The sequence below is a fragment of the Bradyrhizobium sp. RDI18 genome (assembly GCF_043203335.1).
In the GTDB taxonomy this organism is placed as follows: domain Bacteria; phylum Pseudomonadota; class Alphaproteobacteria; order Rhizobiales; family Xanthobacteraceae; genus Bradyrhizobium; species Bradyrhizobium retamae.
Map to the genome: position 1 here is coordinate 5,290,144 of NZ_JBICRN010000008.1, position 55,059 is coordinate 5,345,202.

50 protein-coding genes, 2 tRNA genes and 6 pseudogenes (2 of these 58 cut by a window edge) are annotated in these 55,059 nt (G+C 63.9%); 34 read left to right on the plus strand and 24 right to left on the minus strand.

Going from position 1 to position 55,059, the window contains the following annotated elements; translation table 11 throughout:
* The 3 genes in view from ACFXS9_RS34645 to tsaD are tightly spaced (at most 2 nt apart) and all read right to left on the minus strand, a layout consistent with a single transcriptional unit that may run on beyond the window.
* Positions 1-378: the 5' portion of an EVE domain-containing protein gene (locus tag ACFXS9_RS34645; protein WP_028348379.1), read on the minus strand. 36 nt of this gene lie to the left of the window's left edge; 378 of the gene's 414 nt are visible here — the first part of the coding sequence; it begins with the start codon at positions 376-378; its stop codon lies off the left edge, out of view.
* A 2-nt stretch (positions 379-380) separates the two neighbouring features.
* Entirely contained in the window at positions 381-1,361 is a 981-nt protein-coding gene (locus ACFXS9_RS34650; RefSeq protein WP_392697096.1) for an NAD(P)H-dependent glycerol-3-phosphate dehydrogenase, read from the minus strand.
* Position 1,362: 1 nt separating this feature from the next.
* Positions 1,363-2,436, minus strand: a complete 1,074-nt coding sequence (tsaD, locus tag ACFXS9_RS34655; RefSeq protein WP_392700170.1) for a tRNA (adenosine(37)-N6)-threonylcarbamoyltransferase complex transferase subunit TsaD — start codon at positions 2,434-2,436, stop codon at positions 1,363-1,365.
* Positions 2,437-2,569: 133 nt separating this feature from the next.
* Between tsaD and ACFXS9_RS34660 the strand changes: the two genes are divergently transcribed.
* The 5 genes from ACFXS9_RS34660 to ACFXS9_RS34680 all read left to right on the plus strand — a co-directional run bounded on the left by ACFXS9_RS34660 (position 2,570) and on the right by ACFXS9_RS34680 (position 7,136).
* The gene (locus ACFXS9_RS34660) at positions 2,570-3,325 is read left to right on the plus strand and encodes a uroporphyrinogen-III synthase (RefSeq protein ID WP_392697099.1); all 756 of its coding nucleotides are present in this window, start codon (positions 2,570-2,572) and stop codon (positions 3,323-3,325) included.
* Between the two features lie 350 nt (positions 3,326-3,675).
* Positions 3,676-4,668: a COG4223 family protein gene (locus ACFXS9_RS34665; protein ID WP_392697102.1), complete on the plus strand. Its 993-nt coding sequence runs from the start codon at positions 3,676-3,678 to the stop codon at positions 4,666-4,668.
* An 8-nt stretch (positions 4,669-4,676) separates the two neighbouring features.
* Positions 4,677-6,446 carry a heme biosynthesis protein HemY gene (locus ACFXS9_RS34670; protein WP_392697105.1) on the plus strand — a complete coding sequence of 590 codons (1,770 nt, stop codon included), beginning with the start codon at positions 4,677-4,679 and terminating at the stop codon, positions 6,444-6,446.
* Positions 6,447-6,540: 94 nt separating this feature from the next.
* Positions 6,541-6,616 (plus strand) — tRNA-Thr (locus tag ACFXS9_RS34675).
* 115 nt (positions 6,617-6,731) lie between these two features.
* Entirely contained in the window at positions 6,732-7,136 is a 405-nt protein-coding gene (locus ACFXS9_RS34680) for a hypothetical protein (protein ID WP_392697108.1), read from the plus strand.
* A 74-nt stretch (positions 7,137-7,210) separates the two neighbouring features.
* On the opposite strand, the gene ACFXS9_RS34685 is transcribed toward ACFXS9_RS34680, so the two are convergent.
* Positions 7,211-8,245 (minus strand): polysaccharide deacetylase family protein, encoded by a 1,035-nt coding sequence (locus ACFXS9_RS34685; protein WP_392697111.1) that lies wholly within the window; start codon positions 8,243-8,245, stop codon positions 7,211-7,213.
* Positions 8,246-8,451: 206 nt separating this feature from the next.
* Between ACFXS9_RS34685 and ACFXS9_RS34690 the strand changes: the two genes are divergently transcribed.
* Together ACFXS9_RS34690 and ACFXS9_RS34695 are read left to right on the plus strand one after the other, a co-directional pair.
* Entirely contained in the window at positions 8,452-8,730 is a 279-nt protein-coding gene (locus ACFXS9_RS34690) for a hypothetical protein (RefSeq protein ID WP_392697114.1), read from the plus strand.
* A 232-nt stretch (positions 8,731-8,962) separates the two neighbouring features.
* Entirely contained in the window at positions 8,963-9,184 is a 222-nt protein-coding gene (locus ACFXS9_RS34695) for a hypothetical protein (RefSeq protein ID WP_057842701.1), read from the plus strand.
* Between the two features lie 21 nt (positions 9,185-9,205).
* On the opposite strand, the gene ACFXS9_RS34700 is transcribed toward ACFXS9_RS34695, so the two are convergent.
* The 7 genes and pseudogenes from ACFXS9_RS34700 to ACFXS9_RS34730 form a co-directional block, all read right to left on the minus strand.
* Positions 9,206-9,379, minus strand: a complete 174-nt coding sequence (locus ACFXS9_RS34700; RefSeq protein WP_392697117.1) for a hypothetical protein — start codon at positions 9,377-9,379, stop codon at positions 9,206-9,208.
* Positions 9,376-10,456: pseudogene (locus tag ACFXS9_RS34705) on the minus strand (amidase). The gene ACFXS9_RS34700 and the pseudogene ACFXS9_RS34705 overlap by 4 nt, the downstream one beginning before the upstream one ends.
* Positions 10,426-10,776 (minus strand): amidase family protein, encoded by a 351-nt coding sequence (locus ACFXS9_RS34710; protein WP_392697120.1) that lies wholly within the window; start codon positions 10,774-10,776, stop codon positions 10,426-10,428. The pseudogene ACFXS9_RS34705 and the gene ACFXS9_RS34710 overlap by 31 nt, the downstream one beginning before the upstream one ends.
* A gap of 31 nt (positions 10,777-10,807) precedes the next feature.
* A complete protein-coding gene (locus ACFXS9_RS34715; protein ID WP_392697123.1) occupies positions 10,808-12,157 on the minus strand; it encodes a TRAP transporter large permease subunit in 1,350 nt (449 codons plus the stop codon).
* Positions 12,154-12,756, minus strand: coding sequence for a TRAP transporter small permease subunit (locus ACFXS9_RS34720; RefSeq protein WP_392697126.1), 603 nt, complete (start codon positions 12,754-12,756; stop codon positions 12,154-12,156). The genes ACFXS9_RS34715 and ACFXS9_RS34720 overlap by 4 nt, the downstream gene beginning before the upstream one ends.
* 113 nt (positions 12,757-12,869) lie before the next feature.
* Positions 12,870-13,990, minus strand: a pseudogene (locus tag ACFXS9_RS34725) (TRAP transporter substrate-binding protein).
* Positions 13,991-14,317: 327 nt separating this feature from the next.
* A pseudogene (locus ACFXS9_RS34730) lies at positions 14,318-16,010 on the minus strand (MFS transporter).
* Between the two features lie 149 nt (positions 16,011-16,159).
* Between ACFXS9_RS34730 and ACFXS9_RS34735 the strand changes: the two are divergent.
* The 3 genes from ACFXS9_RS34735 (at position 16,160) to ACFXS9_RS34745 (ending at position 20,573) form a co-directional block, all read left to right on the plus strand.
* The gene (locus ACFXS9_RS34735; RefSeq protein ID WP_392697129.1) at positions 16,160-17,527 is read left to right on the plus strand and encodes a hydrolase; all 1,368 of its coding nucleotides are present in this window, start codon (positions 16,160-16,162) and stop codon (positions 17,525-17,527) included.
* A 149-nt stretch (positions 17,528-17,676) separates the two neighbouring features.
* Positions 17,677-19,062, plus strand: coding sequence for a cytochrome P450 (locus ACFXS9_RS34740; RefSeq protein WP_392697132.1), 1,386 nt, complete (start codon positions 17,677-17,679; stop codon positions 19,060-19,062).
* Positions 19,063-19,163: 101 nt separating this feature from the next.
* Positions 19,164-20,573: an adenylate/guanylate cyclase domain-containing protein gene (locus ACFXS9_RS34745; protein ID WP_392697135.1), complete on the plus strand. Its 1,410-nt coding sequence runs from the start codon at positions 19,164-19,166 to the stop codon at positions 20,571-20,573.
* Positions 20,574-20,579: 6 nt separating this feature from the next.
* On the opposite strand, the gene ACFXS9_RS34750 is transcribed toward ACFXS9_RS34745, so the two are convergent.
* The gene (locus ACFXS9_RS34750; RefSeq protein WP_392697137.1) at positions 20,580-21,056 is read right to left on the minus strand and encodes a hypothetical protein; all 477 of its coding nucleotides are present in this window, start codon (positions 21,054-21,056) and stop codon (positions 20,580-20,582) included.
* Between the two features lie 366 nt (positions 21,057-21,422).
* On the opposite strand from ACFXS9_RS34750, the pseudogene ACFXS9_RS34755 reads away from it, so the two are divergent.
* The 4 genes and pseudogenes from ACFXS9_RS34755 to ACFXS9_RS34770 all read left to right on the plus strand — a co-directional run bounded on the left by ACFXS9_RS34755 (position 21,423) and on the right by ACFXS9_RS34770 (position 24,821).
* Positions 21,423-21,925 (plus strand): annotated as a pseudogene (locus tag ACFXS9_RS34755) (TerB family tellurite resistance protein).
* A gap of 225 nt (positions 21,926-22,150) precedes the next feature.
* Positions 22,151-22,930 (plus strand): SDR family NAD(P)-dependent oxidoreductase, encoded by a 780-nt coding sequence (locus ACFXS9_RS34760; protein ID WP_392697140.1) that lies wholly within the window; start codon positions 22,151-22,153, stop codon positions 22,928-22,930.
* Positions 22,931-23,096: 166 nt separating this feature from the next.
* Positions 23,097-23,897: a glutamine amidotransferase gene (locus ACFXS9_RS34765; protein ID WP_392697143.1), complete on the plus strand. Its 801-nt coding sequence runs from the start codon at positions 23,097-23,099 to the stop codon at positions 23,895-23,897.
* 112 nt (positions 23,898-24,009) lie between these two features.
* Positions 24,010-24,821 (plus strand): annotated as a pseudogene (locus ACFXS9_RS34770) (enoyl-CoA hydratase).
* Positions 24,822-24,951: 130 nt separating this feature from the next.
* On the opposite strand, the gene ACFXS9_RS34775 reads toward ACFXS9_RS34770, so the two are convergent.
* Positions 24,952-25,027 (minus strand) — tRNA-Ala (locus tag ACFXS9_RS34775).
* A gap of 183 nt (positions 25,028-25,210) precedes the next feature.
* Here ACFXS9_RS34775 and ACFXS9_RS34780 point away from each other — a divergent pair.
* The 3 genes from ACFXS9_RS34780 to folD all read left to right on the plus strand — a co-directional run bounded on the left by ACFXS9_RS34780 (position 25,211) and on the right by folD (position 26,819).
* Entirely contained in the window at positions 25,211-25,501 is a 291-nt protein-coding gene (locus ACFXS9_RS34780) for a YggT family protein (RefSeq protein ID WP_057842713.1), read from the plus strand.
* Positions 25,502-25,531: 30 nt separating this feature from the next.
* A complete protein-coding gene (locus tag ACFXS9_RS34785) occupies positions 25,532-25,849 on the plus strand; it encodes a DUF167 domain-containing protein (RefSeq protein WP_028348404.1) in 318 nt (105 codons plus the stop codon).
* A gap of 85 nt (positions 25,850-25,934) precedes the next feature.
* On the plus strand, positions 25,935-26,819 hold the full coding sequence (folD, locus tag ACFXS9_RS34790; protein WP_392697146.1) for a bifunctional methylenetetrahydrofolate dehydrogenase/methenyltetrahydrofolate cyclohydrolase FolD: 885 nt from the start codon (positions 25,935-25,937) through the stop codon (positions 26,817-26,819).
* A gap of 140 nt (positions 26,820-26,959) precedes the next feature.
* On the opposite strand, the gene ppa is transcribed toward folD, so the two are convergent.
* Positions 26,960-27,490 carry an inorganic diphosphatase gene (gene ppa / locus ACFXS9_RS34795; protein ID WP_028348406.1) on the minus strand — a complete coding sequence of 177 codons (531 nt, stop codon included), beginning with the start codon at positions 27,488-27,490 and terminating at the stop codon, positions 26,960-26,962.
* A gap of 99 nt (positions 27,491-27,589) precedes the next feature.
* A complete protein-coding gene (locus ACFXS9_RS34800; protein ID WP_392697150.1) occupies positions 27,590-28,099 on the minus strand; it encodes a GNAT family N-acetyltransferase in 510 nt (169 codons plus the stop codon).
* A 290-nt stretch (positions 28,100-28,389) separates the two neighbouring features.
* Here ACFXS9_RS34800 and ACFXS9_RS34805 point away from each other — a divergent pair, with 290 nt between their 5' ends.
* From ACFXS9_RS34805 to ACFXS9_RS34820, 4 genes are read left to right on the plus strand one after another with little or no spacing between them, the layout of a single operon-like run.
* On the plus strand, positions 28,390-29,289 hold the full coding sequence (locus ACFXS9_RS34805; RefSeq protein ID WP_392697153.1) for an alpha/beta hydrolase family protein: 900 nt from the start codon (positions 28,390-28,392) through the stop codon (positions 29,287-29,289).
* The gene (locus ACFXS9_RS34810) at positions 29,286-29,753 is read left to right on the plus strand and encodes a DUF2269 family protein (RefSeq protein ID WP_392697156.1); all 468 of its coding nucleotides are present in this window, start codon (positions 29,286-29,288) and stop codon (positions 29,751-29,753) included. The genes ACFXS9_RS34805 and ACFXS9_RS34810 overlap by 4 nt, the downstream gene beginning before the upstream one ends.
* A gap of 5 nt (positions 29,754-29,758) precedes the next feature.
* Positions 29,759-31,078, plus strand: a complete 1,320-nt coding sequence (locus ACFXS9_RS34815) for an SDR family oxidoreductase (RefSeq protein ID WP_392697159.1) — start codon at positions 29,759-29,761, stop codon at positions 31,076-31,078.
* Positions 31,075-31,482 carry a thiol-disulfide oxidoreductase DCC family protein gene (locus ACFXS9_RS34820; protein ID WP_392697162.1) on the plus strand — a complete coding sequence of 136 codons (408 nt, stop codon included), beginning with the start codon at positions 31,075-31,077 and terminating at the stop codon, positions 31,480-31,482. Before ACFXS9_RS34815 ends, ACFXS9_RS34820 begins: the two co-directional genes overlap by 4 nt.
* Before the next feature lie 45 nt (positions 31,483-31,527).
* Here the strand turns inward: ACFXS9_RS34820 and ACFXS9_RS34825 are convergent, their stop codons facing one another.
* Together ACFXS9_RS34825 and typA are read right to left on the minus strand one after the other, a co-directional pair.
* Complete coding sequence (locus ACFXS9_RS34825) at positions 31,528-32,784, minus strand: flavin monoamine oxidase family protein (RefSeq protein ID WP_392697164.1); 1,257 nt, start codon at positions 32,782-32,784, stop codon at positions 31,528-31,530.
* Between the two features lie 100 nt (positions 32,785-32,884).
* Positions 32,885-34,711 carry a translational GTPase TypA gene (gene typA / locus ACFXS9_RS34830; protein WP_392697167.1) on the minus strand — a complete coding sequence of 609 codons (1,827 nt, stop codon included), beginning with the start codon at positions 34,709-34,711 and terminating at the stop codon, positions 32,885-32,887.
* On the opposite strand from typA, the gene ACFXS9_RS34835 reads away from it, so the two are divergent.
* Together ACFXS9_RS34835 and ACFXS9_RS34840 are read left to right on the plus strand one after the other, a co-directional pair.
* On the plus strand, positions 34,710-35,186 hold the full coding sequence (locus ACFXS9_RS34835) for a hypothetical protein (protein WP_392697170.1): 477 nt from the start codon (positions 34,710-34,712) through the stop codon (positions 35,184-35,186). The two genes, typA and ACFXS9_RS34835, sit on opposite strands and share 2 nt — an antisense overlap.
* A 230-nt stretch (positions 35,187-35,416) precedes the next feature.
* Positions 35,417-35,797 (plus strand): response regulator, encoded by a 381-nt coding sequence (locus ACFXS9_RS34840; RefSeq protein WP_392697173.1) that lies wholly within the window; start codon positions 35,417-35,419, stop codon positions 35,795-35,797.
* A gap of 22 nt (positions 35,798-35,819) precedes the next feature.
* Here ACFXS9_RS34840 and ACFXS9_RS34845 read toward each other — a convergent pair whose 3' ends face one another.
* Positions 35,820-37,394 (minus strand): alkaline phosphatase D family protein, encoded by a 1,575-nt coding sequence (locus ACFXS9_RS34845; protein WP_392697176.1) that lies wholly within the window; start codon positions 37,392-37,394, stop codon positions 35,820-35,822.
* A gap of 87 nt (positions 37,395-37,481) precedes the next feature.
* Positions 37,482-38,912, minus strand: a complete 1,431-nt coding sequence (locus ACFXS9_RS34850; protein WP_392697179.1) for a TAXI family TRAP transporter solute-binding subunit — start codon at positions 38,910-38,912, stop codon at positions 37,482-37,484.
* A 227-nt stretch (positions 38,913-39,139) separates the two neighbouring features.
* On the opposite strand from ACFXS9_RS34850, the gene ACFXS9_RS34855 reads away from it, so the two are divergent.
* Both ACFXS9_RS34855 and ACFXS9_RS34860 read left to right on the plus strand, forming a co-directional pair.
* A complete protein-coding gene (locus tag ACFXS9_RS34855) occupies positions 39,140-39,448 on the plus strand; it encodes a 4a-hydroxytetrahydrobiopterin dehydratase (RefSeq protein ID WP_392700172.1) in 309 nt (102 codons plus the stop codon).
* Positions 39,449-39,553: 105 nt separating this feature from the next.
* Complete coding sequence (locus ACFXS9_RS34860) at positions 39,554-39,940, plus strand: YkvA family protein (RefSeq protein ID WP_392697182.1); 387 nt, start codon at positions 39,554-39,556, stop codon at positions 39,938-39,940.
* Positions 39,941-40,048: 108 nt separating this feature from the next.
* Here the strand turns inward: ACFXS9_RS34860 and ACFXS9_RS34865 are convergent, their stop codons facing one another.
* The 3 genes from ACFXS9_RS34865 to ACFXS9_RS34875 form a co-directional block, all read right to left on the minus strand.
* The gene (locus ACFXS9_RS34865; protein WP_213289823.1) at positions 40,049-41,212 is read right to left on the minus strand and encodes a TAXI family TRAP transporter solute-binding subunit; all 1,164 of its coding nucleotides are present in this window, start codon (positions 41,210-41,212) and stop codon (positions 40,049-40,051) included.
* Positions 41,213-41,256: 44 nt separating this feature from the next.
* Positions 41,257-42,363, minus strand: a complete 1,107-nt coding sequence (locus ACFXS9_RS34870; RefSeq protein WP_392697185.1) for a hypothetical protein — start codon at positions 42,361-42,363, stop codon at positions 41,257-41,259.
* A 342-nt stretch (positions 42,364-42,705) separates the two neighbouring features.
* Positions 42,706-43,680, minus strand: coding sequence for an NADPH:quinone oxidoreductase family protein (locus ACFXS9_RS34875; RefSeq protein ID WP_392697188.1), 975 nt, complete (start codon positions 43,678-43,680; stop codon positions 42,706-42,708).
* A gap of 110 nt (positions 43,681-43,790) precedes the next feature.
* Between ACFXS9_RS34875 and ACFXS9_RS34880 the strand changes: the two genes are divergently transcribed.
* The 7 genes from ACFXS9_RS34880 (at position 43,791) to ACFXS9_RS34910 (ending at position 51,585) form a co-directional block, all read left to right on the plus strand.
* The gene (locus ACFXS9_RS34880) at positions 43,791-44,630 is read left to right on the plus strand and encodes an SDR family oxidoreductase (RefSeq protein WP_392697190.1); all 840 of its coding nucleotides are present in this window, start codon (positions 43,791-43,793) and stop codon (positions 44,628-44,630) included.
* A gap of 165 nt (positions 44,631-44,795) precedes the next feature.
* Positions 44,796-45,425 carry an invasion associated locus B family protein gene (locus tag ACFXS9_RS34885; protein ID WP_392697193.1) on the plus strand — a complete coding sequence of 210 codons (630 nt, stop codon included), beginning with the start codon at positions 44,796-44,798 and terminating at the stop codon, positions 45,423-45,425.
* Between the two features lie 201 nt (positions 45,426-45,626).
* Positions 45,627-46,826, plus strand: a complete 1,200-nt coding sequence (gene rlmN, locus ACFXS9_RS34890; RefSeq protein WP_392697196.1) for a 23S rRNA (adenine(2503)-C(2))-methyltransferase RlmN — start codon at positions 45,627-45,629, stop codon at positions 46,824-46,826.
* Between the two features lie 29 nt (positions 46,827-46,855).
* Positions 46,856-47,347 carry a hypothetical protein gene (locus ACFXS9_RS34895; RefSeq protein ID WP_392697199.1) on the plus strand — a complete coding sequence of 164 codons (492 nt, stop codon included), beginning with the start codon at positions 46,856-46,858 and terminating at the stop codon, positions 47,345-47,347.
* A gap of 94 nt (positions 47,348-47,441) precedes the next feature.
* Positions 47,442-48,203 carry a phosphatase PAP2 family protein gene (locus tag ACFXS9_RS34900; RefSeq protein WP_392697202.1) on the plus strand — a complete coding sequence of 254 codons (762 nt, stop codon included), beginning with the start codon at positions 47,442-47,444 and terminating at the stop codon, positions 48,201-48,203.
* Between the two features lie 105 nt (positions 48,204-48,308).
* The gene (gene argG, locus ACFXS9_RS34905) at positions 48,309-49,643 is read left to right on the plus strand and encodes an argininosuccinate synthase (protein ID WP_392697205.1); all 1,335 of its coding nucleotides are present in this window, start codon (positions 48,309-48,311) and stop codon (positions 49,641-49,643) included.
* A gap of 187 nt (positions 49,644-49,830) precedes the next feature.
* Entirely contained in the window at positions 49,831-51,585 is a 1,755-nt protein-coding gene (locus ACFXS9_RS34910) for an alkaline phosphatase (protein WP_392697207.1), read from the plus strand.
* A 20-nt stretch (positions 51,586-51,605) separates the two neighbouring features.
* Here the strand turns inward: ACFXS9_RS34910 and ACFXS9_RS34915 are convergent, their stop codons facing one another.
* Entirely contained in the window at positions 51,606-52,247 is a 642-nt protein-coding gene (locus ACFXS9_RS34915) for a TetR/AcrR family transcriptional regulator (RefSeq protein ID WP_392697210.1), read from the minus strand.
* A 202-nt stretch (positions 52,248-52,449) separates the two neighbouring features.
* Here ACFXS9_RS34915 and ACFXS9_RS34920 point away from each other — a divergent pair.
* A pseudogene (locus tag ACFXS9_RS34920) lies at positions 52,450-53,404 on the plus strand (homocysteine S-methyltransferase family protein).
* A gap of 57 nt (positions 53,405-53,461) precedes the next feature.
* Here ACFXS9_RS34920 and ACFXS9_RS34925 read toward each other — a convergent pair.
* A complete protein-coding gene (locus ACFXS9_RS34925; protein ID WP_392697213.1) occupies positions 53,462-54,958 on the minus strand; it encodes an OmpA family protein in 1,497 nt (498 codons plus the stop codon).
* A gap of 38 nt (positions 54,959-54,996) precedes the next feature.
* Here ACFXS9_RS34925 and ACFXS9_RS34930 point away from each other — a divergent pair, with 38 nt between their 5' ends.
* Positions 54,997-55,059, plus strand: the 5' portion of a protein-coding gene (locus tag ACFXS9_RS34930; protein WP_392697216.1) for a hypothetical protein. It continues 411 nt past the right edge of the window; the window shows 63 of its 474 coding nt (coding positions 1-63); the start codon lies at positions 54,997-54,999; its stop codon lies beyond the right edge, outside the window.

Here is a 55,059-nt window from a genome sequence, read left to right on the forward strand (position 1 = left end):
TTCCGCCGTGACCGGCTGCACCGACAGCCGCGAATATTTCACCAGTGCCATGTCGGCGAGCTTCTTGTCAGCCTTGATCGCGGCCATCGTCACCGGCGTCTTCAACGGCTTATCGGCCTTGATGTCGACGCAGACGAATTTGCCGGTCTTGTCGGTCGGATCGGGATAGGCTTCCTTGATGACTTCCGCGATGCCGACGATCTCCTTGCCTTCGTTGGAATGATAGAAGAAGGCTTTGTCGCCCTTCTTCATGTTCACCAGATTCTGCCGCGCGGTGAAATTGCGCACGCCAGTCCAGGCTTCGCCCTTTGCTCCCTTCGCGACCTGCTGGTCCCATGACCAGGCCGACGGTTCAGATTTCACCAGCCAGTACGCCATCGTCATTCCTCCGCCTTGAACGGCCGCGTCAGCAGTCCTTCGATCGCCGCGTCGATCGTCACCTTGCCGCCGAGGATCGCCGCGACCGCATTTGATACCGGCATATCGACGTTTTGCGAAGCTGCCAGTTCGATCAAGACCGGCGCGGTGAATTCACCTTCGGCGAGCTTGTCGCGGTTCGGCGGCTCGCCGCGCCCGAGCGCGATGCCGAATGCCAAATTGCGAGATTGCGGGCTGGAGCAGCTCAGGATCAGATCGCCGAGACCCGACAGGCCCGCCAGCGTTTCGCTGCGCGCGCCGCAGGCGCGGCCGAGGCGCGCGAGTTCGCTGAAGCCGCGCGTGGTCAGTGCGGCCAGCGCCGAGGCGCCGAGCTGACGGCCGATCACGATCCCGGCTGCGATCGCCAGCACGTTCTTGGCCGCGCCGCCGATCTCGACGCCGCGAACATCCGTGGTGTGATAGGGCCGGAAGGTTGATGAGCCCAGCGCCTGCACCAGACGGCTCGCCAGCTTTTCATCCCTTGCCGCAAGCGTCACGGCGGTCGGAAGGCCTCGCGCGACGTCGTCGGCGAAGTTCGGTCCCGACAGGATCGCAGGAATTGCATCGGGAATCGTTTCGGCAATGATCTCGGTCATGAACCGGTGGGTGCCGCGCTCGATGCCCTTGGCACAGGCGACGACGGGTGTCTTTGGCTTGAGGCACGGCGCTAGCGTGGCCGCGGCTTCGCGCAAACTTTGCGCCGGCGTCGCAAGCAGGACGATGTCCGTGCGCGCCGCGGCAGCGATGTCGGCTGTGACGCCGATACTGCTGTCGAGGCTCACGCCGGGTAGTTTTGGATTGTTCCGCGTCGTCTGCATCTGCGTGGCGCTTTGGGCGCTTCGTGCATAGAGCACGACCTTGCGGCCGGCGCGCACCGCGGCGCAGGCGAGCGCGGTGCCATAGGCGCCACCGCCGATCACCGCGACGGAATTGAAGGACGTCATCTCAGAATCCTGCGCGGGTGTTGGCGAAGCCGGCCGGCGCGGTGGCGTTGGCATCTAACAGCCAGCGCGCGCGCGGCGGCGCATCCATCGTATCGGTCAATCCCAGCGCCATCCGCTCCGCGCCGGCCCAGGCGATCATGGCGCCGTTATCGGTGCAGAGTGCAGGCGGCGGAATGATCAGCGTGGTCTGCGCCTTCGAGGCGACATCCTGCAGCGCCCCGCGAATGGCATGATTGGCGGCAACGCCGCCGGCGGCGACCAGCGCGCGGGGCGGGCCGAATTGCTCGTGAAACAGTCTCAAGCCGACGCTCAGCCGATCTGCGGTCGATTCCAGCACCGCGGCCTGAAAACTGGCGCAGAGGTCGCTGACGTCCTGCGGCTCCAGCGGCGCCAGGCGGTTGGCCTCATTACGAACCGCCGTCTTCAATCCCGACAGCGAGAAATTCGCATCCGGCCGGCCGAGCATCGGCCGCGGAAAGGCGAAACGTTTGGCGTCGCCACTTCCCGCCGCGCGCTCGACCTCAGGGCCGCCCGGATAGGGCAGCGACAACATCTTTGCGACCTTGTCGAAGGCTTCCCCCATCGCGTCGTCGACGGTGGTGCCGAGCCGCACATATTTGCCGACGCCGACCACGGCGACGATCTGGGTGTGACCGCCGGAGGCGAGAAACAGGCAATAGGGAAAGGCCAGCGCGCAAGTGAGCCGCGGCGTCAGCGCGTGCGCTTCGAGATGATTGACCGCGATCAGCGGCGTGTCATGCACCATCGCAATAGCCTTGGCGGTGGTGAGGCCGACAATCACGCCGCCGATCAGGCCGGGACCTGCGGCGGCCGCCACCGCCGACAATTGCGCGAAGCCGACATTGGCGTCCTTCATGGCCTGAGCGACGATGCCGTCGAGCAGGTCGACATGGGCGCGCGCCGCGATCTCCGGCACCACGCCGCCGAAACGGGCGTGCTCTGCGGTCTGCGAGCGCACGATATTGGATAAGATCTTTCCGCTTCCGTCGCGCTGGCGCTCGACCACGGCGGCTGCGGTTTCATCGCAGGTGGTCTCGATACCCAGCACCAGCATCGGCTTGTCGTTGTCCAATTTGAACCCTTGCACTATCGCCAAAAACAACGCTTCCGTAACCCGGTAGCACTACGAGGTCGCAACGTGCAATCGCCTGCGCGTGCCCGAAACCCGTTTGGCGGAGATCTGAAATATGGCCGTTCTCGTGACGCGACCAAGTCCGGATGATGAGATGACGGCGAAGGCCCTCCACGCGCGGGGGTTCGACGTACTGCGCGCGCCGATGCTGCGGTTCGAGCCGTTGCTGTTCCAGGACGATGCGGACGCGAGCTATGGCGCCGTCATCGCCACCAGCGCCAACGCGCTGCGCGCCATCGCGCCCCATCTTGCCGACAGCCGGCTTCTCAAACTGCCGCTGTTCGCGGTCGGAGAAAACACCGCGGCGGCGGCCCGCGATGCGGGGTTTGGCGACGTGATCGCCTCAAAGGGCGACGCTGGCGCGTTGCGCGATCTGGTGCTGGCGAATGCGAAATCGAAGCAACTGAAGAAGGCGAGCCCGATCCTGTACCTTGCCGGCGCCGACCTCGCGCGCGACCTTGCCGGCGAACTCGGCGAACAGGGCTTTACGGTGGTGACACATACCACCTACCGGATGGTGCCCGTGCCCAGCCTGCCGCGGGAAATATGTGACGCTTTCGTGGCGCATGAGGTCGAGGCCGTGCTGCATTACTCGCGGCGCAGCGCGCGTGCGTTTCTGGAGGCGGCGCGCTTCGGCGGCGTTGAAATCTCGGCATTGGCGCTGCCGCAGTGCTGCATTTCGGCAGGCGTCGCCGCGGTGTTGCGGGACGCCGGCGCGACCCAGGTCACGACGGCGGTTTCACCGGATGAAAACGCCCTGTTCGAGGCGCTGGACCGGGCGTTGCAGGCCCGATCGGGTCCTAATCTTTAAGTCTGAGCATGGTCTTATCGGAAAACCGGTGCCGCCACGGCCGGATCATGCTCTAAGACGTCTCGATTCTGCTAAGTTCCGGCATCTAACCACCTTAAGGGAACCGCTGTGATGGTCGACAACAGGCCCGAAGACACTGGATCGTTGCCCAGATCGGGTCGGCCGAAACGTGAGCCGCCGACCATCGATCTCGATGCCTCCGAAGTATCGAGCGAGACCAAGAGTTCTGGCGAGGCGCCATCCGAGCCTGAGGCTGAACCCGCGCCAGAGATCGCCCAAGCGCCGGTTGAGGAGGCTCCAGTTGAGGGTCACGGGTTGCGGAGCCGCCGTCCCGGCCCCTGTCGCCTCCCGTGTCGCCCTGGGTCATTGCGCCGGTTTCCGGCGCGGTCGCGGCGGCGCTGGTGATCGGCGTCGGCTGGATGCTGGGCTGGCCCGCGATTCAGCCGGCCTCCGTATCGCAGACCGCGCAGCTCAACGCCGCCGCCATCGACGGTTTGACCGCGCAAATCGCCGGCCTCGAATCCAGGGTGGGCAAACCCGTGGCCGATCCGGCCGCGGCCGCGCGCACTGACGCACTTGAAAAATCGGTCGCGACGCTGCGCGGGGAACTCGCCACCGCGCGCGCGCAAGGCGAGAAGCTGGCGTCTGCCATTAACGACGTGAAGTCGGCGCCGCGTGGCGACGGCACCGCGTCGCCTGATCTCGCCGCTTTCGCCGAACGCATCGCCAAGGTCGAGAGCCAGATGCGGGCGCAGAGCGCCGAGATTGCGCAACAAGGCAGCAAGCTTGCCGACACGACGGCCGACGCCAAACCTGCCGATGATATGCCGCTGCGCCGTGTGGTATCGGCAGCGCTGCTCGATGTCCTGGTCCGGATCGGCGATCCCTATCCGACGGCGCTCGCCGCAGCCAAGGCGCTGGCACCAAATCCCGAAGCGCTGAAGCCGCTCGATGAATTTGCGGAGAAGGGCGTGCCGAACGCCGGCAAGCTGAGCACGGAACTGTTGGCGCTGGTGCCAAAACTGTTGCCGGCCCAACAGAGCGCCGCCACCACCGGCACCGGCATCGTCGATCGTTTGCAGGCGGGCGCTGCCAAACTGGTCAAGATCGAACGCACCGATACCACCGGCACGGACCGCGGCGCCGTGGTGGCACGGATCACGGCGGCTGCGCTGCGCAACGATTTCAACGAGGCGCGGCGGGAATTGAAGACGCTGGAGCCGGCCGATCGCGCCGCAGCGCAATCATGGCTTGCGTCGGCCGATGCGCGCGACGCCGCGCTGGCCGCATCCCGTCAATTTGCGACTGAGGCCATGGCCGTGCTCGCCAAACCGGCGCAATAAGGATTTCAATGGTTCGGATCATTCTGTTTCTGCTGTTGATCGCGCTCGGTGCAGCGGGCGCGGCCTGGATTGCCGAGCAGACCGGCAATGTCGTGCTGTCGTGGGGCGGCTATCGCGCGCAGACCACGCTGCCGGTGTTCGTGCTGGCGCTCGGCATCGTCATCGTTGCGGCGATGATGCTGTGGGCGATCCTGCGCGGCCTGTGGCGCACGCCCCAACGGATCCGCCGCAACCAGCGCGAACGTCGTCAGGCCCGCGGCCGGCATGCGATCACGCAAGGCCTGCTCGCGATCGGCCATGGCGATTCCACGGCTGCCCGCATCCACGCGGACGCCGCGCGAAAGCACGCGGCGCAGGATCCGCTGGCCCTGCTGCTGCACGCGCAATCGGCGCAGCTCGACGGCGATCGCGAGGGCGCGCAGCGCGCCTTCCGCGCCATGGCCGAGCGTGAAGACACGCGGCTGTTGGGCCTGCGCGGCTTGTTCATCGAGGCGCAGCGCGCCGACGATCCGGTCGCCGCCGTCATGCTCGCCGAGGAAGCGCTGAAGCTGTCGCCGTCGTCGTCATGGGCATCGCACGCCGTGCTCGGCTTCTGCTGCGCCAAGGGCGACTGGGCCGGTGCGCTGAAAATTCTCGACAACAATCAATCGGCCGGGCTGATCGACAAGGCGACCTATCGCCGGCAGCGCGGCGTGCTGCTGACCGCACGCGCGCTCGAACTCGAAAAGGTCGATCGCGACCTGGCGCGCGAGAGCGTGATGGAAGCGGTCAAGCTGGCGCCGACGCTGGTACCCGCCGCGGTGCTGGCGAGCAAGTTCGAGAGCGAAGCGCACCAGGTGCGGCGCTCGATGCGGCTTGTCGAGACGGCTTGGCTGGCGCAGCCGCATCCTGATCTGGCCGATGCCTATGCCCATGTGAAGTTGGGGGATTCCGCGCGCCAACGGCTGGTGCGGGTCGAGACGCTGGCGGCGAAAGCGCCTGGACATATCGAGGGCGCGCTGGCGATCGCGCGCGCCGCGATCGATGCGTCTGAGTTCACCAAGGCGCGCGAGGCGCTGGCGCCCTTCATCGCTCAGCCGACGCAGCGGGTCGCGCTGTTGATGGCCGAGATCGAGCGCACCGAGCACGGCGATAGTGGCCGTGCACGCGCGTGGACCTTGCGCGCGGTGCGCGCGCTGCACGATCCGGCCTGGACTGCGGACGGCTATGTCAGCGACCGCTGGCGGCCAGTCTCGCCGGTCACAGGGCGGCTGGATGCCTTCCAGTGGCAGACGCCGGTCGCGGCCCTGCCGTCCGACAAGGCGAGCACGATCGAATCCTCCCCGTTCGAGGAAGCCATGTTGGCAACGCCGCGCCGTGCCGTGGTGATTGCGCCGCCCGAGGCCGTGGACGAGCAGCCCGCCGCCCCGGTCACTCCCGAACCACCCGTAACACCGGCCGCGCAGGACAATGTGCCGCCACCCGCGGCTGCCGCCGAAGTGCCCCCCGCCGAAGCTCCCCGCCCCGAAGCGGCCACCATTCTTCCGACGCCGGAGCCAGCCCCGCCCAAGCCGGCCGAACCGGCACCAAGCCAGCCGGCCCCGTTGTTCCGTTCGCGGCAGGATATTCCAAAGACGGTTCCGGCCTCGATTCCCGCCGTAATCCCCCTCATTCGAGCCCCGGACGATCCCGGCATCGACGAGGACAGCCCGGCGGACGAATTCGCGGAACAACTCGCCCCGCCCAAGGCCCAGGCCGGCGGCTGGCGGGGATTTTTGTCACGCTGGGGCGGCAGCTAGCGTTTCGGGGGCTAGCGTTTTTCTTGCCAATCGGGGCGCTGCCCGATATCAGGTGCGGGCGTTCGCGGCTAACGCCCGGACGCCGCTTCGGTCCGCCGCAATAGCTCAGTTGGTAGAGCACGTCATTCGTAATGACGGGGTCACAGGTTCGAGTCCTGTTTGCGGCACCAGCTTTTTCGTAAGTTTCCTGAGTTCGTCAGCACGCACGGTTTGCGTGACCTGCCTCACATAAAGCGCCACCTGCCCGGCCTAGTCTCCGCCTCGACCTCAAGGGGAGACATCAACATGCGTAACCTCATTCTCATCGCAGGATTCGTTCTGGCATCCACTGCTGCTCAGGCTGGGGATCGGAGCTTGTCGCTGGGTGGCATCGAGCGGGCGTCCGCGAAGGCCATCGATGCACCGAAAACCGCTGAAGTCCCGCAGCCGCCGGAACCGCCGAAATATGTCGAGCGGCCGGCGATCGAGCCCAAAGCTGAGACACCCAAAGCTGAGACACCGAAGGCCGAGACGCCCAAGCTGGCAGCAAGGGTCCAACAGCCGGCCGCTGAGCGGTCGAGAGCCGAGCGCGGGAGGCCCGTTGCTCGAAGAACGGCCTTAATGTCCAGGAGCATGAAACCGCGCCGCAGGCACCACTGGATTGAAGCGCGCATCGTCCGCGAGCTGCATCGCCACGGGATCTACTGGTAACGTTGCCAAAGCAAAACGCGCCGCTCGGGATTACTCCGAGGGGCGCGTTTTGCGTGACGCTTGAGCCTATTGGCTTACTGCGAAACCGTCTGCACCACGCTGCTGATCGGGCGGCTGGCGACCGCCGGCATCTTCTGGTCCTTCACCAGCATCGCGTCGTATTCGGGCAGGGTTTCGAGCTGCTCCTTGGCCCTCATCTGCACGACCCTGTAGCCGCCGGCTTTCAGGCGGCGCAGCAGTGTCGGCAGCGCAATCGCCGTGCTCTTCTGCAGATCGTGCATCAGGATGACGCCCTTGCCCTGCTTGTCGAGCTTGGTCATGACGTTCTGGATGACCTGGTCCGGACCCGACGATTTGAAGTCGTTGGAATCGACATCAACTGAAAACATCGAGATGTTGCGCGAGGCGAGATAGCCGAGGGCCGGCTGGGTGTGCGCAAGCCCCGGGAAGCGGAAGAACGGCGCGGGCGCGGTCCCCAGCGCCATCTTCACGGCGCTAAAGCCCTTCTCGATCTCTTCCTTGACCTGCGCTTCGGTCAGCTTCTTGCTGTCGAGATGGGCGTGCGACCAGGTGTGCGAGCCGATGGTGTGGCCGGCGGCCGCGACCTGCTTCAGAATCTCCGGATGATAGGTGGTGTGCTTGCCGACTGGGAAGAACAGGGCTTTTGTGCATTCATCCGCAAGCGCCTTGAGCACGGCGGGCGTGGTTGGCCACGGGCCGTCGTCGAAGGTCAGCACGACCTCTTTGTCGGTCAGGAAGTCAAACTGCTTGTATTGCAGGAAGCCGAAGCCGGGGCCGCCGGTGGTGTCGATCACGACGGTGCGGCTGACGCCGAGTGCGTCGAGATTGGCGCAGGCCGATCGCATCGGCTGGGCTGCGGGAATGGGGGCGGGGGCGGGGGCGGGGGCCGGCTTCGAGAGCGAGGCCGTGGTCTCGACGTCGTCCCTCGGTGCGGGCCTGGCTGCGGCGGGCGCCGGCTCGGCCGCACGGGCGGCAACGGTTTGGGGTGCAGCCGCGTCGGTCCGCGGCGAGGAGGTCCAGTACCAAACGCCGGTGATCACCAGCGCCGTCACTACACTGGCCAGCATCAGGCCCAACGCATTACGCATCGCTACTCTTTCCACATACTCGGGGTACACACGCAACGGGCCATTAATGCCAACAATGTCTTAACGTCTCGCGAACAAGCGCGGGTTAGGACAAGGAAATGAGGGTGTTATGCGCGAGTGACGTCAGTCACAGTCGCCCCGCCGTTCCCGGCGCATGCTCCTGCCATCAACAACGGGCTCGTTTGCCGAGCCAACAGGAGCCGACAATGACCGCAATGTTCTTCAATGCCGTTCGCAAGGTCAGTCTAGTGCTGGCCTTGACGACCTCGTTCGCCGCCGCTTCGTCGACCGCGAGCTTCGCCTTCACCTCTGAGCAGCAGCAGATGTGCACCGGCGACGCATTCCGTCTCTGCAGTTCGGAAATCCCGAATATTCCAAAGATCACCGCTTGCATGATCAAGCATCGCGCCGACCTGAGCGCGGGCTGCCGCACCGTGATGGATCGCGATCTCGCGGCGAAGAAGGGCAAGCTCGCCGCGCAATAAGTCGGCCCACCGGCTCCCGGGAACGCTTGCGGCGATGCGACGCAGGCGTTTTTCCTTTCGCGGCGTTCACAACGCGAACGGGGCATTTCACCGTTCACAAATGCGTGCGGCCGGGATTTTGGCGCACTGGATTCCTGTTTGACGCGTTTTCCTGACGCGAACCGGTTCCAACCTCGCCAGAAAACGCTATAGAGCGCGCTGATCGCGTTTCCCGGCTACGAAGGCATAACAAATGACCAAGATCCTTTTCGTCATTCCGCTGATCCTGATGGCCTCAAGCGTGTCGGCACAAACACAAAAAAGAGAGGGGCATGACGAGTGCGCGCGCGACGTCTCGCGGTATTGCCGGGCGCAGATGCAGGATGGTGATCAGGTCATTCTGGCCTGCCTGAAGCAGAACCGCTCACGGATCAGCAAGGCCTGCCAGCGGAAGCTAGCGAGCGTCGGGCAGTAGAAGGCGCCGGGCGGCCGCGATCTATCCCGTCCCATTGCCGTTGGCGCGCAGCGATTGGTAGAAATCGTAAATCAACAGCGCCATCACCAACACGCAGATGACGATCAGCGGCACCGCCTTGATCCACCAGAGCATGATGCCGAGAAACGCGCAGACGCCGGCAACGCCGATCAGTCCGGTGATGAAATTCGTCATCTGTCGCTCCTTGTTTTTGCGCGACGCGCACTGGTCTTGGCGCTGGTTTTGGCAGGCGCGGCTCTGCCGCGGCCGCGTTGTCCGAGAGTTTTGACTAGCCAGTTGGCTGTCCGCAGGAGCCGCGCATCGTTGTCGCGGCGCCCGATCAACTGAACGCCAATGGGCAGGCCGCTGTCCGATTGCAGCAGCGGCAGCGACACCGCCGGCGTGCCGAGATAGGTCCACATCGAGCAGAACACGGGGTTGCCGGTACTGTCGAGGCCGCGCGGCGCCGGGCCCGGTGCAGACGGGGTCAGAATCGCGTCGTATTCGTCAAACACGCCGTCGAGCGCCGCGTTGAGCGGCGCGCTGCCGGCCAAGGCGCGCGTGTAGTCGACGGCCGCCACCATGCGGCCGCGCTCGATCAGCGCGCGCAGTACCTGGCTCAGGGATCCGCCGCCCTGCTCGAAATCGCGATGCAGGTTGTGCGCCATCTCCACTTCCATGACGGTGCGGTGCATGTCGACGGCGCGGTCGAAACTCGGGCCGATCTCGACTTCCGAAACTTGCTCGCCGAGCGCTTCCACCAGTTCGGCAAACGCCTCCGTCGTCACCTGCTCGACATGCTTCCACGCGGGCGAGCGCACGAAGGCGAACCGCGGCGGCAATGGCGACTCGCTTGCCGCCATTTCGAGAAAGCGGGGAGAGGCAAGAGGGCGCGTATCCGGATCTTCCTCGTCGAAACCCGCAAGCGTCTGTGCCAGCAGTGCTGCATCGTCGACCGAGCGTGCAAACACGCCGACATGATCGAGTGCCCGCGATAGCAGTAGCGCGCCGCTCCGCGGAATGAGACCGTGTCGGCTTGAAGCCAACCACCCCACAGAAGGCGGCAGGTCGGATCACGGACCCGTTGGTCTGGGAGCCGATGGCGCCCGGCACCATCAGCGCCGCAACCGCCGCGGCGGAGCCCGACGACGATCCGCCCGGCGTGTGAGCCGGGTTGTGCGGATTTCGGGTCTTGCCGGGATTGAAATAGGCATACTCGGTCGTCACCGTCTTGCCGAGGATCACGGCCCCTGCCGCCCGCAGGCGCGCCACCGCCGCCGCATCGCGGCGCGGCGTGCGTCCGGCCCACAGGCTGGATCGAATTCCGTCGGCATGTCGCCGGTATCGAAGATATCCTTGATGCCCAGTGGCACGCCATGCAGCGGGCCTGTGGCCTTGCCTTGCTTGCGGCGGTCGTCGGCAGCCTCGGCCTGCCGCATCGCATAGTCGCGATCGAGGAATGCCCACGCCTCGATGTCGCGATCGGCCTCGTCGATGCGTTTCAAGCAGTCGGCGACAAGCTCCACTGAGCTGAGCCGGCCGTCGCGGATGCCGGCGGCCGCTTCCGCAAGCCCGAGCGCATTGAGACTCATGCGCATCCTTTCAGCGCTTTACCGGGCCGGCTCACCGCGATCCATAGAGATAGCTGGGCAACCACAACGCAATTTCCGGGAAGATGTAGACGAGCGCCATGGTGAGGAAGACCAGGCCGACAAAGGGAAGCGCGCCTGAGAAGATGTCGGTGAGCTTCACCTGCGGCGGCGCCACGCCCTTCAAATAGAAGGCGGCCATCGCGACAGGCGGCGTATTGAACGCCGTCTGCGTGTTCAATGCGACCAGGATGCCGAAGAAGATCGGATCGATGCCGTAGTTGGGAAGCAGCGGCAGGAAGATCGGCACGAAGATGATGATGATCTCGGTCCACTCCAGCGGCCAGCCGAGGAGGAAGATGATGATCTGGGTCAACAGCAGGAACTGGATCGGCGACAGATTCATCGAGGCGAAGAACTGCTCGACCACGGTCTGTCCGCCAAGGACGGCAAACACCGCGGAAAACGTCCACGACCCGATGAACAAGTAGCAGACCATCGCAGTGGCGCGCACCGTCAGATATACCGATTCCTTCATCATCGTGTAATTGAGCGAACGATAAGCGGCCGCCAGAACGATGCTCATGAGGGCACCTACCGCGGCCGCCTCGGACGGCGTCGCCAGGCCGAACAGGATCGCGCCGAGTACGGCGACGATGAGGAGCGCGAGCGGCAGGAACGATGTGGCGAGAGCCCAGATTACCGTGGAGATCGGCACGTTGGTCTGCTCGGGCGGCAGCTTCGGTGCGAGCGCGGGGTTGATGATCGCGCGGGTTATCGCATAGAGGACGTAAAGTCCGGCGAGCAGGAATCCCGGAAAGAACGCCGCCGCATAAAGCTTGACCGCCGAAACGCCGGCGGTCGCCGCATAGACGATCAGGAGAATGCTCGGTGGAATCAGGATGCCGAGGCAGCCGCCGGCGCAGACCACGCCTGCCGACAGCTTGGTGTCGTAGCCGGCCCGCAGCATGGCGGGCAAAGCCAGCAGCCCCATCAGCGTGACAACGGCGCCGACGATGCCGGTGGCGGTGGCGAACATTGCGCAAGTGATCAGCGTAGCCACCGCCAGCGCGCCCGGCACGTTCTTCATCGACAGTTGCAGGGAGTAGAACAGGCGATCGAGAATGTTGGCGCGCTCGATCAGGTAGCCCATGAAGAGGAACAGCGGCACCGCGACCAGCACGTCGCTGGACGTGACCTCGAACGTCTTCTGCACCAGCAGCGTGAAGATGCGGTTCTGAAAGAACTCCTGACCGGGAGTGTAGTAGGCATAATAGCCGAATGAGACGCCCATCGCCATCAGCGTGAAGGCGATCGGGAAGCCGAGCATGATGATGAAGATGAAAAGCCCCAGCATCAGCATGCCGAGTTGAGGGTCGGTCATGCGCCTGCTCCCCTCTCGCTCTGCTGCTCGGCCGCATGCTGCTGATGCTCGCGGATGATCAGGCTCTCGGTTTCCTCGACGTCGTGCAGGCGTTGTGGCCATTGGCCGGTGCGGATACACAGTACGCAGCGGATGATTTCAGCGAAGCCTTGCAGAAACAGAAGCAGGCCTGTGATCGGGATCAACGCCTTCAGCGGAAACACCGGCACGCCAGCCGGACTGAAGATGCTGACTTCGCGGAAGCGCACCGACATATCGGCATAATTCCAGCCCGAATACATCAAGGCCGCAATCGCCGGTAGGAAGAACAGAATGTAGAGAACGAGGTCCATCGTCGCCTGGGTGCGCGGCGACCACAGCCGGTAAACCACGTCGGCGCGCACATGGCCATTGCGCGAGAGCGTATACGCCCCGGCCATCAGGAACATCGCGCCATAGGTGATGTAGCTGATGTCGAATGCCCAGGTGGTCGGCGCCCGCAGCACGTAGCGCATGAACACCTCGTAGCTGACGCCGAGCGTGAGGACGAGGATCAGCCAGGCGAACGCCTTGCCGACCCATGTGCTGAGTTCATCGATGAAAAACAGAAATTTCTTCATGCGAGTTGAACTCGCGGTAAATCGCACATCCGGATGTCCCCCAATTGCTGGCTGAGCGGCGCGTTAACCGCGCCACTCATTGTTCGTACCGCCGATCAAGCGCTGCGAGCTCGTCAGACCTTGAGCACACCCGGGAAGTGATGCTCGAAGGCGCCACGGTAATCCGTCGCGTTGGTCATGTTGTAGTAAACCACGCGGCGCACCCATGCCTTCTGCGAGTCCATCACCTTCTTCATGAATGGATCCGACCCGAGCTGGGCGATCAAGCCGTCCCATGCCTTGATCTGCGCATCGAATACGGACTTCGGCGTCCGCTGGACGTTGACCTTGTCCTTGTTGATCAGTTCCTGCAGGTCCTTGGAGTAATAGTCCATCCCCTTCCATTCGTTGGCGGAGGAAACCGCCTCTGCAGCATACTGCAGGATCGCCTTCTGCTCCGCCGCCAGTGCATTATACTTCGTGCGGTTGAACATGATCTCGAAGTATTCCGTCGCCTGATGGTGGCTGCCCAACATGTAGTTCTTGGCGACGTCCTGCGCGCCGAAGCGCCTGTCCGATGTCGGGTTGTTGAACTCAGATCCATCGATCACGCCGCGCTCCATGGCCGGCACGATTTCGCCGCCCGGAAGCTGCGCAACAGAGGCGCCCATCACCTGGAACAAGTCGGCGGCGAGACCCACGGTGCGGTATTTGAGCCCCTTCAGGTCGGCATCACTGGTGATCGGCTTTTGAACCAGCCGAGCGGCTGGGTCGGCATCGGCATTGCGAAGAAGCTCTTGATATTGACCTTCATGATCTGGGTCTGGAGTTCTTCGAACAGCTCCTTGCCACCGCCGTTGTGAATCCAGCCAAGACCCTCGTTGGCATTGAAGCCGAACACGGGCCCGGTGCCGAACAGCGACGCCGCCTTGTGCTTGCCGTACCAGTAGACGGTCACCGTATGTGCCGCGTCGATCTGGCCGCCATGCACGCCGTCGAATACCTGGAACGGGTGCACGACTGAGCCGCCCACCAGATAGTCGATGCGCAACCGGCCGCCCGCCATCTCGTTGACGCGCTTCACATAATCTTCGGCCATCTCGTTGAAGACGTCGGCCTTGCCCCACGAGCCCTGCATCTTCAGGGTCGCCGTCTGCGCCCGGCTGACTTGTGGCATCGCAATCGCCGCACCGCCGGCGGCCGCGGCCGTCAGGAAACGGCGCCGCGTCGTTTTTGTATCGCTACGCTTGCTCATGAGCTCCTCCCGGTTGAGATGTCGCCCGCTGTCGCCGCAGGCTTGTTTGTCTCAACGACAAGTCAAAGGCTTGCGCGGCATTTTGGCAAGCGGGAAGTGCGCGGGCTCCTTATGAATCGCTCGATTGGCAGGGCAACGTTGCCATTTCGCAGGCGCGAAGCAGGACGCTGTTCGCGTTCGGCGGGGCGAATGCGCACCGGCGTCTTGCACTTTAGTCGCAGGAAATTGGTGGCGCGGTGTCGGCAGTGCGCTGGATCAAGTAGGGCTGATTTATTCCCGCGCTATTTCTGCGCCCAATAGCCGCGCCGCGCCACCCTCATCGATGGGTCAGGTGCTGCTGCCTGCCGCCGTCGCGACCACCGGCAAGACCTCGTTGGCGGCGCGGTCGGAGGGTATCTTCCTTCCAGCGGACCGAGCCGAACGGCCGCTCCAGCATGCGGCGGACGCGGATCGGCTCCGGCCCGAGGTGAAAGTCGATCGCGCGCTGGTGCAGGGCGCGCTCGGACTGCGTCGCACGGTTACGCTGGCGCAGATAATCGAGCCAGGTCGGGCAATGGTAGCGCTCGGTCCATAATTCGGGGTCGCCGATGTCGCGCGCGATCGACCAGCCATAGGCGCCGTTGCGCTGGCGGCTGAGCTGCACTTCCTGCATCACATTGTGAAACGCGCGCGCGTTATCCTGCGCGACGCGATACTCGATTTCGACCACCAGCGGTCCGCTGCGCCCCGTGAGCGACAGCCGTACCTCGGGATCGGCAAGCAGTTCGGTGGCATCCTCGTTGCGCGCGCCGACCGGCGGCATGCGCAGCCAGATGCCGAGCAGGGGCGAGATCAGCATCAGGCCAGCCGAAACCAATAGCGCGATCTCCACGCCGGCGAGGTCGGTGAGGTATCCCCAGCCCCAGCTTCCGACCGCAATGCCGCCGGCGATCGACGCCTGGAAAGCCGCCAGCGAGCGGCCCGCAACCCAGCGCGGCGCTGAAAGCTGCACGCCGATATTGAACAGGGCGACCGCCAGCATCCACACCGCGCCGGCGAGCACGAGCGCAATCGCGGTCAGGACCGCGTTGGTGCTCAGGGCGACCGCCGCGATCGCACCCGCCATCGATATCGCGCAAGCGCGTACCGCGGCCTCGCCGCTCATGCGCCGCCGTACCTCGCCGATATTCAGCGCGCCGAACACCGCGCCCATGCCGAAGGCCCCGAGCATGATGCCATAGGTCTGCGCGCCGCCATGCAGGAGGTCGCGGGCGACCAGTGGCATCAGCGCCGAGACTGAGCCGCCAATGATGCCGGTGACCAGCGTGCGCGTCAGCACGATCTTGATCGACGGCGAATTGGTGATGTAGCGCACGCCGGAAACCATGGCGCGGTTGAGCCGTTCGCGCGGCAGGCGCGACGGCTCGTTGGCGCGATTCCACAGAAACATCACCACCATCAGCGGCAGATATAGCACCGCATTGACGGCAAACGCCGCCACGGCGCCTGATGTGGCGACCACGATGCCGCCGATCGCCGGACCGAAGCTGCGCGCAATGTTGTAGCTGATGCCGTTGAGTGCGACCGCCGCCGGCAGCGTCTCCGCCGGCACCTGCTCGGTCACCGAGGCCTGCCAGGCCGGCCCGAACAGCGCCATGCCGCTGCCAACGACGAAGCACAGCGCCAACAGGATATTCGGCGTAACGAGGCCGAACCACGCCAGCACCGTGAGCGCGGTTGCGCCGACAAGCGCGATGCCGAGCGAGACCAGCGCGACGATGCGGCGGTCGTGCATATCGGCGATGGCGCCGGCCGGCATCGAGATCAGCATGATCGGCAGCATCAGCGCGGTCTGCACCAGCGCGACCTTGTCGGCCGAAGCAGTCATCTGCGTCATCGCCCAGGCCGCGCCGACGCCCTGGATCAGAATCCCCAGGTTGGAAACGAGGCTGGCGAGCCAGATGCGCCGGAACACCGCGTGCCGCAACGGCGCTGCGATGCCGTCAGTCGCAAGACGCGAGCGTTTCGGCTGGTCGGTCATGATCGGTTCCGTTGGCGTTCTGTCACCGGCTTGATTCCATTCGAATGTAAAGTGATGCCTGCGAAAGCCCTGGCCTGTCCAGTCGAAGCAGCACTATCGGCGGTGCTATCGCACAGCTAAGGTATTGAAAAGCAACGGAAGGTTTCGGAATGCGGCTGTCGCGGCGGTTGATCCTCAGGGGTGCCGGAGTGTTGCCTTTGCTGGCGGGCGGTCTTCCGCTGCTCGGACTGCAGGCGCGGGCGCAGACCGCACCGGTGGCCGTTCCGCCGATCCTGTTCGTGCATGGCAATGGCGACCATGCGGCACTCTGGATCACCACGCTGTGGCGAATGGAATCGAATGGCGTGCCACGCGAGCGAATGCTGGCGATCAATTTTACCGATCCTCTGGCGCGTACCGATGACAAGGTGCAGCAACCGAACCGTTCCTCGACCGAAGACCAGCGCCGCGAGCTCGGCGAAGCCGTCAAGGAATTGCAGCGCCGCACCGGCGCGGCGCGCATCGCCCTCGTCGGTAGTTCGCGTGGCGGCTATTCGATCCGCAATTACGTCAGAAATGGCGGCGGAGCTGATGTGAGCCACGCCGTGCTGTGCGGCGTTCCCAATCACGGAATCTATGATTGGGATGATGGCATCAATAACGAGTTCAACGGCCGCGGCCCGTTTTTGCGCGGCTTGAATGAGGGCGACAGCGAGGTGACGCCGGGCACGGCGTTTCTCACTTTGCGCAGCGATGGCAACGACAAATATGCGCAACCCGACGGACGCTTCGTCGGCAAGCCGGGCACGCCCACCGGCGTGACATCAGATGGTCCTGCGCTGAAGGGCGCGACCAATCTGGTGCTCGGCGCGCTCGATCATCGCGAGGTCGCCTTTCATCCGCGCGCATTTCGCGAGATCTATAAATTCATCGCTGGCGTCGAGCCGTCACGCATCGAAATCGCGCCGGAAGCGGAAGTCAGACTGAGCGGGCTTGTGACGGGTACGCCGGCCGGCGTCGTCACCAACCGTCCGGTCTCCGGCGCGACGGTCGAAATCTATCGGGTCTCTCCCGAGACCGGCGAACGGACCGGCGGTCCGATCCATTCTTCGCAAACCGGCGCCGACGGCCGTTGGGGCCCGGCGCAGGTCGAGGCTACCTGGTTTCTCGAAATCGTGCTGACGTCAGCGGGTTCGCCGACCACCCATTTCTACCGCTCGCCGTTTCCGCGCTCCTCCGAAATCGTGCATCTGCGTTCCGCGCGCCCGCTCGGGCCGGCCGATGCCGGCGCGGGCGCCGTGGTCCTGATGTCGCGCCCGCGGGGTTATTTCGGCCTGCCGCGGGACGTGGTGCTGATCGACGGCAAGGAGCCTGGGGACGTGAAATCCGGCGTGCCGACCGATTCGGTCACGACCTTGCGGCTTCCGGCGGAGGAGGCCGGCAGGCCGGTGGTGACCATGTTCAACACCGAGCGGATTGTGGCACGGGCCTGGCCGGCCTCGGAAAACCGGATTGCGGTTGCCGAACTGACTTATTAGCTGTTTCCTGACAGGAGCGCCTTTGTGGCGCCCGGATCGAATACATAGTTGGAGCCGTAGCCCGCATGAGCCAACGGGTCGCGCGAATGCGCGCCCGATGACAGGCTCCGCGATATGCGGGGGCGTAGGTCCCTACGAGAGTGGCGCCGATGAGCATAGCCGAAGCCTACGACATGACGGTTGCGCGCGCGCCGCTGGTGCCGCCGAGCCCGCCTCGGGCGCCCGACGACATGACGGTGTTCGGGCGGATGAAGGCGATTCGCGAAAGCCCGATCGGTAGCTGGGGCCAGCGGGCCTATGAGGAAGATATCGTCCAGGGCCGCTTCTTCGGACGCAGCACATTCATTCTCAACGCGCCGGATGCGATCAAGCATGTGCTGGTCGACAATTATGAAAATTATACGCGCACGCCGGCCGGCATCCGGGTGTTGCGTCCGATCCTCGGCGAAGGTCTTTTGATCGCGGAGGGGCGCGCGTGGAAGCATCAGCGCCGCACGTTGGCGCCGGCATTCACGCCGCGCGCGGTGATGCCGCTCATTCCGCACATGCTGGCGGCGACCGACCAGACGGTCGCCAAGCTGAGAGGCGCCAGCAATGGACACGTCGACCTGCGCGAGGCGATGCAGCGGATGGCGCTCGAGATCGCCGGCCGCACCATGTTCTCGTTCGGGATGGATCGCCATGGCGCCGCCTTGCGCGATTTCGTGATCGAATATGGCGAGCGGCTAGCACGCCCGCATTTTCTGGATTTGCTGTTGCCGCTGAGCTGGCCAAGCCCGCAGGACATTGCCCGCGGCCGCTTCCGCAAGCGCTGGACTGCCTTCATCGGCATGCTGATGGCCGAGCGCCGCGCCGCCGGCAAGCAGGAGGGCGCACCGGCGCGCGATCTGTTCGACCTGATGGGCGACGCGCGCGATCCGGAAACCGGCGAAGCCTTCTCCGACGAACAACTCGGCGATCAGGTCGCGACCATGATTCTCGCCGGCCATGAGACGACGGCGACCGCACTGTTCTGGGCGCTCTATCTCCTGGCGCTCGATCCTGCCACGCAGGAGCAGGTGGCGAGCGAAGTACAGACCGCGTCCGTCAACGGCGCGTCCGATATCGAGCGGCTGAAATTCACCCGCGCGGTGATCGACGAAACGATGCGGCTCTATCCACCGGCGTTCCTGATCGCCCGCGCGGCGATCGGGCCGGATACCATCGCGGGTCTGCCGGTCAAGAAGAAGGACGTCATCCTGATCGCGCCGTGGCTGCTGCATCGGCACGAAAAACTGTGGCGCGATCCGAGCGCGTTTGTCCCGTCCCGCTTCATGACGGGAACGCCGCCCGACCGCTTCGCCTATCTGCCGTTCGGCGTCGGCGCCCGCGTTTGCATCGGCGCGCATTTCGCGCTGGTCGAGGCGACGCTGGCGCTGGCGAAGATGATCGGCGCGTTTCGCGTCACGCTGGTCGACAAGGATCCGGTGATGCCGATCGGCGTGGTGACGACGCAGCCCGACCGTTCGCCGATGTTTGCCATCACGCCTCGGTAATCTTTTTTGATCGGCCGATTGCCGGACCACGCGAAGAAAATGCGTCAGAAAGGAAGCGCACCTTGCGCAGCCGCTTCGGGAGCGTCATCTAGGTTATCACCATGAGCGATACCCAGGCCCAGTTCGCAGTCTTGAAGCAGACCGCCGATCCCGCGGTGGTCGACGCCATCACGCAATTGATCGCCAAGGGCGAAGACCGCGAGCTCAACCGGATCAACCTGTTGGATTTCGCTGCGCGTTACGGGCTCGACGAGGAAAAGGTCATCTCGGCCTTCCTGCATTCGGCGCGGCTCGGGCTGTTCGATCTCACCTGGAATGTGCTGTGCCCCGGCTGCGGCGGCGTGCTCGGCGCGCACAACACCCTGAAATCCCTCCGCCACGACGATTACAATTGCGCGCTATGCGCCCAAGGTTACGAGGCGTCGGTCGACGACCGCGTCGAGGTCGCCTTCACGGTCAGCCCGCGCGTCAGGCGCATTGCGGCACACGATCCCAACACGCTGCCGATCTGGGAATATAACCGCCAGATGTTCTGGAGCTCGGGGATGGACCTGAGCGAGGAATCGATCAAGCGGCTCATCGATGAAGTCTCGCTCGAAGCCATCGAGTTGCCGGCGGGCGAAAAGGCGGTGCTGTCGCTGCAATTGCCCAACCAGTTCGTGATCGTGTTCGAGCCGGTGACGCATTCGGCGCATTTCTTCGATGTCCAGGGCGAACCGATCCGCGAGCGGCAACAGTTTTCGATCGTCTTCAACAAGCTGCACGCGCCTACTGGCTCGACGGTGATGCGCCCGGGACCGCTACGGCTGTCGCTCGAAAACCAGACCGACCACCGGGTGCTGCCCGCGGTCTGGGTCGCCAACGACACGCTCCATGAGCTGCTCGGCAAGCGCAAGCCGATCCTGACCGCCAAGCGGATGCTGTCCAACCAGACTTTTCGCGACGTCTTCAAGGCGGATAACCTCAACGTCGACCAGCGCCTCAAGATTACCTCGCTGACCTTCCTGTTCACGGACCTCAAGGGCTCCACCGCGCTCTATGAGCGGGTTGGCGATCTCGCCGCCTTCGACCTGGTGCGGGCGCATTTCCACGCGCTGCTTGAAATCATCGCCTCGGAGAAGGGCGCGGTCGTGAAGACGATCGGCGATGCCGTGATGGCGACCTTCATCAGGCCGGAACATGCGATCGTCGCGGGCCTGCGCATGCGGGCGGCAATGGCAGTCCTGAATGCCGAGCGCGGCCGGGAGGACCTGATCATCAAGATCGGCATCCACGAAGGCCCGTGCCTGGCGGTCATGCTGAACGAGCGGCAGGACTATTTCGGCCAGACCGTCAACATCGCCTCACGGGTGCAGAGCTTGTCGACCTCGCAGGAAATCCACATCACCGGACCTGTGATCAGATCGCCCGCAGTCGCCACGATCCTGGCGAAGCAGGCGATCCGGCCGATCCAGAAGGAAGCGGCGCTGCGCGGCATCGCCGACAAGGTTATGGTGTACGAGATACCTTAGACAGCGCTACTCGATCACGATCTCGCCGGTCATGCCGATCTCGGCGTGGGTCTTGCCGTCGCTGGTCTTGATGTCGCAGCGCAGATCGTTGACGCGGCCGGCTGCGACCGGCACCAGCCACCATTCGGCGGATTGTCCCGGATAGACCTCGATCTCGCGAATGGCGCCCTTGAATTCGGCGAGCGTAACGGTCTTGCCGTTCTGCTGCTGCGTCACCTGCGCCTTGCGCGTGAACACCATCTGCGAGAACGCGTGCGAGGTGAAGTAGTGCGGATCGTTGCTCGAATTGCGCAGGATCAGCTTGTAGAGCTTGCCGGTTTCGAACTTGAGTTGCTTCGGCGCGAATTCGTGTTTGCCGGGCGAGCCGAGATCGACCGTCACCTCGATCGGCGCCTGTCGCGACAGGTCACCTGCCGCAAGCGCTGCTCCGGAAGCGATTCCCAACACAACGGCAGCGCCAAGTGCGAAGCGCAAGGAGGCCATGGTCGTTTCCTTCTTTGAAAATAGCTTGCTGAAACAAGGAGTTCTTCCATAATGCAAATGCGAATGATTTGCAATTGAATATCGACGGACTGCCTGCGGCGAATCGCGCAGTCGGCCATTGCCGATAGCGGTGTCTTGCCGAAGCGGCAAAGGCTACAAGCCTTGAACCGGTCCCCTCCCAACAGAAAAGCGAAGGCGCGCCGTTGTTCTCGGCGCTGCCCAGGTTTCACGCAGATGTTTCCGTCACACCCAACGTGACGCCGATTTAATCTGCACGCCTTGTCGGTCACCCATTGCGCGGATTGCGAAGGCCAGGTCTTCGACCCATATTCGCTCGACAGCTTCTTCGAATTTGCAGGTAGATTGATGCTCGACGGACTGCGCCAATTCATTGCCGACATCGTCGCCCCCAACGCGGATCAGGATTTCGCGTTCGACGACACCGGGTATCTTCTCGCGGCGACTGCACTACTGGTCCATGTCGTCTCGCTCGACGGCGAGCCGAGCGTGATCGAGAAGCGCAAATTGCACAGTTTGATCGAAAGCCGCTTCAAGCTCGATCCGGGACGGCGGATCATTTGATCGCGTCGGCGACGCGGGCCGAAGGCGATGCGGTCGATCTCTATCGTTTCACCAGCGTCATAATGCGTTCGGTGAACGAAGAGGGCCGGCTTCGCATCATCGAGATGATGTGGGAACTGGTATACGCGGACGGCCAGGTCAGCGAGTTCGAGGATAATGTCGTCTGGCGCGCGGCTGACCTGCTCGGCATTTCCTCGCGCGACCGGATCGACCTCAAGCATCGGGTGGCTGAGCGGCAGCCGGTCTCGTCCGCAGGTGCGCCGAAGGCCGAAGACGCCGCAATGTGACAATGAGCGGCGCAGCCACGCATCATTGCAGATGACGAAACTTTGATGTGCGCTGCAACCGGCTGCGGCAGCGCGCGATAAGCCTGAAAACATAGGGACTTCAGCGCGTGGAGCACACAGGCCGGCATGGGCCATGTTTGGGGGATGGCTTGCGCCACACCGCGCGCCTATGCTCTCGTTCCCGTGCTGCAGCATAACCCTGATTTGATTTAAGAGCATTCAACCGTGACCGAGCGTGTGACGCTGATTACTGGTGCATCGGCGGGCATAGGCACCGAGCTGGCGCGCGTTTTTGCATCGAAGGGTCATCGCGTGGCGCTGGTGGCGCGGCGCGCTGATCGCCTGGAAGCGTTGGCGACCGAAATCAAGGTGGCCGGCGGCGCAGCGCCGATCGTGATCCCTTGCGACCTTGCGCAACCCGACTGCGGCGACAGGATTGCCGAAGCCTTGACCGCCTCCGGCGTGGAGGTTGAATACCTCGTCAATAACGCCGGATTTGGCGTGTTTGGCAGAGCAATCCAGCGCGATCGGTCCAACCAGCTCGAGATAATCGCCGTCAACATCCGCGCGCTGACCGACCTGTCACTGCGATTTTCCGATCACCTGATCCGCAATCGCGGCGGCCTTCTCAACGTCGGCTCGATCGCCGGTTTTCTGCCGGGGCCGGGAATGGCGGTCTATTACGCGTCCAAGGCCTATGTGCTGTCGTTCACCGAAGCGATGCGCGCAGAACTGGCGCCACATGGCGTGCGCGTGACGGTGTTGTGTCCGGGACCCGTGCCCTCGGAATTTCAGGCACGCGCCGGGTTTAGACCCGGCTACGATTCGTCGATGCTCAACATGTCGTCGGCCGATGTCGCGCAGCAGGCCTACAGCGGCCTCATGGCGAACAAACGGGCAGTGTTGCCGGGCCTCGGCATCAAGATTGTGCCGTTCCTGCTCCGGCTGGTTCCGCGCTCCTTTGTCCTCGGGGCGATCGGCCGCTTCCAGCTCCGCCAGCGTTGAAGAAATCCCGGGATTTTCCGGCGTTCTTGCCCGCTCGCACCGCGGGCCGGGGTGCTGACCGCATCTGGCCCGCGGTTTGCTTACATTTTTGGATGTGTGCGTGAACTCACCCGAAATTAACACTCACTTAGGTATGGTTTCGATTCGAGGCACCTGAGCAACGTCGATGTCGTTCCGGTCGAGCAAGAATGGCGACAACATCGTGCCCTTTCGGGGCAGAGGGGCGCTGGCTGCGCCTGACGCCGCATCCCTGTCACCGGTTCTGATCGTGCTCCACCAGGAAAGCTCGACGCCCGGCCGGGTCGGCAACGCGCTGCGCGCGCTCGGCTATCCTCTCGATATCAGGCGTCCGCGGTTCGGCGACCCGTTGCCTGAAACACTGGCCCAGCATGCCGGCGCGGTCATCTTCGGCGGCCCGATGAGCGCCAACGACTCCGACGAGTATGTCCGGCGCGAGATTGACTGGATCGAAATTCCCTTGCGCGAGCGGCGGCCGTTTCTCGGCATCTGCCTGGGCGCCCAGATGCTTGCCAAACAATTGGGCGCGCCGGTCGCGCCGCATCATGAAGGAAGGGTCGAGGTCGGTTACTATCCGATCCGCCCAACCGCTGCCGGGCACGCGCTCTGTTCGGACTGGCCGGAGCGCGTCTACCATTGGCACGGCGAAGGATTCCAACTGCCTGACGGCGCCGAACTGCTTGCCGAAGGCGATGACTTTCCGGTGCAGGCGTTTCGGCACGGCCACGCGTTCGGCTTCCAGTTTCATCCCGACGTCACCTACGCCATGATGCATCGCTGGACCACGCGCGGATGTGTGCGGATGGATTCGCCGGGCGCGCAGCCGCGTCATCTTCACTTCGAAGGCCGCGCCGTGCACGACGTCGTGGAACGGGCGTGGCTGAAGAATTTCATTGCAGGCTGGATCGTGCGCGCGTCGCACGCGGCTCTGCTGGAAGCGGCCGAATAGCCGCCACGCGGAATTTGCCCGCGCGTCCGAACGTCTTTCAAAAGCTGCTGGTGTGATAGGCTCGCGCTCCTGAGCCCGCACGGCAATGACAAGAATGACAGGGAGACCCGCGGTGACCTATCAGCATATTCTCTACGAGGTGAGCGACAAGATCGCGACCATCACGCTCAACCGCCCCGACCGCATGAACGCATGGACCGCGACCATGGAGCGCGACGTGCGCCATGCAATGGAGGCTGCCAGCGCCGACGACAATGTCCGCGTCATCGTGCTCACCGGCGCCGGCCGCGCCTTCTGCGCAGGTGCCGACATGGAGGCGCTGCAGGCCATCGATCCCAGCGAGATCAGGCGCGGCGAGAACATCCCGCCGTTCGACATGAACCGCCGGGCGGACTGGCAGACGCGCTACGCCTATTATCCGGCGATCCCAAAACCCGTGATCGGCATGCTCAACGGCGCTACCGCCGGCATCGGCCTGGTCCACGCGCTCTATTGCGACCTGCGCTTTGCGGCCGACAATACCGTCTTCACCACCTCGTTTGCGCGCCGCGGGCTGATCGCCGAGCACGGCATTAGCTGGATGCTGCCGCGCATCGTCGGCCACGCCAATGCGCTGGATTTGCTGATGTCGGCGCGGCGGGTTTCCAGCGAGGAAGCCTTGCGCATCGGGCTGGTCAACCGGATCTATCCGCCGGACCAGTTGCGCGAGCAGACGTATGCCTACGCGCGCGATCTCGCCGATTTCGTCTCGCCCAGCGCGATTTCGGTCATCAAGCGCCAGCTCTATGACGTGCCGTTCCAGACGCTCGCCGAAGCCACCATCGATGCCAACCGCGAAATGCAGATTGCGCTGAAGGGGAGCGATTTCCGGGAGGGGTAGCGAGTTTTGTGGAGAAGCGGCCGCCGCGGTTTACGGGGAAGTGAGTGGGGAGTCGGGTCGGGTCTGTCGGCCCGCCTTCGCCCGTTGGGCTATGGCGTGGCAGCCTTCGCTTGCTTCGCTACGATAGGGCACGGTTTGGCTTGCCGAGCCGTAGCTTGCGAAGCAAGCGAAGGCTGGTGGAGCCAGGCGGGATCGAACCGCCGACCTCGTCATTGCGAACGACGCGCTCTCCCAGCTGAGCTATGGCCCCGTCGCGACCGCCTCGACATCGTCCGAAGCAGCCGACAATCGGCGCCATTTACAGTCCGGCCCAAGGCCAAGTCAAGAACGGTGAAAGTACCGATTTTGGCGTGATTTTGCCGGGAACTTCCCTTGTTTGCGAGAGGATGAACCGATATCTAGCTGTTTATCCCTCCTCGCGAGCTCCCCTCCCATGCGCGCTATCCTCGACATCGTCATCATTGTCCTTGACCTGTACGTCTGGCTTTTGATCGCCGCGGCCATCCTGTCCTGGCTGATCGCCTTCAATGTCGTGAACACGCGCAACGGGTTCGTCGCGGCGGTGGCGGAATTCCTGTACCGAATTACCGAGCCGGCGCTGGCGCCGATCCGCCGGTTCATGCCCAACCTGGGTGGGCTCGACATCTCGCCGATCATCCTGATCCTGGTCATCATGCTCATCCAGCGGGTAATTCTCTACTACGTCTATCCCAACGTCATCTGACCGCGAGCACTGATAGCTGACGGATGCCCGATGGATCCCTGGCGCTACTCCACCGACGGCATCAGTGTCGCGCTGCGGGTGACACCGCGCGGCGGCCGCGACGATATCGATGGCATTGAGACGCTCGCCAACGGCCGCTCGGTGGTGAAGGTTCGCGTCCGCGCCATCGCCGACGGCGGCGAGGCCAACCGTGCGGTCACGGAACTGCTGGCGAAGGTGCTCGGCGTCCCGAAGGCGAGGGTGAAGATCCTGTCGGGCATGACGTCGCGCATCAAGCAGGTCGCCGTTGACGGCGATCCCAAAATTCTCGGCGAAACGCTGCGAAAGGTAGCCGCCGCCAAAGCATGATCCGGACGCGGAGGGCCGCGGAAGCGCAAAGTAGGAACCGGTTTTCCGAAAAGATCATGCGTCAAGACGAAGACGAAGGATTGAGATGACGGCACGCATTATCGACGGAAAGGTCATTGCGGCGGAGCTTCGCGCCCGTGTCGCGGAAGAGGTCGCGCGGGTCAAAGGCGAGCATCACGTCACACCGGGCCTTGCGGTGGTTCTGGTCGGCAACGACCCCGCCAGCGAGGTCTATGTCCGCAGCAAGCAGACCCAGACGCAGGCCGCCGGCATGGCCTCGTTCGAGCACAAACTGCCCGCCGACGTCGTGCAGGCCGATCTCCTGGCGCTGATCGCAAAGCTCAACCGCGATCCCGCCGTACACGGCATTCTCGTGCAATTGCCGCTGCCGAAATCGCTTCACACCGAAACCATCATCAACGCGATCGATCCCGCCAAGGATGTCGACGGGTTGCATCCCAACAATGCCGGCCGGCTGGCCGGCGGCTTTGCCGCGCTGTCGCCGTGTACGCCGCTCGGTTGCATCATCCTGGCCAAGAGCGTTCATGCCTCGCTGGAAGGCATGAACGCGATCGTCATCGGCCGCTCCAACCTGGTTGGTCGCCCGCTGCTGCAGTTGCTGCTGAATGAAAATGCGACCGTGACGATCGCGCATTCGCGCTCAAAGGACCTGCCGCAACTCTGCGCCCGTGCCGATCTGGTCTATGCCGCGGTCGGCAAGCCCGAGATGGTGCGCGCCGACTGGATCAAGCCGGGCGCCACCGTGATCGACGTCGGCATCAACCGCCTGCCTTTAGCTGGCGGCAAGACGCGGCTGGTCGGCGATGTCGCGTTCAAGGAAGTAGCCGAAGTCGCCGGTGCGATTACGCCGGTGCCGGGCGGCGTCGGCCAGATGACGGTAGCGTGCCTGCTGGTGAATACGCTGCGTGCGGCCTGTGCGATTCACGGGTTGCCGAAGCCGGCGGTGTGACGCGGAACACGCTCTCACCCCCGTCATTGCGAGCCAAGCGAAGCAATCCATTTCAGCGCTTGCTGAGACATGGATTGCTTCGTGGCTCCGCGCCTCGCAATGACGGAGGAGGCTGCGCCGCGTCCGGGACACGAGAGCAATCACTTCTTCTTGGCGCGTTCGATGCCTTCCAGGATCAGGCGGTGGGCGTCCTCGGCGCCGCACCAGCGCAGCACCTTCACCCACTTGCCTTTTTCGAGATCCTTGTAGTGCTCGAAGAAGTGCTGGATCTGCTGCAGCGTGATGTCGGGCAGGTCGTTGTAGTTCCGGACCTTGTCGTAGCGCTGGGTGAGTTTTGAGGACGGCACGGCGATGATCTTCTCGTCGCCGCCGGCCTCGTCTTCCATCAGCAAGACGCCGACCGGCCGCACGCTCATCACGGCGCCCGGCACGATGGCGCGCGTATTGGCAATCAGCACGTCGCAGGGATCGCCGTCGCCGGACAACGTGTGCGGGATGAAGCCGTAATTGCCGGGATAGCGCATCGCCGTATAGAGGAAGCGATCGACCACCAGCGTGCCGGCTTCCTTGTCCATCTCATATTTGATCGGCTCGCCGCCAACAGGCACCTCGATGATGACGTTGACGTCGTGTGGCGGATTTACTCCGATCGGGATGGCGTCAATGCGCATAAGGGGCTCCGCTTGGCGTTTAAAGGGCGCGCCAGGAATCGGGCGCGCGTCAGTGTCCCTTTAGACTCGCAGCCGAGCAGGGAAAAGCCTGAAATAGCTTCAGTTGGTCCAGGCGAAAGCGACTTTATCGAGCGATTTGGCCCCGAACTTCTCCGAGGAGCGGGCCACCATGCGACCGCCGAGCGCGCGGTAGAATTCCGTCGCTGGATCGTTGTCGGACAGCGCCCAGATCACCATGCTCTTCAGCCCGCTCTGCATCAGATCGCGCCGGGCGGCGGTGAACAGGCGGCGGCCGAAGCCGAGGCCCTGGAATTCCGGCCGCAGGTAAAGCTCGTAGATCTCGCCTTCGAAATGCAGGCTGCGTGCGCGGTTGCGACCGTAATTGGCGTAGCCCGCGACCTTGTCGCCGAACACCAGCACGCTGACGCGGCTGCCCTTGCGGATTGCGCTGTCCCACCATTGCGGGCCGCGACGGTTGATAAGTTTTTCGAGCTCGGCGCCGGGAATGATGCCCTGATAGGCCGAGCGCCAGGCTTCATCATGGGTAGCCGCCACCGCGGCTGCATCCGCAGCCTTGGCCGGTCGAACCTCGATCAGGGTTGTGCTCATATCCTGATCAAAGCAACTCGGAGGGCCGGCTTCAAGGTCCATCGTTAATTATCGGTTAACCTGTGGATTTTCTGCATCAGTTTCGTGTTCTTCTGTACCGAAAGAGGACAAGGTGGCTGTCTCATCAGGTGTTTCGCCGAGGCAATGGGCGGCGAAATCGTTGTTAAAATCATCCAACCAACGGCTCGGCGAATTCTGTTCACGGAAAAATGCGCAGGATCTGATTCGCCGGCGGTATTCTGTTGGTGACTTCGCAATACGCCCTTCCCTCGGCTGTACCAGGCCAGTTCATGCGTCCCCTGAACGTGCTTCCTGCGCTGGTCCTCGTTGCCGCGCTCGGTGTGAAGGCTGCCGCCGCGCAGCCCAGCCTTGGCGCGCAAGGCCCGGAAGGCGAGCCTCACCGGCTGCAACAATGGATGGTACCCGCTCCCGATCCTGTCACCGCCGCGCACGCGGTGCTGTTCAGGCCGCCCGGCAAGGGGCCGTTTCCACTTGCCGTGATTGCGCACGCCTCGACCCAGAACGTGCTGCGGCGGGCACAGATGCCGCAACCCGAATACCGCGCGCTCGCCGGATGGCTCGTGGCGCGCGGTTTTGCCGTGCTGGTTCCTGAACGCCCGGGTCACGGCGCGACGGGCGGAAAATACCTGGAGGATCAGGGCGGCTGCGACGAGGCTGATTACGCCAAGTCTGGCCGCGCCACGGCGGATGCGATCGCCGCTGCCACCGGCTTCATACGCAAGCAGCCTTTCATCCGCGCCGAGGGCATGGTCGTGATCGGCCATTCAGCCGGTGCCTGGGGTGCACTGGCGCTGGCCGGCGAAGATCCGAAGAACGTTGCCGCCATCATCGCGTTCGCACCGGGGCGCGGCGGGCATGCCGATGATTCTTCCAACCGCGTCTGCGCGCCGCACACGCTGATGGCTGCCGCGGGCGAGTTCGGCAAGGCCGCACGCGTGAGGGTGACTTGGCTGGTGGCTGCCAATGACAGCTACTTTTCGCCCGCGTTCTCGCGTCAGCTTGCCGATGCGTTTCGCGCCGCCGGCGGCAAGGCCGATTTTCGCGTGCTGCCGGCACATGGCAGTGAAGGCCACTGGCTGGCGGAAAGCGGCGGCGGTGTAAGCCTTGCCGGACCTGAACTCGATCATGCCTTGAAGGCGCGGTCCCGTACCCCGGCAGCCAAGCGATGACGCTGTATTTCCTCGTCAAATATCTGCATGCACTCGGCGCGATCGTCATTCTCGGCACCGGCGCCGGCATCGCATTTTTCATGCTGATGGCCCATCGCAGCCGGGACGTGGCGTTCATCGCGCGCACGGCAGAGACCGTCGTGACCGCCGACATGCTGTTCACGCTCACGGCGGTGCTGCTGCAGCCGGTGAGCGGCGGCGCGCTGATCTGGCTGTCTTCCACGGCGTGGAGCGAACGCTGGCTGATGATCTCGCTCGGGCTCTATGCGGTGGCGGGGCTGTTCTGGGTGCCGGTCGTCTTCATGCAGATTGAAATGCGCGATCTTGCGCGCAAGGCGGCGGAGCAAAACCGAGAGTTGCCGCCGCGCTATGCTGCACTTTTCCACCGCTGGTTTCTGTTTGGGATTCCCGGGTTTGGCTCGGTGATGGCTATTGTCTGGCTGATGATCGCCAAACCGTTCTAGGCCGCATGAACGCCGACATCCGAAAAATCCTCGTGCTCGGCGCCTCCGGCCTGATCGGCCGCTTCGTGACCGACGATCTGCGCGGGAGAGGATTTCGCGTGGTCGGCGTCGCCCGAAGATTATCCGCTTCGCAGAAGAACGGCGCGCTCGATCTCGAACTGCCGCTCATGTCGATGGATGCGGCGGCGATGGCGCGCCTGCTGCGCGATCAAGGCATCGGTGTCGTCGTCAATTGCGTCGGCGTGCTGCAGGATGGCCCCGGCAGCGACACCGCCGCCGTGCATCGCGAATTCGTCGCGCGGCTGTTGCAGGCGATCCGCGAAAGCCGCCTCGCGATCCGGCTGGTGCATATCTCGATTCCTGGCGCCGCCGAGACCGACGCCACCGCCTTCAGCACCACCAAGCGCGAGGCCGAACGGCTGATCGCGGAATCCGGCGTCCCATACACGATCCTGCGGCCCGGCTTCGTGGTGGCATTGGCTGCCTATGGCGGCAGCGCCATGCTGCGCTCGGTCGCAGCGCTTCCGATCGATCTTTCGCCCGCCGAACGGCTGACGCCTTTCCAGCCGGTCGCCATGGAGGATATCGCGGCGACGATTGCCTGGCTTGCCGCGCGCGATCCAGGCGAGGCGAACGCGGTGACATGGGACCTGATGCAGGAGCAGCCGGTCACGCTCGGCGACGTCATCGATCAATTTCGCGAGGTGTTCGGCACCGGCAAATGGTGGCGCATTGTGATGCCGGCGTTCCTGCTCGATCTCGGCGCCAGGCTCGGCGACCTCACGAGCTTGCTCGGTTGGAAGCCGCCGATGCGAACCACGGCGATTGCGGAGCTGCGGCGCGGCGTCAGCGGCAGCCCTGCAGGCTGGATGGCCGCCACCGGCATCATACCGAAGACAATCGGGCAAATGGCGGGAAAACGCGTAGCGACCATCCAGGACAAATGGTTCGCCCGGCTGTTTCCGATCAAGGCCCTGATGATCGCAAGCCTCGTGCTGTTCTGGGTCGTCTCCGGCTTCATTGCGCTGGTGATTTCCTATGACGCCGCGGCCGGAATCCTGCGCAGCCACGGCTTTCCGCCGGCGCTCGTCGCGCCCATCACGGTGGGCACCAGCCTGATGGATATGACCATCGGCGTGCTGATCACGTTCCGCCGCACCTCGGCATTTGGCTTGGTGGCGGGTATCATTGCCTCGCTCGGCTATATGGTCGGCGCCGCAATCCTGACGCCGGACCTCTGGATCGAGCCGCTCGGCGCGCTGGTGAAGACGGGACCCGCGGTCGTGCTGATTCTGGTGGCGCTGCTGACATTGGATAATCGATGAGTCGATGGCCCGACGATGACGTGATCCTCTATGACGGCGTCTGCGTCTTCTGCTCGCGCTGGGTCCGCTTCGTGGCGAAACGCGACGTCGAGCGGAGGTTTCGTTTCACCGCGATCCAGTCGCCGTATGGCACACGGCTGGCGCAAGCATTTGGTATCGATCCCAACGATCCCGACACCAATGCGGTGGTGCATGGAGGCGTCGCATATCTCAAATCGGACGCCGCTTTGACAGTACTCGGCATGCTGCCGGGCTGGCGATGGACGCGCGGGCTGTTTGCCGTGCCGAAGCCGCTGCGCGACGCGGTGTACAGCGTCGTCGCCCGCAACCGCTACCGGATCTTCGGAAAGTATGAGGAGTGCTTTGTGCCGGTCTCGGAGATGCGGGCGAGGGTGATGGAGTAAGAAAGAAAGTCGCCTCAACCCTCACTGGCAACGACGGCGTAGACGTCAGCGCTTCTTCGACGCCGCCAATACCTCTTCCGCCGCGCGCTCACCCGAATCCCTCGCGCCATGCGCGGTCGAGAAGAACTCCGGCGAGGTTGCTTCGCCTGCAAAGAACAGCCGGCCATCGACGGGCGCGGCGAGGACCTCGCGATCTCCCGCATGTCCCGGCAGCGCGTGTGAATAGGAGCCGCGGGCGAAGGGGTCATGCGCCCAGCGTGACTCCGCGAGCGGCTTCAGCTTGCGGCGAAAATCGTTGCCGAGGATCGAGACGATTTCGTCGATGCTTGCTGCGGCCAGCGCGCCGGGGCCGGCGTCCTCCAGCGACTGCGCGAAACGGCCGCCGAAAAAGCCCTCGATGCAGGGTTGGCCGAATGGGCGGATGTGATAGGTGCCCATTTCGGTGCGCATGGTGGCGGCGCGCAGATTGCCCTCTACGGGCAGCGCCTCGGGCTCATCCACTGCCAGCGTCACCTTGTCGGCGAGGCCGAGCGGCAGGCCGCGCGCCGCATCGACCTTTTCGGGCAATGGCGGGTGAAAGCGGATCGCCTCATCGGCGATCAGGCTGGTGGGCACCGTGATGACCACCTTGTCGGCAGTCAGCGTGCCGCGCGACGTCTCGATGCGGACGCGCTCGGTGGAATGATCGATCAGCGTCACGGCGCAATTGAGCGCAAGCGGACACGTGGCGCCATAGGCCGCTATCAGCGCGCCATAGCCGCGGCGGACGCGCCAGTTGATGTCGGTATCCTCATAGGCGTCCATGTCGAGGATCGAGACCTGGTCGAGCTCGCAGCCGTTGACGTAAGTCGAGATCGCATCGATCATCGGGTTCCAGCGATTGCCAGGCTCCAGATAAAGGCTTGCGGCGCAGTCGCGGCCACTCTTCTCGGCTTCCGCCGCTGCTACTTCGGCGCGGTCGTAGAACGCATTGAGCGCGTGCATGAAGTCGTCGCGCTCGGCTTGCGGAAACGCCTTGCCGTGAGCGCGCTCGCGCCAGGGCGGCAGTGACCTGTTGATCTCGAAACCGAGCTGTTCGGCGATTTTGACAAAGGAGTTCTCATCCGCCGAATGCAGCCAGCCGCAGCCGACGTCGAAGGTGACGTCAGGCGAGGCCATGATGGTGTGCGCGCGGCCGCCGACGCGGTCACGCGTTTCCAGCACAATGACGGAGAGGCCGGAATTTTTCAGTGCGTTCGCCGCGCCGAGTCCGGCGGCGCCGGCGCCAATGATGGCGACATCGACTGAGGAGGGGAGGGACATAAGAACGCGAATGGTGAGTGGCGAATGGCGAATAGGGTATAGCAATCCGGCCCGCGCGGAAACGCCCCTATTCCCTACTCGCCATTCGCTATCCGCCCGCTTACGCTACCGCTTCCCTGGCCTTTTCCGCGCGCTTGCGGTCGTTGGCGTCGAGGAACTTCTTGCGTAGGCGGATCGACTTCGGCGTCACTTCGACCAGCTCGTCGTCCTCGATATAGGCCAGCGCCTTTTCCAGCGTCATCTTGATCGGCGGCGTCAGACGCACCGCCTCGTCTTTCGACGTCGTGCGGATGTTGGTGAGCTGCTTGCCCTTGAGCACGTTGATCTCGAGATCGTTGTCGCGGGTGTGCTCGCCGACGATCATGCCCTTGTAGACCTTCCAGCCGGGCTCGATCATCATCGGGCCGCGGTCTTCCAGCTTGAACATCGCGTAAGCTACCGCTTCGCCCTGGTCGTTGGAGATCAGCACGCCGTTGCGGCGGCCCTGGATGTCGCCCTTGTAGGGCGCGTAGCCGTGGAACAGGCGGTTCATGATCGCGGTGCCGCGGGTATCGGTGAGCAGTTCGCCCTGGTAGCCGATCAGGCCGCGGGTCGGCGCGTAGAACACCAGCCGCAGGCGGTTGCCGCCGGAGGGGCGCATCTCGATCATCTCGGCCTTGCGCTCGCTCATCTTCTGCACAACGACGCCGGAATGCTCCTCGTCGACGTCGATCACGACTTCCTCGATTGGCTCCTGCCACTGGCCGGTGGCTTCGTCCTTCTGCAGCACGACGCGCGGACGCGACACCGAAAGCTCAAAACCCTCGCGGCGCATGGTCTCGATCAGGATCGCGAGCTGCAATTCGCCGCGGCCCGATACTTCCATGGAATCCTTGTCGGCGGCCTCGACCACGCGCAGCGCGACGTTGCCTTCGGCCTCGCGCAGCAGGCGGTCGCGGATCATGCGAGAGGTCACCTTGTCGCCTTCGGTGCCGGCGAGCGGCGAGTTATTGACGATGAACGACATCGACACTGTCGGCGGATCGATCGGCTGCGCCACCAGCGGCGTCTCGACGGAAGGATCGCAGAAAGTGTCGGCGACGGTGCCTTTGGTCAGGCCCGCAATCGCGACGATGTCGCCGGCTTCGGCTTCATCCAGCGGGGTGCGCTCGATGCCGCGGAAGGCGAGGATCTTTGTGATGCGCCCTTGTTCGATCGTCTTGCCGTCAGCGCCCAGCACCTTCACCTGCTGGTTCGGCTTGATCGCGCCTGAGGTGATGCGGCCGGTGATGATGCGGCCGAGATAGGGATTGGCTTCCAGAATAGTGCCGATCATCCGGAACGGGCCCTGCTCGACGCTCGGCGGCGCGACGTGGCGCACGATCAGGTCGAACAACGGCTGCATGCCGGCATCCTGCGAGCCGTCCGGGCTGTCGGCCATCCAGCCCTGCTTGGCCGACCCATAAAGAATCGGGAAATCGAGCTGCTCCTCGCTGGCGTCGAGCGCCGCGAACAGGTCGAATACCTCGTTGATGACTTCGGTCGGACGCGCATCGGGACGGTCGACCTTGTTGATGACGACGATCGGCTTCAGCCCGACTTTGAGCGCCTTGGAGACCACGAACTTGGTCTGCGGCAGCGGACCTTCGGCTGCGTCCACCAGCACCAGCGCGCCGTCCACCATGTTCAGGATGCGCTCGACCTCGCCGCCGAAATCGGCGTGGCCGGGGGTGTCGACGATGTTGATCCGGGTGTCCTTCCACTGCACCGAGGCGGCCTTGGCCAGAATGGTGATGCCGCGCTCGCGCTCCAGATCGTTGGAGTCCATCGCGCGCTCGGTGACCTTCTGGTTCTCGCGATAGGTGCCGGATTGCTGCAGCAGACGGTCGACGAGGGTGGTCTTGCCGTGGTCGACGTGGGCGATGATGGCGACGTTACGAAGGTTCATGGCTCTTCTTCTGGTCGTGCATGTGGGGGCGCGATCTCACCGGAAAACCGGGACCCACTTTTCCGGATCGCGCTCAAACCTGGGATGCGAACGGGGCCATAGCTCAAACCTGCCCCAAAAAGGAAGCCCGGCCAAAAGGACCGGGCACACCTTACGCGTTGCGGCGCAATATATTCAGAAAACGCCAAAAAACAATGGTTTGTTTGGCATTTGGTTAGCCGATTTTGGCGGGCTCAATCGCCCTTTTCGGGATCGGGATAGACCCCGCGCAAAACCTCGTCAAAATGGCCCTTCACGGCTTCGTTGCAGCCGCAAGACCGGTTTCGCAGCAGATTCGGGTTGCGGATCAGGGGTCGATCCGCGCCGGGTCGTCGCCGGAACTATAGAGCAAGTCATTCGGAGCGGTGTCGGCAGCGACGACGTGCGGTTCGATCAACGCGAAATCGCCGTCATTCAGGACGCAGCAGATTATTGAACGGCCGCCGCCGGCGTGTCTTTCTGCCGCGAAATCATTGAAGGTCCCACCCCCGGAGCACAATAATCGATCCGATCTCATTTATGTGTTCACTAGTGGACAGACGGTAGAACTTACCTGTGGTGGTTTGAGTTCCGGAACCGGCGAATGCGCTTACGTTGGCTGGCCTTGCGCATTCCGGGCTTTGGCCCGGCCTCTGATCAAAGCTGAACCTTGAACTGGCGAGAGACATGGAACCCGCCTCCTACGACGGCATGCCCAACGATGTCTTGATCGTTGAAGACGATCCAATCATCGCGCTCGATTTCGAAGACACGATTCTGGGGTTTGGCGTGAAGACGGTGCGGAGCGCCGCAAACGTGGCGAAAGCGCTCGATATGATCGCCGACCGGCCGCCGGAATTCGCGCTGCTCGACGTCGGGCTCATCCGCGAGAAGAGTTTTGCCGTGGCCGAACGATTGGAGGCTCTGGACATTCCGTATGCCTTCGTCACCGGCTACGGCGCCGACGCCCGGCTCCCGGCCACATTCGCGACGAAGCCGCGGCTGCCCAAGCCCTATTCGACCGACGCGCTGCAGGCGCTGTTGAAGAACGGCGGCATCAAGGTCTGAGCGGTTGCGGCCGTCGCGACGGCTAGACCGGCTTGGGATCGAGTGTCGTCGACCACAGCGCAACATCGGCGCGGTCGCGCAAGGTCACTGTCATCTGTCCGCTGCCGCCGTCGATCCTGACATGGCCGAAAAACTGCATTCCGGCGGACGGCGGCAAATTCTGGTTGCCGGGCCCCGGCGCCTTGATGAACTTCACCTCGGGTCCGAACGTGTTGTCGAGGTCGTTCGGGCCGAAGGTGCCGGCGTGCAGGGGACCAGCGACAAACTCCCAGAACGGGTCGAATTCTTGAAACTGCGCCTTGTCGGGATTGTAATAATGCGCGGCCGCGTAGTGCACATCCGCCGTCAGCCACACCGTGTTGACCACGCCCGACGTCTTGATGAAACGCAGGAGATCGGCGATCTCCAGCTCGCGGCCGCGCGGCGGGCCGTCGCCTTGTGCAACCGCTTCCGAGCCTTTCTTGTTGCGCGCATCGTCATAGACGATGATGCTGAGCGGCATGTCGGATGCGATCACCTTCCAGGTGGCGCGCGAGTTCAACAGTTCCCGTTTCAGCCACGCGAGTTGCGCCGGTCCGAGGAAGAAGCTTTCCGGCCCGTAAGCGGTCTCCTGGTTCGAGCCATTCGGTCCGCGATAACTGCGCTCGTCCAGCATGAACACGTCGAGATGCGGGCCATAATGGAGCGTGCGGTAGAGCCGTCCCGGCTCCGTGATGTTCGCGCGGATCGGATACATCTCGTGGAAGGCGCGTGCTGAGCGGGCCGCGAGCAGGGCGACGTTGCGTTCCCTGTAGGCGGCGGGCAATTCCTTGGACGACGACCAGTTGTTGACGACCTCGTGGTCGTCCCACTGCACGAAGATCGGCACCTCGGCATTGAACGCGCGCAGATGCTCGTCCATGAAGTTGTACTTGTGCGCGGCGCGGAATTCGTCGAGCGTTTCGGCCACCTTTGCTTTCTCAGGCGTCGTCACGTTCTTCCAGACCTTGCCGTCGGGAAGCGTCACCTCGCTCTTGATCGGGCCGTCGGCATAGATGGTGTCGCCCGAGTGCAGCAGGAAATCCGGGCGATGCTTGCGCATGGTGGCGAAGGTGAGCATGCCGCCGTCATCCGGGTTGATGCCCCAGCCCTGTCCGGCAACGTCGCCGCCCCAAACGAAGCTGACGTCGCGGCGGTCGCCAGGTGCGGTGCGAAACCGCCCGACCACCGGCTCGCTTTCGATGCCGGTATGGGCGAGGTCGCGAAACCGGACGCGATAGAAGATCTCCTGCCCGGCAGGAAGGTTCTCCAGCAGCATTTTTGCGGTGAAGTCGCTTTCGGGCAGCGCTGCGATCGGCGGCAAAGCCCGTACGTTGGCAAAGGATTCATTGGTGGCGACGTCGACCAGCATTTGCGAGGGCCGGTCGGCGCGCGCCCATACCACGCCGCCGTCAGCGCCGACATCGCCGGATTGCACGCCGGAAGTGACCACGGGCCGGTCCGCGGCGCGGCTGAGATAAGGCGTTGCGATGACGCCGATGGCGCCTGCTCCGGCGGTGGCTAGGAAATGACGCCGCGAAATTCCAGGCAGGCGCCTGCGGGGAATCCTGAATGTCATGCTAGCCTCTTCCGGACCAGGTTTAGGCGCAATAGAGCGGTCAGACCTAGAGGGAATTGATGACGGCCCGATTACCGGGTTCGCAGATCAGGCGTTGCCGGCCGCGCGGAACTGCGCGCTGGCGCGTTGCAGATTTTGCGGCATGCTCAGCAACAGCGCCTTGCGGTCGGCGACCGCGTTGTGGAATTGCTCGATCGCGATGTTGAAAGCGGTCAACGTGCCTTCCTCGATCGTGCCGTGTTCGTAGCAAAGCAGCGTGTGGCGCAAGATGTCGTCCGCTTCCGCCTGCATCTGGTCGAGCTCGTCCATCGAATCGCACTGGCGGGCGGCGCTGAGCATGTCGAGAAGCCGGTCGCGCTGTGATACGTTGACGTTGCGCTCATCCTTCTTGAGGTAGCCCGCAAACCACGCGCCGGCGGAGCCCATCGCCGACATCGCCATCAACGTCCACCAGATGTAATCGCTGTAACGGTCGAGAAAGGTTTTTTCCTCGCCGTCGACAAAGGCGGCGGCGCCGGGATGCACGGGAATCGTGGCGTCCTTGTCGGTATCGGGCGTCTCGATCTTTGCGGCGAGCGGAAATTCGTTCTTCAGGTTTTGCCGGATGGCGAACAGTTGGCGGGTAAAGGCGGCGATGGTCGATTCCGAAATGCCTCTGCGCGCCACGATGTGATGCGCGAAACTGATAGTCTTGACCTCTGCCTCGGGCTTGTCCGGCGCGCCGCCGAAAGTCCCGGCGGGAATTTCGGAAGCCTCGTAGGCGGGGTGGTTCTGCGCAATCGCCTCCGCCGAATCGATCGCCAGGAATTTTGGCGTGCCGCCGTCGCGCGTCGAAGCCGCGATCGCATCCGAAGTGATTTTGCTGTTGACCGGGCCGGCCGCGAGATAGGCATCCGCTTTTTGGCTGCGAATGGCTTCCGCGGCCTCGTTGGCCGGAAACTGAACGATCTCGACCTTGCCTGGATCGACGCCATATTGCCGCAGGATCACCTTGAGCAAATTGACATTGGCCTGGGTGCGGCCGACCACGCCGATGCGACGGCCGGCGAGTTGCGTAATGTTCTTGATCTCGGGCGCGGCCTTCCTGCCCCTGGCAGCGTTGGCCTTGCCGGCCGACGGCACCCATAACACGGCGACGTTCTTGCGCAGCGTTGCCACGGCCTGCGCGTTCTTCGGCACATCGAGGTCGCCGCGGATGATGGCGAGATCAGCTTTGCCTTCGCCGAGCAGATTGGCGCTCGCGAGCGCGCCGTCGGTTTGCACCGGACGCAGCCGGACCTGGCTGTTTCGGGGATTATTGAAGGCCTGCGTCAGATTCTGAACCACCTTGAGATCGTCGCTGTTGGCAGGGCCAACCGCGATCCGCAGCGTTACCGGCCGCATCGCAAAGTAATAGCCGGCCGCCAGCGCGCCGACGACGGCCAGTACGCCGGCCAGCGTCACGAATGTCAGCCGTCGTTTCGCAGAGCGGGGCGAGGGGGCGGCCGGCGTTTCCGCAGAATGGGGGCCGTCGGTCATCAATCCCGGTAAGTTTGAGGGTGGAATTTTCACGCAGCCGGCACGCTCAGGCTCAACGTTCTAGCAAATTTTCCCGCGGAACCATTGTTACATCTCTGTCATGGTTACCGGCGTCCGGGCCGCCATTGGACCCCGCTGCTTGCCAATTTTAGGCGTGGGGATCCCCGAAGCGGTCTTGGGTGTTAAGGCTTGGCGTTAGGTGACAGGCTGATTCAAGCGCGGAGGCGATCATGGCGGAACGGCTATCGGCAGAAGCGCGAAAATCGGCGCTGGCGGAACTGACCGGCTGGTCGGAAACGGCCGGCCGTGATGCGATTGCCCGCACCTTCACTTTCAAGGACTTCAACGAGGCGTTCGGTTTCATGTCCCGCGCCGCCCTCGTGGCCGAAAAGAACGACCACCACCCGGAATGGAAGAACGTCTACAAGACGGTGGAAGTGGTGCTGGCGACCCATGACGCCGGCGGCGTCACCAGGCGCGACATCGATCTGGCCAAGGCCATGAACGCCATCGCCGGGCAATTGGGCGTCGCCTGAGATCGCCTCGCCGCGATCTTGCGGGGTGGGGCGGACATCCCCAATTCTTCGTTCGTACATATTGGCCGCGGCGATCTGCCGCGCCGGATGCGAGGGAGCGCCGCAATGGCATCGTCCGATCACACCGCGGGTTTTGAGCCGGCCGACCGGCTGGCGCAGGACCGCGAGAGTGTGCGCCGGCGCTTCTGGATCAAGCTCAAGCGGGTGGTAGCGCAGCTTCCCTTCGCCGAGGATCTGCTCGCGGCGTACTATTGTGCATTCGACAAAGAGACGCCGCGTCACGTACAGGCGGCGCTGCTCGGCGCCGTCGCCTATTTCATCCTGCCGCTCGATTTCATGCCGGACGTGATGCCGCTGCTCGGTTTCACCGACGATGCGGCTGTGCTCGCCACCGCTATCCGCATGGTCGCAAGTCACATCACGCAGGAGCATCGCGATGCCGCCCGCGCTGCGCTGAAGCGCGGCATCGACACTGATGAAGCGACGGAATAGCGGATGCCAAAAGCCCGCTCCGATTGAATCGGAATGGGCTTTTGATTTTCTGGTCTTGATGAACCGGCCGCCGTCCCGGACCAAATCCGACGCCGGCTTCCAAGACGCCTAGCGAGTCTGCGCCCTTGCGCCTCGCTCCGCTTCCCACGCCTGGAACTGCTTGAAGAGCGCTTCCTTGTCGGCATCCGTCTTGACGCTGGCCGCCGTCGTCGGGCTCTGTTTCAGGAATTCATCGAACCTGGCGCGCGACACGGCCTCGACGTTGTGGGTCTTGAGCCATTGCTCGGCGACCGGCAGACGCTGCCAATCAGGGAGCGGCGCCGACAGCGAGACCTCCTTCCACTTCGGATGGAACGGCGGATTCTGGAACGTCGGAAACTTCGTGAAGAAGGCGTCCACGAACTGGGCCAGCTTGCGGTAGCGCTCGGTGTTGGGCGCCCAGTTGTAGGCTGCGAGCACCGCAGGCACGGCAATGGTATCGACCTTCGCGCCTTCGGCGATCAGGTTGGGATAGTCCTTCGAGGTCAGGGTGGCCGGCAAATAGTCGCCCTGCAGCGGCCGCGAATAGTCGACCGGAACCAGGTGGAAACGATCGTCCTTGAACGCGGCGACGGATTTGTATGGTTTGCCGCCGACGGCAATCACGGCGTCGATCTCGCCAGCCCGCATTCTCTCCATCGCGATGCGCTGCTCAAGATAGAGGAAATTCGGTTTGATGCCGAGCCGTTCGAACACGATCGCGGCGGTTACGAAGGTGCCGCCATTGGGAAGGTCGACGCTGACCTTTTTGCCGTTGAGCTGGCTGATGTTGGTCACCGACTTCGATGCGAGGACGTACATCTCTTCATTGTAGAGCTTCGTCACATAGGTGAATTGCTTCTTGATGTCCTTCGCGAAGCCCTTCTTTTCGAGATAGTCGAGCGTGTCGGCGCGCACGATGCCGAGGTCCACACCCTGCAGGAACAGGATGTCGGCCACGCTCTGTACAGAACCGCGCCCGACGATCGGAAGTACGCGCAACTTGTTTCCGTCGTCGAGCACGGAAGCGAGGTCGGCACCGAACTGCACGTAGGTACCGCCGATCGTTCCGGAGATCAGCGTAACTGTGTTGGCGTTCAGCGCCTGCTTGGTGGAGACCGAACCGAACTGGAAAATGGCCTTCAGACTTTCGCTGACCTTGGCCGGATCGTATTCCTTCTCAGCGGCCTTGGCCGCCGTATTGCTGCATGCCACCGTGATGGCAAGCAATGCCATTCCCATTAAGTGCCGCATGGGTTTCCTTTGCGCTGGTCGTGAGTAATTTCTTGAGTAATTGCCTAGTTCTGCAACTGGCCGAGCCGCCGCTTCGCATCAGCCGAACCGAGCTGCGCGGCCTTCTGGTACCAGAGCCGCGCCGCTGCCGGATCGGGCGTGACGCTCCGCAAATCCCGGCTGCCCAGCACTTGCGGATCATACGTTCCGGCCAGCATCAATGCCGCCTCCACCTCTTGCGCGTCCGCCGCACGCTCAAGCAATAGTCGGGCGGAAGTAATGTCGCCGATCGCGAGCAGGCCTTTCGCTCGCTTCAGCAACGCCGCTAGTTCTTCCGGATCGATGCGACGTGCCGGAGCCGCCTCGCGCGCGGGCTCACGAACCGCCGGTGCGGCCGCAGCAACCGGGGCCGCCGGATTGATCGCAGCGACGACGTCGTTGGATGCTTCGCGCGCCACCGGCTCAGGCACCGCGACCTTGCCCTTGAGCGCGCTCTGATAGGCAGCGGCAATTTCGTCGCGCGTCGGCGACGCGGATGCAAGCGCGGTGGGCGGCGAGCGGCGAGCGGCTGCCATCTCCGCACCGGATGGCTCGGCGGCCAGCGGCGGCGCGGCAACGCGCTGCTGCGGCGGCGGGGGCTCCGGCACCGCCGCGGCGAGCTGGTCGGCTGGCGGCGCGATGCCGCCGCCACCGCCGCCGAGCGAGGCGTTGAAGATGACGGCCCGGGTCGAGTCGATCGAAAAGAGCGCGAGAACGGCCGCTATCGCCGACACGATCACGACGCCGGTTACAATGCGCCCGGCGCGCGCCTTCTTCAGGCCGCCGCTGCCAAACCTTCCGCTGCCGAACGTATATTCGGAAAGCTGCTGATGCGACTCCTCCTCGTAGTTGGCGAGGAAAAGCGGCACCGGCTCGTGTGGCGGGAGCTCTTCCTCCGGCAGCACATCGGTCCGCTCAAACGATGGCGCAAAAGATTGCGCATATTGGAGCTGCTGGTATTGCGGCTGCTCGTACTGCGGCTGCTCGTATTGAGGCTGTTCGTATCGGGGCTGTTCGTATCGAAGCTGCTCGTATCGAGGTTGATCGGCCTCGTACAACCGAGGATCGCTGATGGCTTCGTCGAATCTGTCGAACGGATCTCTCGCCTGGATCGGCTTGATGTTCTCCGCCATGATGATGCTCCCCACTACTGAACGCTACGACGGGCGTCCTCCTGCACCTACTTCTTGCTCTTATTGACGTACAGGCGCCCCTTCACTGATGGTTAAAATCGCACACGGAATGGGCTCAAAAAACGGCGGCGGCTGGTGGGAATGAGGAGATATTTTGGTATGATTGAGGCAAACAAGCGGCATCCTGCCGTTTGAAAACACGCATTGTTACCGGGAAACTATATCGGTGAGATGAAATTCATGCCGCAGACGCGAAAAGAGTGCGTCGCTGGTCCGCGCATTGCGCAGACCGCTCTCGCTTCTTCCGAGTGGGCGACTAAGTTCGACAGATGATCCCGCGCCTCAGGGATGCAGGATCACCTTGCCCATCGCTTTGCGGCCGGCAAGCACCTTCAGCGCTTCGGCGGTTTCTGCCAGCGGAAAGGTGCGGTCGACATGCGAGGAAATCTTGCCTTCCGCCGTCCATTTCACGAGCTTTTCCAGATTGGCGCGGTTCTTCTCGGGATTGACTCTGGTCCAGGCACCCCAGAACACGCCGCGGATATCGCAGCCCTTGAGCAGCGCGAGGTTGAGCGGCATCTTCGGAATGTCGCCCGCCGCGAAGCCGATCACCAGGAAGCGGCCTTCCCAGGCGATCGAGCGCAAGGCGGCTTCGGCGTAAGTGCCGCCGACCGGATCGAAGATGATGTCGACGCCCTTGCCCCCGGTGAGCCGACGCAAGCCCTCTTTCAAATCTTCCTTGCTGTAGTTCAGCGTCAGCTCGGCGCCATGCGCCTCGGCAAATTCCAGCTTCTCGTCCGACGACGCGCAGGCGATCACCTTCAGGCCCATCAGCTTGCCGAGCTCGCAGGCCGCAAGGCCGGTGCCGCCGGCAGCGCCCAGCACGGCAAGCGTCTCGCCTGGCTTCGGGCTGGCGCGATCTTCCAGGGCGTGCAGCGCCGTGCCGTAGATGATAATGATCCCGGCGGCGCGGTCAAAATCCAGATTGTCGGGGATCTTCACGATCGAGCTTGCCGGCAGCGCGATCTTTTCGCGCGCGCCGTTGTGGCCGCAGGATGCCACCACGCGGTCACCGACCTTCAGGTCGGTCACGCCGGCGCCGACGCTTTCGATCACGCCGGCAACTTCGGCGGCCGGCGAAAACGGGAACGGCGGCTTGATCTGGTACTTGCCCTGGATCATCAGGATGTCGAAGAAATTCAGCGCCGCGGCCTTGATCGCGATCACGGCCTGTCCCGGTTCGGCCACCGGATCGGGCACGTCGGCCAGCACGAGATCGTCCGGTTGGCAATATTGCGAGCAGAGAACGGCTTTCATGGACACACCTGATTTTCGGACCGACGATGAGCTGACTGCTTCATGCCGGATTTGAAGCCGGGCTACAATCCGATTCGGACGCATGAAGCGCGGGTGAAAGGATTCAAACGATGTTTGAAAACAGCCTGTTGGCCGGAAAACGGATATTGGTCACCGGTGGCGGCTCGGGCCTTGGAGCGGCGATGGGACGCCGCTTCGTCGAGCTTGGCGCAGAGCTCGTCATCTGCGGCCGACGGCTCGAAGTGCTGGAGGCGACTGCCGCGCAGATGCGTGGTGAACTCGGCGGCAAGGTCACTGCAGTCCGATGCGATATCCGCGACGGCGCGGCCGTCGATGTGATGATGGACCAGATCTGGCGGGAGGCGCCGGTCGATGTGCTGGTCAACAATGCTGCCGCGACCTTCATCGCGCAGACCGAACATCTTTCGTTCCGCGCGGCGGATGCGATCCTGGCGCCGACGCTGCACGGCACCATGTACTGCACCCTCTCCGCGGGCAGGCGCTGGATCGAAAGCAAGCACGAGGGCGTGGTGCTGAGCATTCTCTCGACCTCGACGATTACCGGCCGCGCTTTCACGGTGCCTTCGGCGATGGCGAAATCCGCCGTGCTCGCGATGACCAAAAGCCTTGCGGTGGAATGGGGACCGAAGGGTGTGCGCACGGTTGCGATCGCGCCGGGCGCGTTTCCGACACCCGGCGCCTCGGGTCAGCTCCGTCCCGAGGGCCGCGATGAAAGCTGGGCGCAACGCAATCCCCTTGGCCGCGCCGGCGAGCATGGCGAACTTGCGAATCTCGCGAGCTTTCTGATTTCCGACCAGGCCGGTTACATCAATGGCGAGATGGTGGTGCTGGATGGCGGCGCGCATTTGCGCAGTTCCGGCGCCGAGGATCTGCTGCAATGGACCGATGCGCAGTGGCAGAAGCAGCGCGAGCGCCGTTCCGGGGACTGAAGTCGAGACCCGCGCCCTGAATTCGAAGGTATCAGGGACGAAGCGTCGCCACGGCGGTGAGTAACACCGTAACTGCCTTCCCAAAAAAGCATTTCCCGGCTATCCATCCCCGGCGGCGCAACGCGCCCGCGGGCCATCTTCCAGTCACAATAATGAGGGAACCAGTTGTCCGTGTTGCGAATACTGGCATTTCTGGTTGCGATTGCGGCGTTGTGCGGGACGACAGCCCTCGCGCAAACGCCGAGCCCTGCTTCGAAGGGCGCCAAGGACTCAGGCAAGGCGGCACCAGCACCTGCACCAGCGGCAAAGAAGCCGGAACCGGCAGCGGCTGCTGCCGCGGGCGGCGCGGAACCTACCTTGATCGGTCAGTACGGGACCTGGGGTGCCTACACGGCGGCGCCGAATGGCAAGAAGGTTTGCTTCGCGCTGGCGAAGCCGTCGTCGTCGAAGACCAATCCGCCGAACCGTCCGCGCGATCCCGCCTACGCTTTCGTCTCGACGCGTCCGGCTGAAAAAGTCGTCAACGAAGTTTCGATCATGATCGGCTACGCGCTGAAGCCGGGCTCGGAATCCTCGCTTGAGGTCGGCGGCGCGTCCTATGCGATGTATACCCAGGGCGATGGGCTCTGGATCAAGAACGCCGCGGAGGAGGAGCAAATGGTCGCGGCCATGCGCAAGTCTGCCGAGGTCACCATCAAGGGCGTCTCTGCCAAGGGCACCGAGACCACGGACGTCTTCTCGCTCAAGGGGCTGTCCCAGGCGCTCGACCGGCTGGCGCAGGATTGCAAGCGCTAGACGGCATTTAAGCCTAGAATCACGTTGTTTATGGGCCGAGGAAGGCCTATTTGAGTGACTTCGTAGGATGGGCAAAGGCGCGCAGCGCCGTGCCTACTATTGATATTTGTGGTGGGCACGGCGGAGTTCATCATCGGGCGCGCATTCGCGCGACCCGGTGGCTTTGCCCACCCCGTATCCCCTTCAACCTCGTGTGAGTTAATGACGCTTTCATCTTCCGTGGCGCCGCTGGAGAAGGTTCCGCTCGAAACCTATGTGCCGCCGGCAAAACCCTCGCTGATCGGCCTGTCGCGCGCCGAGATCGCCGACCGGCTCGGCGAGATCGGCGTTGCGCCTGCGCAGCGCAAGATGCGCACGCAACAGCTCTGGCACTGGATGTACTTTCGCGGCGCCAAATCCTTTGCGGAGATGACCAGCGTCTCCAAGGACATGCGCGCGCAGCTCGAGCAGCATTTTACCGTCGATCGTCCGGAAGTGGTGGCCGAGCAGGTTTCCAACGACGGCACCCGCAAATGGCTGTTGCGCCTGCCGAGCGGCGACGCGTTCCAGAAGGCGCATGAAGTCGAGTGCGTCTACATTCCCGAAACCGATCGCGGCACGCTCTGCGTTTCCTCGCAGGTCGGCTGCACGCTGAATTGCTCGTTCTGCCATACCGGCACGCAACGGCTGGTGCGCAACCTCACCGCGGGCGAAATCGTCGGCCAGATCATGGTGGCGCGCGACCGCCTCAACGACTGGGCCGATCGCGAGACGCCGACCGGCAGTCGCCTCGTCACCAATATCGTCATGATGGGCATGGGCGAGCCACTCTATAATTTCGACGCGGTGCGCGATGCGCTGCTGATCACCGCCGACAATGAAGGCATCGGCATTTCCCGCCGGCGCATCACGCTGTCGACCTCGGGTGTGGTGCCCAACATCATCCGCACCGGTGAGGAGATCGGCGTCATGCTCGCGATCTCGCTGCACGCGGTTCGCGACGAATTGCGCAACGAGCTGGTGCCGCTGAACCGAAAATACCCGATTGCCGAATTGCTGCAGGCCTGCCGCGATTACCCAGGCTCGTCGAATGCGCGGCGCATCACCTTCGAATATGTGATGCTCAAGGGCGTCAACGATTCCCTCGATGACGCCAAGCTGCTGGTCAAGCTGCTCAAGGGCATTCCGGCCAAGATCAACCTGATCCCGTTCAACCCGTGGCCGGGTTCGCGCTACGAGTGCTCGGACTGGGAGCAGATCGAAAAATTCTCCGAATACATCTTCAATGCCGGCTATTCCTCGCCGGTCCGCACGCCGCGCGGCCGCGACATCCTCGCCGCCTGCGGCCAGTTGAAGTCGGAGACCGAAAAACTGTCAGCGCGCGAGCGCCAGGCGCTGCGCGCCATGGCGATGACGGATTGAGCGATCCTCGCAATGACGGTGCATGAACCATGGCACTAGTCGGCCGCCTCTTCGTCATCCTGTTCGCCTTCCTCGCCGCCTGCTTCGTGGCGGGAATGATCGTGGTCGGCGCGGTGCTGTATCCGGAATTCAGCGATCTCGGCGGCGGACCGATCGACCAGGGCGCGCTGAATGTCGTGCTCGGTTTCGGCTTCATCTTCCTGTCCGGCTTTGCGCTGCTGCCGGCGCTGGTGGTCGTGCTCATCACCGAAGCGTTCCACATCCGCAGCGTGCTGGCTTACGCGGTCGGCGGCGCGATCGTCGGCGCGGCCTGCTATCTCGGCCTTGTTCCCTTCGACCCTGAGACGCTGAAATTTGATGGTATCGTGCGCCGTCATCTCGAAATCATGACCGGTGCAGGCATCGTCGCCGGCCTCGTCTACTGGATGATTGCGGGCCGCACCGCCGGGGCCTGGCGCGAACCGCCGCCCCCGATAAAGCCTCCGCCGCCCTTGCCGTCGCAGTCACGGCCATTCTCTTGATGCCGGCGTCGCTTCTTCTTCCATCTCGCCTTGTGGTGAGAGGGAAGGCACGTGAGCCTTTCCAACATTGCCGACCTCGGCTAAACCCCGCGCCATGAACCGTACCGGACTTGTTATCGCGTTGGGCTTGTCGCTCGTTATCGGACTGCTGTTTGGAATCTTTCCCGAACTCGATCTGAAGCTGGCGGCATTGTTCTACGATCCCGCAAGCGCCTCGTTTCCATCCAAACAGAACGGGCTTTACGCTTTCGCGCGCGATGCCGCGATGTGGATCGCGTGGGCGCTGGCGCTGCCCGCCCTGATCGCCATCGTCGCGAAGCTGCTGCGGCCGGATCGGCCGATGCTGGTTCCGGGACGCGCGGCGGTGTTTCTGTTGGTCACCATCCTGCTCTCCGCGGTCGTGCTGACCAATCTGACCTTCAAAAGCCATTGGGGACGGCCAAGGCCGGTGGTGGTGACGGAGTTCAAGGGCCCTTGGGAATTCGTGCCGTGGTGGGACCCGCGCGGGGCTTGCGGGCGCAATTGCTCGTTCTTCTCGGGCGAGGGCGCGACCGCATTCTGGACCTACGCGCCGGCGGCGTTGACGCCGCCGGCGTGGCGGCCGTTGGCCTATGCGGCGGCGACCCTGTTCGGTATCGCGACCAGCGTGCTACGGATGGCGTTCGGCGGGCATTTCTTCACCGATGTCGCAGCCGCCGGCCTCGTCAGCTTTTTCGTGATCTGGCTGGCCTATGCCTGGATTTACCGCTGGCCGTCGACGAGGCTCACCGATGCGCAAATCGAAGCCGCGCTGGCGCGCTGGGGCTGGCCCGGCTATCGCCTGTGGCAGCGCTGGCGCGGGCGCGAGGCGGGGTAGTCCGTCCCCAGCCGCCAAGCGCCATTAAACGCGTGCCCACGGCGGCGAAATTTGTTATTCGCCGCCGTCAAACGACATCCGCCATTTCGATCGATTGGAAGCTCGATGAGTACGATCCTGAAAAGCCTGCCCAAGGGGGAAAAAGTCGGCATCGCTTTCTCGGGCGGTCTCGACACCAGCGCGGCGCTGCTTTGGATGAAGCAAAAGGGTGCGCGCGTTTTTGCCTATACCGCCAACCTCGGCCAGCCTGACGAGGCCGACTACGACGAGATTCCGCGTAAAGCGCTCGAGTTCGGCGGGGAGAAAGCCCGGCTCGTGGATTGCCGTACCCAACTGGTCCACGAAGGGATTGCCGCGATCCAGTCCGGCGCGTTCCACGTCTCTACCGGCGGCATCGCATACTTCAACACCACGCCGCTCGGGCGCGCGGTGACCGGTACGATGCTGGTCTCGGCGATGAAGGAAGACGGTGTCAACATCTGGGGCGACGGCTCCACCTACAAGGGCAACGATATCGAGCGGTTTTATCGCTACGGCCTGCTCGCCAATCCGAACTTGCGGATCTACAAGCCCTGGCTTGACCAGCAGTTCATCGACGAGCTGGGCGGGCGCGCGGAAATGTCGGCGTTCATGACCGCCAACGGATTCGCCTACAAGATGAGCGCCGAAAAGGCGTACTCGACCGACAGCAATATCCTCGGCGCCACCCATGAGGCCAAGGATCTCGAGCGTCTCGACAGCGGCATCAAGATCGTCAACCCGATCATGGGCGTGCCGTTCTGGCGCGACGACTGCGCCGTCAAGGCCGAACAGGTCGCCGTGCGTTTTGAGGAGGGCCAGCCCGTCGCGCTGAACGGCCAGACGTTCACCGATCCGGTCGCCTTGTTCCTCGAGGCCAACGCCATTGGCGGCCGGCATGGCCTTGGCATGAGCGACCAGATCGAGAACCGGATCATCGAGGCCAAGAGCCGCGGCATTTACGAAGCGCCCGGCATGGCGCTGCTGCACATCGCCTACGAACGCCTGGTCACGGGCATTCACAACGAAGACACTATCGAGCAGTACCGGATCAACGGCATGCGCCTTGGCCGACTGCTGTACCAGGGACGGTGGTTCGATTCCCAGGCCCTCATGCTGCGCGAAACCGCCCATTGGGTGGCACGTGCGGTCACCGGCGAGGTCACGCTCGAGCTGCGCCGTGGCAACGACTACTCGATCCTGAACACCGAGAGCCCCAACCTGACCTATCAGCCGGAGCGGCTGAGCATGGAAAAGGTCGAGGAGGCCGCGTTCTCGCCGGCGGACCGCATCGGCCAGCTCACCATGCGTAACCTCGACATCGCCGATACCCGCGCCAAGCTGAAGCTCTATTCGGACACAGGGTTGCTGGCGGGAAGCGAAGGCTCGGAGATATTCAAGCTCGAAAGCGACAAGGGCTGAGAAACTCTCGTGTCCCGGACGCGATGCAGCGCGTAGCGGTGCGGCGCAGAGCCGGGACCCGAGGGCAGCGCGGATGAGGTGTCCGTTATGGATACGTCATCCGGGACAGATAGATTTTGCCCGCCTGGATTCCTGCCGGGCAGCCGCGCACGCTGCCCGTTCCGTCTGTCCGACCGGAGCCTCGATCATGATCAAGCCCGTCACCATCTCCCTCGCCCTCCTGCTTTCGGCATCAGCAGCCGATGCCCAGACGATCTATCCCATCGACCGCGCCGAAATCCTTTCCGGCGCGCGGTTCGACCTCAAGGTCGAATTTCCCGACAAGGTCGATCCGGCGAAGCTGAAGGTGACGGTCAACGGTCGGGACCATGCCGCTGTCTTCGGCCAGTCCGGAACCTTCGTCGAGCGCGAGGACGGCAAGGACCAGTCGGCGCTGATCCTCCGCGATGTCACGCTGACCGCGCCCGGCCCTGTCGTCGTCGAGGCCGGTGACGGCGCGCGCGGCGGCAAGGTGACATGGACCGTCTACGACACCGGCCCGCGCAAGGCGAAAAATGTCATCCTGTTCATCGGTGACGGCATGTCGCCCTCGCATCGCGTTGCGGCACGGCTGCTTTCCAAGGGCATCGCTGAAGGAAAGAGCCTCGGCAAGCTCGCAATCGACGACATGCCGCATATGGCGCTGGTGGCGACGGCGGGCTCCGATTCGATCATCACCGATTCGGCGAACTCGGCCAGCGCCTATGCCACCGGCCACAAGAGCGCCGTCAATGCGATGGGTGTCTATGCGGATCGCACCAAGGACCCGTTAGACGATCCCAAGGTCGAGACCATTGCGAACCTGGTCAAGCGCCGGCTCAACATGGCGGTAGGCGTCGTCAGCAACACCGAGATCGAGGATGCAACACCCGCGGCGATGGTGGCCCATACCCGCCGCCGCGCCGAGTACGATCAGATTGTTGAGCAATATTTCGCGGCCAAGCCTGATGTGTTGCTCGGCGGCGGCAGCGCCAATTTCCTGCCAAAAGCTGCATCCGGAAAGCGCAAGGATGATGTCGATTATATCGCCCGTTTCCGCGAGGCCGGTTATCCCTTGGCGACCACCGCGGGCGAACTAAACGCGCTCGCGACAAAGTCCGAGACGCGCCGGTTGCTCGGCCTGTTCGCCGCCGGGAATATGGATGGCGCGCTCGACCGCAAATTCCTCAAGGGCGGCGGCGTCAAGAAATTCCCCGAGCAACCTGACCTGACCGAACAGGTTCAGGCTGCGTTGAACGTGCTGTCGAGGAACGAGGCTGGCTTCTTCCTGATGGTTGAGTCCGGAATGATCGACAAATACGCGCATCTGCTCGACATGGAGCGGGCGGTCTACGACACCATCATGCTCGATAATGCCGTGCGCCTCGCCCGCGATTGGGCGAGCAAGCGCGGCGACGACACCCTGATCCTGGTTGTGGCTGACCACAACCATCCCAACAGCCTTGTCGGCACCATCAATGACGACATGAGCACGACGCCGAACGTGCCGTTCCGCGAACGCGTCGGCGTCTACGACAAAGCCGGCTTCCCCAACTATCCGGCGCCTGATGCGGACGGCTATCCGCCGCGCGTCGATGTCAGCCGGCGGCTTGCCATCTTCTCCGCCAGCCTTCCCGACCATTACGAGACCCTCCGTCCCAAGCTCGACGATCCGAACGAGCCGACCGTGAAGGGCGACGATCCCGCGACCTTCAAGGCCAATGAGAAATACAAGGGCGTCCCCGGCGCGGTGCTGAGGCCGGGAAACCTGCCGGCGATGGTCGGGGCGAGCGTGCATTCCGGTGAGGACGTCATCCTCACCGCGACCGGCCCCGGCAGCGAACGCGTGCGGGGCTCGATGGACAATACCGAAGTCTTTCGTGTGATGGCGGAGGCGCTCGGCCTTGCCGCAGTAGGCCGGTAGCTTTTGCGCCGTGAGCTTCATTAAGACGCCGGCGGTGCAAACATCAGTTTGATGCAGCTTCGAAAGATCATGATCTGCCGTTCGAGACGGCCGGGATCGTTCAGCGTCTTGGACATGATGATGGCGCCGTCGACGATGCAGGACAGCATGTCGGCGACATCGTCGAGGTCGACCGGCTCTCTCGGAGGATAGACCGCCGCGATGCCGTCTAGGATCGCGCGGAAGCGCGCGTTCCAGTCCCGCACGGATTGCGCGGTGAGATCGCGTATCTCACGGTCGAACAGCCGCTCCTGATAGCAGATGCTGGCGATCAGGCAGCCCGGATGTCCGTTCGGCAGATCGGCCATGGTTTCCGCAAGCAGCTTCAGTGAAATCAGGAACGCCTGCAGCGGATCGTCCGATAGCTGTTGGCCGCGCCCGAAGATTTCGTCGAACAGGCGATCGTTGGTTGCGACATATCGCCGGACCATTTCGCGGGCGAGCGCGTTCTTGTCCTTGAAGTGGTAGAAGAAGCCGCTCTTGGTGAGGCCGGCCTCGGCGATCACTTCCTCGATCGAGGTCGCGCCGAAGCCTTTGGCGAGCACGGCCGCCTCCGCGATCTCGAGAATTCTCTCGCGGGTGGCTTCGCCCTTGCCCTTCGGGGTCTCCAAAACTGCACTCATGGTACGGTTTCTCCACGGCCGGCAGCGCAGGAGCCTTGCGCCCCGCCGGCAACCATTTGATTTCGTATCATTTTGCAGCTCAAGGTTCATCCGCACCACGAGCCGCCTAGGCGGCCGCGACACTATGAGGCACCAACATCGCCGGACCTGGACGATGCGCGAGAGACGTATCGAGGTCCTCTAATTTCGCGGAGATGTTGAAATGGCCAAATACCGACACGCCCTGCCGCAGCGCCGCGGTGGCGTTTTCCTCACCGATGGCGGCATGGAAACCACGCTGATCTTCCACGAAGGCGTGGAGCTGCCGCACTTCGCTGCCTTTGTGCTGCTGGATAGCGCCGAAGGGCGGGAGAAGCTGAAGCAGTATTATGCCTCCTATCTCGCGGTCGCGCGCGAGCATGGGGTTGGCTTCGTGCTCGACGGCCCGACATGGCGTGCCAATCCGGATTGGGGCACCAAGCTCGGCTATGATGCGTCCGCGCTCGCTGGGATCAATGTCCGTTCGATTGCATTCCTCGAGGAGCTGCGCACCGGCTGGGAACGGCCAGGTGCACCCTGCGTCATCAGCGGCGCCATCGGCCCGCGCGGTGACGGCTACAAGGCAGGCAACATGCAGGCTGACGAAGCCGAGGCCTATCATCGGGCGCAGATTGCGGCCTTCGTCGAAGGCGGCGCCGACATGGTCACCGCCTATACCCTTACCAGCATCAATGAAGCGATCGGCATCGCGCGCAGCGCGGTCGCAAGGGATTCCGGCGGCCATCTCGTTCACTGTGGAGACCAATGGCCGCCTGGTGAAAGGAGAAACGTTGCGTGAGGCGATCGAGACCGTGGATCGCGAGACCGACGGTGCGCCCGAATACTTCCTGATCAACTGCGCGCACCCGACGCATTTCGAAGACACGTTGAAGGCGGGTGAAGCCTGGACCGAACGCATCCATGGCATCAGGGCCAACGCCTCGACAAAGAGCCATGCCGAACTAGACGAATCCGAAACGCTCGATGCGGGTGATCCGGCCGATCTCGGGCGGCGTTATGTTGCGCTCAGGAGCGCGTTTCCCACGATGCGCATTCTTGGCGGCTGCTGCGGCACCGATCACCGGCACGCGGCCGCCATTTGCAAGGCGTGCGTGCCACCGCGGGCCCTCAGCGCGTGATGCAACAAAAATGGCCGGGATTGTTCCCGGCCATTTCATTTTGACTGACCGCCAGGCTCAGCGCGGCGGCGCGGTGCCGGGCGGGGGCGGCGGCAGCGACGCCTGACCGCCAGTGAGCAGCGGCGTGATGTTGCGGATGGTGACGCGCCGGTTGATCGGGCTCGGCCCGTCGATCTGCTCCTTCAGGTACTGCTCGCCATAGCCCTGCGAGGTCAGGTTTTCCGCCGGCACGTTGAACTGCTGCGTCAGCAGGGTGGCGGCGGATTCGGCACGGCGGTCCGACAGCGACAGATTGTCGACGTCGTTTCCGACCGCGTCGGTGTGGCCCTCGATCAGGAATACCGCGCGCGGGTTTTGCTGGATTGCGCGGTTGAGGCCGTCGGCGATCACCTGCAGCTTCGCCGCCTGATCGGGCGGGATTTCCCACGATCCGGTTTCGAAGTTGATGGTGTTGACGTCGATGCTCGGCATGCGCTGGCGCACGGTCGGGCTGTAACGGATTTCGTCCAGCGAATAGCGCCGTTCGATCCGTTCCACCGGCGGCGCCATCAAGGTGTCGTAGATCACCTCCGGCTCCGCCTCCTCGGCATCGACGATGTAGCGGTTATACGGAATGCGTATCGTCGGCGGCGGCAGCGCGACGAAGAAGCCGCCGGCCGCCCGCGGATCGCGGTAGCTGTTGTCGATGATGATGATCTCGCGGCCCCGCTCGTCGCGGCGGATACGGCGCAGCAACTGGCCGTCGCGGCCCATCACGGTGATGACCTGGCTGCCGTCGGGCCTGATGACGACAGTGCGGGTCTCGCCGCCGACGGTCTGGGTCTGGATGTCGCGCGCGCCGTAGCGGAAGCGCTCGACCTCGTTGTGACGGACGTAGGCCTGTCCGCCGGGATCGCGAACGATGATCCGGCCGGGTTCGGTGATAACCGTGCGTCCGCCTTCCTGAATTTCGCGACGCTGGCCGCGGAAGTCGTCGAGGCGCTGCGGCCCTGCGGCCCGAGTGCCCGGCGCGATCACCCTGAGCCCCTCTTGGGTCGGAGGAGGCGGCGCCGGAAGTGGTGCCGTAACCTGCGGCGCACGCTGGAAGGCCGGCGCGACCGTTGGCGGCGCGTTCTGGACTCGGCCGGCCGGCGGCGTGGCGGCCGGGGCACCGGGCACGGCGGTCGGCGCCGCGGGAGCGGTCGTGGTGCCCGGAGCCGCCGGAGTGCCGGCAGCCGGGGGCGCCGTCGGCGCGGGTGTCGCGGCCGGCGGTGTTGCAGCGGGGGCGCCGGGAGCCGGCGCGCCGGGGCGGCCCGTCGGTGGCGTTGGCGCCGGTGTCGGCGCACCTGCCGCCGGAGGTGGTGTGCCGGGGCGTCCCTGCGGTGTCGTTGGCGCCCCCGCCGCCGGAGGCGTCGTCGGGGTCGGGGTGCCCGCGGCTGGTGGCGTCGCGGGCGGCGCGCCGGGACGCGCCGGTGGCGCGGTTGTGGTTCCGCCGGGCGGTGGAGTCGTCGGCGGCGACGCGGCCGGAGCCGGCGTTGGCGAAGGTCTCGCGCCGGCTGCCGGGGGTGGCGGCACGGGAGACGGCGTCCCCTTCTGAGCGGAAGGCGGCGTAGGTGTCGGCGTCGGTGCCGCCGGCTGCTTCGGCGCAGTGGGAGCTGCCGCTGGTGGCGGAGGCG

Bases quoted from the DNA above. Each gene is read 5' to 3' on its own strand.
- rlmN (WP_392697196.1), top strand. From the start codon at position 45,627: ATGACGCTTTCATCTTCCGTGGCGCCGCTGGAGAAGGTTCCGCTCGAA.
- ACFXS9_RS34780 (WP_057842713.1), top strand. From the start codon at position 25,211: ATGCGCGCTATCCTCGACATCGTCATCATTGTCCTTGACCTGTACGTC.
- typA (WP_392697167.1), bottom strand. From the start codon at position 34,711: ATGAACCTTCGTAACGTCGCCATCATCGCCCACGTCGACCACGGCAAG.
- ACFXS9_RS34815 (WP_392697159.1), top strand. From the start codon at position 29,759: ATGAACGCCGACATCCGAAAAATCCTCGTGCTCGGCGCCTCCGGCCTG.
- argG (WP_392697205.1), top strand. From the start codon at position 48,309: ATGAGTACGATCCTGAAAAGCCTGCCCAAGGGGGAAAAAGTCGGCATC.
- ACFXS9_RS34745 (WP_392697135.1), top strand. From the start codon at position 19,164: ATGAGCGATACCCAGGCCCAGTTCGCAGTCTTGAAGCAGACCGCCGAT.
- ACFXS9_RS34660 (WP_392697099.1), top strand. From the start codon at position 2,570: ATGGCCGTTCTCGTGACGCGACCAAGTCCGGATGATGAGATGACGGCG.
- ACFXS9_RS34900 (WP_392697202.1), top strand. From the start codon at position 47,442: ATGAACCGTACCGGACTTGTTATCGCGTTGGGCTTGTCGCTCGTTATC.
- ACFXS9_RS34840 (WP_392697173.1), top strand. From the start codon at position 35,417: ATGGAACCCGCCTCCTACGACGGCATGCCCAACGATGTCTTGATCGTT.
- ACFXS9_RS34685 (WP_392697111.1), bottom strand. From the start codon at position 8,245: ATGCGTAATGCGTTGGGCCTGATGCTGGCCAGTGTAGTGACGGCGCTG.
- ACFXS9_RS34690 (WP_392697114.1), top strand. From the start codon at position 8,452: ATGACCGCAATGTTCTTCAATGCCGTTCGCAAGGTCAGTCTAGTGCTG.
- ACFXS9_RS34710 (WP_392697120.1), bottom strand. From the start codon at position 10,776: ATGAGTCTCAATGCGCTCGGGCTTGCGGAAGCGGCCGCCGGCATCCGC.
- ACFXS9_RS34750 (WP_392697137.1), bottom strand. From the start codon at position 21,056: ATGGCCTCCTTGCGCTTCGCACTTGGCGCTGCCGTTGTGTTGGGAATC.
- ACFXS9_RS34875 (WP_392697188.1), bottom strand. From the start codon at position 43,680: ATGAAAGCCGTTCTCTGCTCGCAATATTGCCAACCGGACGATCTCGTG.
- ACFXS9_RS34715 (WP_392697123.1), bottom strand. From the start codon at position 12,157: ATGACCGACCCTCAACTCGGCATGCTGATGCTGGGGCTTTTCATCTTC.
- ACFXS9_RS34915 (WP_392697210.1), bottom strand. From the start codon at position 52,247: ATGAGTGCAGTTTTGGAGACCCCGAAGGGCAAGGGCGAAGCCACCCGC.
- ACFXS9_RS34845 (WP_392697176.1), bottom strand. From the start codon at position 37,394: ATGACATTCAGGATTCCCCGCAGGCGCCTGCCTGGAATTTCGCGGCGT.
- ACFXS9_RS34650 (WP_392697096.1), bottom strand. From the start codon at position 1,361: ATGACGTCCTTCAATTCCGTCGCGGTGATCGGCGGTGGCGCCTATGGC.
- ACFXS9_RS34810 (WP_392697156.1), top strand. From the start codon at position 29,286: ATGACGCTGTATTTCCTCGTCAAATATCTGCATGCACTCGGCGCGATC.
- ACFXS9_RS34825 (WP_392697164.1), bottom strand. From the start codon at position 32,784: ATGTCCCTCCCCTCCTCAGTCGATGTCGCCATCATTGGCGCCGGCGCC.
- ACFXS9_RS34695 (WP_057842701.1), top strand. From the start codon at position 8,963: ATGACCAAGATCCTTTTCGTCATTCCGCTGATCCTGATGGCCTCAAGC.
- ACFXS9_RS34800 (WP_392697150.1), bottom strand. From the start codon at position 28,099: ATGAGCACAACCCTGATCGAGGTTCGACCGGCCAAGGCTGCGGATGCA.
- ACFXS9_RS34880 (WP_392697190.1), top strand. From the start codon at position 43,791: ATGTTTGAAAACAGCCTGTTGGCCGGAAAACGGATATTGGTCACCGGT.
- ACFXS9_RS34860 (WP_392697182.1), top strand. From the start codon at position 39,554: ATGGCATCGTCCGATCACACCGCGGGTTTTGAGCCGGCCGACCGGCTG.
- ACFXS9_RS34835 (WP_392697170.1), top strand. From the start codon at position 34,710: ATGGCTCTTCTTCTGGTCGTGCATGTGGGGGCGCGATCTCACCGGAAA.
- ACFXS9_RS34680 (WP_392697108.1), top strand. From the start codon at position 6,732: ATGCGTAACCTCATTCTCATCGCAGGATTCGTTCTGGCATCCACTGCT.
- ACFXS9_RS34820 (WP_392697162.1), top strand. From the start codon at position 31,075: ATGAGTCGATGGCCCGACGATGACGTGATCCTCTATGACGGCGTCTGC.
- folD (WP_392697146.1), top strand. From the start codon at position 25,935: ATGACGGCACGCATTATCGACGGAAAGGTCATTGCGGCGGAGCTTCGC.
- ACFXS9_RS34670 (WP_392697105.1), top strand. From the start codon at position 4,677: ATGGTTCGGATCATTCTGTTTCTGCTGTTGATCGCGCTCGGTGCAGCG.
- ACFXS9_RS34735 (WP_392697129.1), top strand. From the start codon at position 16,160: ATGCGGCTGTCGCGGCGGTTGATCCTCAGGGGTGCCGGAGTGTTGCCT.
- ACFXS9_RS34765 (WP_392697143.1), top strand. From the start codon at position 23,097: ATGTCGTTCCGGTCGAGCAAGAATGGCGACAACATCGTGCCCTTTCGG.
- ACFXS9_RS34785 (WP_028348404.1), top strand. From the start codon at position 25,532: ATGGATCCCTGGCGCTACTCCACCGACGGCATCAGTGTCGCGCTGCGG.
- ACFXS9_RS34870 (WP_392697185.1), bottom strand. From the start codon at position 42,363: ATGGCGGAGAACATCAAGCCGATCCAGGCGAGAGATCCGTTCGACAGA.
- ACFXS9_RS34805 (WP_392697153.1), top strand. From the start codon at position 28,390: ATGCGTCCCCTGAACGTGCTTCCTGCGCTGGTCCTCGTTGCCGCGCTC.
- ACFXS9_RS34895 (WP_392697199.1), top strand. From the start codon at position 46,856: ATGGCACTAGTCGGCCGCCTCTTCGTCATCCTGTTCGCCTTCCTCGCC.
- ppa (WP_028348406.1), bottom strand. From the start codon at position 27,490: ATGCGCATTGACGCCATCCCGATCGGAGTAAATCCGCCACACGACGTC.
- ACFXS9_RS34700 (WP_392697117.1), bottom strand. From the start codon at position 9,379: ATGACGAATTTCATCACCGGACTGATCGGCGTTGCCGGCGTCTGCGCG.
- tsaD (WP_392700170.1), bottom strand. From the start codon at position 2,436: ATGCTGGTGCTGGGTATCGAGACCACCTGCGATGAAACCGCAGCCGCC.
- ACFXS9_RS34740 (WP_392697132.1), top strand. From the start codon at position 17,677: ATGAGCATAGCCGAAGCCTACGACATGACGGTTGCGCGCGCGCCGCTG.
- ACFXS9_RS34910 (WP_392697207.1), top strand. From the start codon at position 49,831: ATGATCAAGCCCGTCACCATCTCCCTCGCCCTCCTGCTTTCGGCATCA.
- ACFXS9_RS34720 (WP_392697126.1), bottom strand. From the start codon at position 12,756: ATGAAGAAATTTCTGTTTTTCATCGATGAACTCAGCACATGGGTCGGC.
- ACFXS9_RS34865 (WP_213289823.1), bottom strand. From the start codon at position 41,212: ATGCGGCACTTAATGGGAATGGCATTGCTTGCCATCACGGTGGCATGC.
- ACFXS9_RS34850 (WP_392697179.1), bottom strand. From the start codon at position 38,912: ATGACCGACGGCCCCCATTCTGCGGAAACGCCGGCCGCCCCCTCGCCC.